The 57,671-nt window shown below is 48.8% G+C and carries 43 protein-coding genes and 2 riboswitches (2 of these 45 cut by a window edge); of the genes, 25 read left to right on the forward strand and 18 right to left on the reverse strand.

Translation table 11 applies throughout. The features are described from left to right. From ACDE64_RS04515 to ACDE64_RS04545, 7 genes are all read left to right on the forward strand, one after another. On the forward strand, positions 1-388 hold the 3' end of the coding sequence (locus tag ACDE64_RS04515) for a hypothetical protein (RefSeq protein ID WP_411349126.1). The gene continues 1,682 nt to the left of window position 1, outside the view; the window shows 388 of its 2,070 coding nt (coding positions 1,683-2,070); its start codon lies off the left edge, out of view; the stop codon is at positions 386-388. A 487-nt stretch (positions 389-875) separates the two neighbouring features. Continuing rightward, positions 876-1,598 (forward strand): polyphosphate polymerase domain-containing protein, encoded by a 723-nt coding sequence (locus ACDE64_RS04520; protein ID WP_411345299.1) that lies wholly within the window; start codon positions 876-878, stop codon positions 1,596-1,598. Positions 1,599-1,600: 2 nt separating this feature from the next. Continuing rightward, complete coding sequence (locus tag ACDE64_RS04525; RefSeq protein WP_411345300.1) at positions 1,601-2,338, forward strand: DUF4956 domain-containing protein; 738 nt, start codon at positions 1,601-1,603, stop codon at positions 2,336-2,338. Positions 2,339-2,524: 186 nt separating this feature from the next. Then, on the forward strand, positions 2,525-4,486 hold the full coding sequence (locus ACDE64_RS04530) for a CotH kinase family protein (RefSeq protein WP_411349127.1): 1,962 nt from the start codon (positions 2,525-2,527) through the stop codon (positions 4,484-4,486). A gap of 435 nt (positions 4,487-4,921) precedes the next feature. Beyond that, positions 4,922-5,776 carry a rhamnogalacturonan acetylesterase gene (locus ACDE64_RS04535; protein WP_411349128.1) on the forward strand — a complete coding sequence of 285 codons (855 nt, stop codon included), beginning with the start codon at positions 4,922-4,924 and terminating at the stop codon, positions 5,774-5,776. 165 nt (positions 5,777-5,941) lie between these two features. Next, the gene (locus ACDE64_RS04540; protein ID WP_411349129.1) at positions 5,942-6,766 is read left to right on the forward strand and encodes a rhamnogalacturonan acetylesterase; all 825 of its coding nucleotides are present in this window, start codon (positions 5,942-5,944) and stop codon (positions 6,764-6,766) included. 499 nt (positions 6,767-7,265) lie between these two features. Then, complete coding sequence (locus tag ACDE64_RS04545) at positions 7,266-9,014, forward strand: methyl-accepting chemotaxis protein (protein WP_411349130.1); 1,749 nt, start codon at positions 7,266-7,268, stop codon at positions 9,012-9,014. A gap of 264 nt (positions 9,015-9,278) precedes the next feature. On the opposite strand, the gene ACDE64_RS04550 is transcribed toward ACDE64_RS04545, so the two are convergent. The 4 genes from ACDE64_RS04550 to ACDE64_RS04565 form a co-directional block, all read right to left on the reverse strand. Further along, complete coding sequence (locus ACDE64_RS04550; protein ID WP_411345305.1) at positions 9,279-9,431, reverse strand: DUF1540 domain-containing protein; 153 nt, start codon at positions 9,429-9,431, stop codon at positions 9,279-9,281. Between the two features lie 320 nt (positions 9,432-9,751). Further along, positions 9,752-10,588, reverse strand: a complete 837-nt coding sequence (locus ACDE64_RS04555; RefSeq protein WP_411349131.1) for a 1,4-dihydroxy-6-naphthoate synthase — start codon at positions 10,586-10,588, stop codon at positions 9,752-9,754. Next, positions 10,589-11,269 carry a futalosine hydrolase gene (locus ACDE64_RS04560; protein WP_411345307.1) on the reverse strand — a complete coding sequence of 227 codons (681 nt, stop codon included), beginning with the start codon at positions 11,267-11,269 and terminating at the stop codon, positions 10,589-10,591. A gap of 180 nt (positions 11,270-11,449) precedes the next feature. Further along, positions 11,450-13,018, reverse strand: a complete 1,569-nt coding sequence (locus ACDE64_RS04565) for a methyl-accepting chemotaxis protein (RefSeq protein ID WP_411349132.1) — start codon at positions 13,016-13,018, stop codon at positions 11,450-11,452. A gap of 534 nt (positions 13,019-13,552) precedes the next feature. On the opposite strand from ACDE64_RS04565, the gene fdhF reads away from it, so the two are divergent. Continuing rightward, entirely contained in the window at positions 13,553-16,531 is a 2,979-nt protein-coding gene (gene fdhF / locus ACDE64_RS04570) for a formate dehydrogenase subunit alpha (protein WP_411350229.1), read from the forward strand. Further along, positions 16,515-17,090, forward strand: a complete 576-nt coding sequence (locus ACDE64_RS04575) for a DUF1641 domain-containing protein (RefSeq protein WP_411345309.1) — start codon at positions 16,515-16,517, stop codon at positions 17,088-17,090. The genes fdhF and ACDE64_RS04575 overlap by 17 nt, the downstream gene beginning before the upstream one ends. A 298-nt stretch (positions 17,091-17,388) precedes the next feature. On the opposite strand, the gene ACDE64_RS04580 is transcribed toward ACDE64_RS04575, so the two are convergent. Together ACDE64_RS04580 and ACDE64_RS04585 are read right to left on the reverse strand one after the other, a co-directional pair. Beyond that, a complete protein-coding gene (locus tag ACDE64_RS04580; protein ID WP_411345310.1) occupies positions 17,389-18,195 on the reverse strand; it encodes a transglutaminase-like domain-containing protein in 807 nt (268 codons plus the stop codon). Between the two features lie 14 nt (positions 18,196-18,209). After that, a riboswitch (cyclic di-GMP riboswitch) is annotated at positions 18,210-18,299 on the reverse strand. A gap of 48 nt (positions 18,300-18,347) precedes the next feature. Further along, positions 18,348-18,438: riboswitch (cyclic di-GMP riboswitch) on the reverse strand. A gap of 173 nt (positions 18,439-18,611) precedes the next feature. Continuing rightward, the gene (locus ACDE64_RS04585; RefSeq protein WP_411345311.1) at positions 18,612-19,256 is read right to left on the reverse strand and encodes a class D sortase; all 645 of its coding nucleotides are present in this window, start codon (positions 19,254-19,256) and stop codon (positions 18,612-18,614) included. A gap of 425 nt (positions 19,257-19,681) precedes the next feature. On the opposite strand from ACDE64_RS04585, the gene ACDE64_RS04590 reads away from it, so the two are divergent. After that, positions 19,682-21,052: an alpha-L-fucosidase gene (locus ACDE64_RS04590; protein ID WP_411349133.1), complete on the forward strand. Its 1,371-nt coding sequence runs from the start codon at positions 19,682-19,684 to the stop codon at positions 21,050-21,052. 202 nt (positions 21,053-21,254) lie between these two features. Here ACDE64_RS04590 and ACDE64_RS04595 read toward each other — a convergent pair whose 3' ends face one another. Further along, positions 21,255-21,413, reverse strand: coding sequence for a putative holin-like toxin (locus tag ACDE64_RS04595; RefSeq protein ID WP_411349134.1), 159 nt, complete (start codon positions 21,411-21,413; stop codon positions 21,255-21,257). 209 nt (positions 21,414-21,622) lie between these two features. Continuing rightward, positions 21,623-23,092, reverse strand: coding sequence for a PLP-dependent aminotransferase family protein (locus ACDE64_RS04600; RefSeq protein WP_411349135.1), 1,470 nt, complete (start codon positions 23,090-23,092; stop codon positions 21,623-21,625). Between the two features lie 168 nt (positions 23,093-23,260). On the opposite strand from ACDE64_RS04600, the gene ACDE64_RS04605 reads away from it, so the two are divergent. Both ACDE64_RS04605 and ACDE64_RS04610 read left to right on the forward strand, forming a co-directional pair. Next, positions 23,261-23,911 carry a LysE/ArgO family amino acid transporter gene (locus ACDE64_RS04605; RefSeq protein ID WP_411349136.1) on the forward strand — a complete coding sequence of 217 codons (651 nt, stop codon included), beginning with the start codon at positions 23,261-23,263 and terminating at the stop codon, positions 23,909-23,911. A gap of 28 nt (positions 23,912-23,939) precedes the next feature. Continuing rightward, on the forward strand, positions 23,940-24,152 hold the full coding sequence (locus ACDE64_RS04610; protein WP_411349137.1) for a hypothetical protein: 213 nt from the start codon (positions 23,940-23,942) through the stop codon (positions 24,150-24,152). A gap of 187 nt (positions 24,153-24,339) precedes the next feature. Here ACDE64_RS04610 and ACDE64_RS04615 read toward each other — a convergent pair whose 3' ends face one another. The 3 genes from ACDE64_RS04615 to ACDE64_RS04625 form a co-directional block, all read right to left on the reverse strand. Further along, the gene (locus tag ACDE64_RS04615) at positions 24,340-25,212 is read right to left on the reverse strand and encodes a sugar phosphate isomerase/epimerase family protein (protein WP_411349138.1); all 873 of its coding nucleotides are present in this window, start codon (positions 25,210-25,212) and stop codon (positions 24,340-24,342) included. 174 nt (positions 25,213-25,386) lie between these two features. Continuing rightward, a complete protein-coding gene (locus tag ACDE64_RS04620; protein WP_411349139.1) occupies positions 25,387-26,244 on the reverse strand; it encodes a sugar phosphate isomerase/epimerase family protein in 858 nt (285 codons plus the stop codon). Further along, on the reverse strand, positions 26,241-27,302 hold the full coding sequence (locus ACDE64_RS04625) for a Gfo/Idh/MocA family protein (protein WP_411345318.1): 1,062 nt from the start codon (positions 27,300-27,302) through the stop codon (positions 26,241-26,243). The genes ACDE64_RS04620 and ACDE64_RS04625 overlap by 4 nt, the downstream gene beginning before the upstream one ends. 291 nt (positions 27,303-27,593) lie before the next feature. Between ACDE64_RS04625 and ACDE64_RS04630 the strand changes: the two genes are divergently transcribed. The 13 genes from ACDE64_RS04630 to ACDE64_RS04690 all read left to right on the forward strand — a co-directional run bounded on the left by ACDE64_RS04630 (position 27,594) and on the right by ACDE64_RS04690 (position 44,451). Then, positions 27,594-28,466, forward strand: a complete 873-nt coding sequence (locus ACDE64_RS04630) for an AraC family transcriptional regulator (protein WP_411349140.1) — start codon at positions 27,594-27,596, stop codon at positions 28,464-28,466. Positions 28,467-28,627: 161 nt separating this feature from the next. After that, on the forward strand, positions 28,628-28,849 hold the full coding sequence (locus ACDE64_RS04635) for a hypothetical protein (RefSeq protein ID WP_411345320.1): 222 nt from the start codon (positions 28,628-28,630) through the stop codon (positions 28,847-28,849). A gap of 597 nt (positions 28,850-29,446) precedes the next feature. After that, positions 29,447-31,006: a methyltransferase domain-containing protein gene (locus ACDE64_RS04640; protein WP_411349141.1), complete on the forward strand. Its 1,560-nt coding sequence runs from the start codon at positions 29,447-29,449 to the stop codon at positions 31,004-31,006. Beyond that, entirely contained in the window at positions 31,003-33,693 is a 2,691-nt protein-coding gene (locus tag ACDE64_RS04645) for a polynucleotide kinase-phosphatase (protein WP_411349142.1), read from the forward strand. The genes ACDE64_RS04640 and ACDE64_RS04645 overlap by 4 nt, the downstream gene beginning before the upstream one ends. 62 nt (positions 33,694-33,755) lie before the next feature. Then, a complete protein-coding gene (locus tag ACDE64_RS04650) occupies positions 33,756-34,985 on the forward strand; it encodes an RtcB family protein (protein WP_411349143.1) in 1,230 nt (409 codons plus the stop codon). An 87-nt stretch (positions 34,986-35,072) separates the two neighbouring features. Beyond that, on the forward strand, positions 35,073-35,363 hold the full coding sequence (locus tag ACDE64_RS04655; protein ID WP_411349144.1) for a putative quinol monooxygenase: 291 nt from the start codon (positions 35,073-35,075) through the stop codon (positions 35,361-35,363). Between the two features lie 209 nt (positions 35,364-35,572). Then, on the forward strand, positions 35,573-36,511 hold the full coding sequence (locus ACDE64_RS04660) for an ABC transporter permease (protein ID WP_411349145.1): 939 nt from the start codon (positions 35,573-35,575) through the stop codon (positions 36,509-36,511). Next, positions 36,508-37,770: an ABC transporter permease gene (locus tag ACDE64_RS04665; protein WP_411349146.1), complete on the forward strand. Its 1,263-nt coding sequence runs from the start codon at positions 36,508-36,510 to the stop codon at positions 37,768-37,770. Before ACDE64_RS04660 ends, ACDE64_RS04665 begins: the two co-directional genes overlap by 4 nt. Positions 37,771-37,789: 19 nt before the next feature. Continuing rightward, entirely contained in the window at positions 37,790-38,767 is a 978-nt protein-coding gene (locus ACDE64_RS04670; RefSeq protein WP_411349147.1) for an ABC transporter ATP-binding protein, read from the forward strand. Positions 38,768-38,796: 29 nt separating this feature from the next. Further along, positions 38,797-40,035 carry an ABC transporter ATP-binding protein gene (locus ACDE64_RS04675; protein ID WP_411349148.1) on the forward strand — a complete coding sequence of 413 codons (1,239 nt, stop codon included), beginning with the start codon at positions 38,797-38,799 and terminating at the stop codon, positions 40,033-40,035. Between the two features lie 31 nt (positions 40,036-40,066). After that, positions 40,067-41,701, forward strand: coding sequence for a peptide ABC transporter substrate-binding protein (locus ACDE64_RS04680; protein WP_411349149.1), 1,635 nt, complete (start codon positions 40,067-40,069; stop codon positions 41,699-41,701). Between the two features lie 24 nt (positions 41,702-41,725). Continuing rightward, positions 41,726-42,709 carry a dipeptidase gene (locus tag ACDE64_RS04685; protein ID WP_411349150.1) on the forward strand — a complete coding sequence of 328 codons (984 nt, stop codon included), beginning with the start codon at positions 41,726-41,728 and terminating at the stop codon, positions 42,707-42,709. A 443-nt stretch (positions 42,710-43,152) separates the two neighbouring features. Continuing rightward, positions 43,153-44,451 carry an MFS transporter gene (locus ACDE64_RS04690; RefSeq protein ID WP_411349151.1) on the forward strand — a complete coding sequence of 433 codons (1,299 nt, stop codon included), beginning with the start codon at positions 43,153-43,155 and terminating at the stop codon, positions 44,449-44,451. Positions 44,452-44,685: 234 nt separating this feature from the next. Here ACDE64_RS04690 and ACDE64_RS04695 read toward each other — a convergent pair whose 3' ends face one another. The 7 genes from ACDE64_RS04695 to ACDE64_RS04725 form a co-directional block, all read right to left on the reverse strand. After that, positions 44,686-45,513, reverse strand: a complete 828-nt coding sequence (locus tag ACDE64_RS04695; RefSeq protein WP_411346694.1) for an SDR family oxidoreductase — start codon at positions 45,511-45,513, stop codon at positions 44,686-44,688. Between the two features lie 745 nt (positions 45,514-46,258). Then, positions 46,259-47,194: an AraC family transcriptional regulator gene (locus ACDE64_RS04700; protein WP_411349152.1), complete on the reverse strand. Its 936-nt coding sequence runs from the start codon at positions 47,192-47,194 to the stop codon at positions 46,259-46,261. Positions 47,195-47,427: 233 nt separating this feature from the next. Next, positions 47,428-50,814: a glycoside hydrolase family 2 TIM barrel-domain containing protein gene (locus ACDE64_RS04705; protein ID WP_411349153.1), complete on the reverse strand. Its 3,387-nt coding sequence runs from the start codon at positions 50,812-50,814 to the stop codon at positions 47,428-47,430. Continuing rightward, on the reverse strand, positions 50,811-52,127 hold the full coding sequence (locus tag ACDE64_RS04710; protein WP_411349154.1) for a glycoside hydrolase family 125 protein: 1,317 nt from the start codon (positions 52,125-52,127) through the stop codon (positions 50,811-50,813). The genes ACDE64_RS04705 and ACDE64_RS04710 overlap by 4 nt, the downstream gene beginning before the upstream one ends. Positions 52,128-52,129: 2 nt before the next feature. After that, positions 52,130-55,642 (reverse strand): alpha-mannosidase, encoded by a 3,513-nt coding sequence (locus ACDE64_RS04715; protein WP_411349155.1) that lies wholly within the window; start codon positions 55,640-55,642, stop codon positions 52,130-52,132. Between the two features lie 278 nt (positions 55,643-55,920). Beyond that, positions 55,921-56,886: a carbohydrate kinase family protein gene (locus ACDE64_RS04720; protein ID WP_411349156.1), complete on the reverse strand. Its 966-nt coding sequence runs from the start codon at positions 56,884-56,886 to the stop codon at positions 55,921-55,923. Between the two features lie 63 nt (positions 56,887-56,949). Next, on the reverse strand, positions 56,950-57,671 hold the 3' portion of the coding sequence (locus tag ACDE64_RS04725; RefSeq protein WP_411349157.1) for a carbohydrate ABC transporter permease. The gene runs 184 nt beyond the window's last position; the window shows 722 of its 906 coding nt (coding positions 185-906); its start codon lies beyond the right edge, outside the window — the gene reads right to left on this strand; the stop codon is at positions 56,950-56,952.

Below are 57,671 nucleotides of genomic sequence, written 5' to 3' on the forward strand. Positions count from 1 at the left end.
TAGTATACCTGACGGTTCACCGGGAAGCTATGTTATAAAAACATACTCATGGAGTCCTGATAATAAAAAGTTATACAAGTGGCTAAAATCTAAAAATTTACTTTCTGATGCGACATCAATACAAAACATCCAAGCTATCCGTTTATTGCCAACATCAATATCCAATAATATTGGATACGATGAGCTATTTGAGCAAAATAAATCAAAAGTAACAACGATAACAAATCCTGTTCTTATCAAAAATTTACTCGATCATAGCGAATCGAATTACAGAGAAATTGATGATAGTTACATTCTGCAACTTGAATTTAAATCCAAAATTAAAGCGTATCGCCAGTTAAGAAGTGCCGATATTACACCAGAGTTATACTCTATCATATCGCGCTAATTATTATAACTGGAGGGACAGGTTAGTAATTAATTGCTCTAAATAAAAACAAATTAGCCATAATCCAATAACGATTCGCCCCAAATATCATAACTAGCAAAACCAAAGCAACAAACTATAACAGCAATACATCCAAGCAACAAACCCAGCCCCACCCTCCCACCCTGTCCCTACCTCACCCGAAAAGCCCTGCTGTCTCGCCAACAACGAGCAGCAGGGCTTTTCCCTATGCTCTATTACACGATTTTCCCACCACATTCTCCGCCCCTCTCTTTACAAGCCATTCTATCCCATAGTCCCATCCTTCCAGCCCAACAATTTTTCAGATCTTTATCTAATTTTACAAATCTGTTCATAAAGAGTTCAAAATACCTATTTATAATCAGAATTGTTAACGGGATGTAAAATCTACGTAAAATACAATCCCGACTGGACAAGCGGCGACTGCTCATTTCAAAGCAGTTGAAACGGGAAAGGAGAACAACAGGTGTACTATCCCCGAACGGATTTGCAGTATCGTCATGAACTGAAGCATTACGTCAATTATCATCAGTATTTTATGATTCGCCAGCGGCTCAAAGGCATTCTCAAGCAAGATACCAATGCCAATGAAGCCGGAGAATATTTGATTCGCAGCCTTTACTTTGATGATGTAAACAACACAGCACTGCATGAGAAGCAGGGCGGTGTGCGCGACCGTGTGAAATACCGGATTCGCATTTACAACGGCAGCGACCGTATTATCCATTTTGAGAAGAAGATCAAAATGAACGAATACATCGCCAAAGTAAAAGAGTCCATTACTCGCGAAATGTACGACGAGATGCTGAAAGGCAACTACGAAGTATTCAATATTCCGGAAAAACCGCTATTGTATGAAATTTATCATGCAGCCAACAATGTGCTGCTTCGTCCCAAAGTCATCGTCGATTATGTGCGTGAGGCGTACACATCGCCACTGGGCAATGTGCGCATTACCTTCGATAAGTATCTGAAAACCGGGCTGAACAATGTGGACATTTTTGATCCGCAGCTCGCCATGGTAGATGCGATCGACAACAAGCATTTTGTGCTAGAAGTGAAGTACGACGAGTATTTGCCTGATTACATCAAGACGGCATTACAGCTCGAAGGACTGATCCGGCAATCGAATTCCAAATACGTCATTTGTCGCAAGCTCGGCAAAGAAAACAACTGGGAGGACCAATAAACATGGCAACAACGACAACCGTCGCAGCAGCGGCAGCGAATAATACTACAGATTCCACCACAGCAACAAACTTCTCCGATATCGTCAAAAATTCGGTACTGGAGAGCTTCTCCACCGATATCAGCATCACGCATATCCTGCTCACAATGGGCATTTCCTTTTTGATCGGACTGTTTATTTATTTCCTGTACAAACGCGTTTTCAGCGGCGTACTGTATTCCAAAAGCTTCAACATTTCCCTCGTCGGTATGGTACTCGTTACGTCGATGGTCATCATCGCGATTAATTCCAACCTCGTGCTCTCGCTCGGTATGGTCGGTGCATTGAGTATCGTTCGTTTCCGTACGCCGATCAAAGACCCGACTGACCTTATCTTCCTGTTCTGGGCAGCAGCAGCCGGTATCGTAACCGGTGCAGGTTTCTACACGCTGTCGATCATCGGTTCGATCATCGTCGGTATCGTTATGTTCCTGTTTATCAAAGGCTCTTCATTCGAAACGCCGTACTTGCTCGTTGTGAATGCACAAGGCGATGAAGCGGAGAAAACGGTCAACAGCAAGCTGGATTCCCTCGTAAAACGTCACAATGTTAGACAGAAAACAATCACTGCCGACAATATCGAGATGACAATCGAAGTTCGTCTGAAAAACAACGAGCCTACATTTGTTAACGAAATTAGCCGCATCAGTGGTGTGAAGAATGCTGTTCTGATCAGCTACAATGGCGACTACGTATCCTAATATCCATCGCAACAATTGAAAATAACAGGATAAGCGCACGGTCATTCGTTAGCAATTTGCGTAACGATACTGTAGCTTATCCATGAACTGAATGAATGTCGTGAAGATTCCCTGTAGCTATCGTCAATGGATACAGGGAATCTCATGTTATGAACGTATATCCATCTTAAAACTGGCGGTGATCTAGTGAAGTGGGCATTAAAAGTAACGCTTGCGTTCAGCCTGTGCATGGCCGCGGTACCGTGGTCATCCCTGCAACAAGCGAATGCAGCAACAGAAACAGAGCAAGCGGAGCAATCGTCCAATGTATTTATAGAAGATAAAGTGGTCGATGTGAAGATTACCATTGACTCCGATGATTTTCAGGATATTCTGGACAATGCAGCTGATGAGAAATATTACGGTGCAACCGTCGATTATAACGGCAAAGTGCTGAACAATGTCGGTATCCGTGCCAAAGGTAATCTATCGTTGCGCAGTGTTGTGCAGATGGATGATTCCGACCGCTACAGCTTCAAGCTGAGCTTTGACCAGTACATTTCTGGACAAAATCTGTATGGTTTGGACAAAATCAATCTGAACAATGGCTACAGTGACGCCAGCTATATGCGTGAGTTCTTGGCATATGAACTGTCCGAAATGCTTGGCTTGCCAACACCGAAGCATTCCTTTGTCCGCGTCTATGTGAATGGCGAATACAAAGGGCTGTATCTGGCGGTAGAGCAAGTGGACGAGTCGTTTATCGACAGTCATTATACCGATACAACCGGTACATTGTACAAAGGCATCATGACTGGTAGCGGTAGTGATCTGCAATGGATCGACGACGATGCTGACTCCTATACTGGCTTGGAAGTGAAAACCGATAAGCAGGATAAGGATGCACTCATCAACATGCTGGACAAGCTGAACAATGATGCGACCACACCGTATACCGATTATCTTGATGTGGACAGCATTTTGGAATATCTGACCTTGAACGTAGTGACGAATAATACCGACAGCTACATCGGGCAGAACAAGCAGAACTATTATCTGTATGAGCACGGCGGCATCTTTAGTATGATTCCATGGGATTACAATATGGCGTTTGGCGGTCTTGGCGGTGGAGGCGGCATGGGCGGAGGCGGTGGTTTCCCTGGCGGAGACGCAGACGACCGTACTGACAACGGTGCCGACAACACCAATGCACAAACCAATACCAACGGTCAAAATGCAGCCGATACGAATAACGCTGCAAATACAACGAACAATACCCAGTCGACTGGTAACGCAGCAACCAACGGTAATACTGCCGCAGCCGATACGACTGCTCAACAAAAAACAGATAATACCGCAGCAGGCAATACAACCGATGCTGCGAAAACGAACAATGCAACGAATAACACGAACACAGCCAATAATAATACGACTGCAACTAATGGCGACAATGCCAACACAACAAATGATGCCAACACAAATGCAGCGAACGGTGATAACGCGAACGCGGCAAATGGTAACAATGCAGCCGAAGGTGACAACGGTGGCGGCAGTTCCAGCTCACTGATGATCGATGAGCCAACGAGTGGTGCACTGGCAGAGCGTCCGCTAGTAGCAAAATTGCTGGCTGTCGACGAATACAAAGCTAAGTACCATGAAATGATCCAGACATCGATCGACAAGTTCCTGAACAACGATACATTCACGGCAAAAGTGAAAGAAATTCAGACCATGATCGCAGCCGATGTCAAAGCCGATCCAACGTCATTCTACACGTACGATGAATTTGAATCCGGCGTGCAATCGCTGATCGATTATAACAAAACGAATATTGAGAATTTGCAAGGTCAATTGGATGGCACAATTGCATCGTCTGGTGACGGCTCCGGCAGCGGGGGCGGCATGGGCGGTGGTGGCGGACAAGGCGGCGGTCCTGGTGGGCAGGGCGGCGACCAACAAAATGGTGGCGGTATGCAACCACCTAGCGGCATGGGCGGAGGCCCTGGCGGTGGTGGACAAGGTGGCGGTCCCGGTGGCGATATGGGTGGCTTCGGTGGCGGTCAGCCAACCGTAAATAGCAGTTCGCAAGCGATGTATACAGCTATAAGTATCGGCGTGCTCGTACTCGCAATGGGCTTCGTCTTGATCTTCCGACGCAAACGCATTTAAGATCTCAAAGCGGAATGATGATACAAATCTCATGATGGCGATTATGGTGATGATACAAGCCGAATGATGCTGGCGATAGTACGTATCCTTTCAGACGTGTAGTCACACAACAAATGAGACAAACATTTACGAAATTGAGTCAATAGACATGATCCATTCCAAAAGAAGGCGGCATTTGTGCTTGCCTTCTTTTTGCTATTGACGCTGTTGATCTTGGAATAAATAAATTCTTATCCTCGTCTCAATCCCAACTCTGGCAGACTGGACATCGTAAAACTATGCGGAAAAATAGCACAACAATACGGAAATTCACACAAACAGCACTGATTTTTAACCAAACACCACGGTTTTGTGAATAACAGCGAATCTAACATCCAGCTATGATGTTTTATGTAAGCGCTTTATAATTTGAGAAAAGAAAGGATGATCTTGCGCATGTCCATGTTGAATCTACGCAAAACCCCTCTTTTCCTGATTGGTCTGTTTACATTGCTTGGCTTTTTGTTTGGAGGGATGTCTGGCACTATCCAAGCATCTTCCGGTCAACCTAACGGTACAACAACAGTCGCCGCACAGCAGGATGCTACTGCCGCTGCTAACGAAACGACAGCGACTGTAACGACCGTCTACTTGGCTGGCGATTCGACCGTTCAAACGTATCGTTCGTCCCAACAACCGCAAGCAGGCTGGGGTCAGATGATAGGTAGCTATTTTGATAGTGGGGTTGTCATTAGTAATCATGCGATTGGTGGACGTAGCTCGCGTTCCTTTATCGAGCAAGGGCGTCTGGATACCATTCTGAATCAGATTCAGCCGGGTGATTATCTGATGATCCAATTTGGACATAATGATGCAGATACGAAGCCGGAGCGCTATACACCGGTGAATGATTACCGCAATTACTTAAAACAATACATTGACGGCGCACGTAGCAAAGGCGCCAATCCCATTCTGGTCACTCCTGTGTCGCGTCGTGATTACGATGCCAATGGACAATTCAAAACGAGTTTCCCCACCTATGTACAAGCGATGAAAGAAGTTGCCGTAGAAACGAACACGCCGCTACTTGATCTGAGCGCCCGTAGCGTCGCATTGTACAATCAGGTCGGTGTAGAAGGCACGAAGTCGATTTTCCTGCATGCCGCTGCTGGCATCTATCCATACTTCCCGGATGGAGTCGCGGATAATACGCATTTCCAAGAACAAGGTGCAGTACGCATCGCCAGTCTAGTTGCTGACGGGATTCGCGATTTGCAGCTGCCGCTGTCTGCGCATCTGTTGCCGCAATGATCGTCATAAAATGCTCATCGAATGTATCTATCATTTTCTATTTTCTACAAAATGGTGTTGTGCAATGAGTACTCATTCGCTAATATAAAATCAGGATCATAGATACGGTATAAGCTTGCATCGTATGATCGGAGTACGTATTTTATTTACGAAAGAGGGACTGGATTGAACCGGATATCGTATCAACCTGCACGACGTTATATGCTGCTGCTTGTTGCTCTAGTATTGCTTGTTGGTTTGTGGATTGCTATGGAAGCTTCGGCAGACAAGCGCACTCCGCATGCACAGCCTGTTGTGTACATCGCTGGTGATTCGACCGTGCAGACGTATACATCGGATCAACAACCGCAGGCAGGTTGGGGACAGATGATCGGGCATTATTTTGATACGGGCATTGTGTTCAGCAATCATGCGATTAGCGGGCGCAGCACGCGTACGTTTATACAGCAGGGGCGGTTGGACGAGATAATGAATGAGATTCGACCGGGCGATTATTTGCTTATCCAGTTCGGACACAATGATGCTAATACTGCCAAGCCTGATCGATATACACCAGTCAACGAGTATGGTCGGCTGCTGCGTGATTATGTAGAACGTGCACGTCAGAATGGAGCAACACCGGTGCTCATTACGCCGATGGGTACACGGGATTATAATGCGCAGGCAGGTGGATTCACGATTAGCTTTCCGCAATATGTGGAGAAGATGAAGCAAGTCGCTGCCGATACCGATACACCGCTGGTCGATCTGAGCACAAGTAGTGTTGCGTATTACAACCAGTTGGGTGAAGACGCTACGAAAAAGCTATTTTTGTACGCTGAACCCGGACAATATCCGGCTTTCCCGAATGGCGCACAAGACAATATTCATTTTCAAAATAAAGGTGCTGATCAGATGGCGCGTCTGGTCGCTCAAGGAATACAGCAACTCAGTATCCCACTCGCCAACCATATCCAATCTAGCACGCTGCATGTTGATTCTACGAACTGAAGTTGACATGTTCATATCCAACGCTAAATGTTGAACGTGCAACAACCTTTCACCCTAACAAATGGCAATGATCCTGCATGATCATTTTGCTTCAGCAATCATAATCTATAACCGCCGCATATCCGCGTACATGTACCGGATTCGGCGGTTATTTTTGTATAGGTGCACATCGACTACCTGCACAATATTCATCTATTCTACATCCAAAACACATCATTCCCTATAAACTTCATATTCATTAATATACGCGCACAAACTAGTTTTTATCCGAATTATAACAATGAATTCTACTCTCCAAGCCAACTTACTTATTATCCTAATAAACCATAAAAAATAAGCAGTTTTGACCGATATAGTTACAGAGTGATTCCTAATATGAAAAGGATAACGAATCTATACACATAATTCCTGTGACAATCATGATTGGCGTATCGCTCATGTATTGGTGTCGTAGAGCAATGAACAGTATGGATTCGTTAATGATCTGGGAGGATGTAGGGTGAAATTATTCAAAATTAACAACTGGAGCCTGACTGTGAAAATGCTAATTCCAGTCATGATTGTCATACTGGCGCTGATCATCTTTTCCGTATTGTCATTGCGCAATCTGGAGACGATGGGCAAGCAGTTGACTAGCTCCCTGTATGATCGAGCGTACAAAATCAGTTACCTCGTACTGAATGCCGACCGTGATTATTATCAGGCAATGGTGGCAGAGACGCTGCTGACAGATCTACAAAATGAGCAGCAAATCAAGCTGCAAACGGACAATTACAACGATAACGTCCAACAGGCATATGATCGTATTCAACAAGCACGCGCTATTATGGAGCAGGATCATGATGCATTTGCGGCTTACAAAGACGCAGATACTGGGAAAAATGTGTTTGAACTGCTGGACGGGTTCAATGAGAATTTTAACACTTGGAAACAGGAATTTGATGTGGATCAACGCCGATTTAGCAACTCTGCCAATTCGGATGTGAAATTCGCTGCTGCACGTGATAATCTAGAACGTCTGGAAGCTCTGATTGATACGTACAGTCAGGATTCCATCGGTAAAGCTGCCACACTGACCAGTCATATGACATTGCTAACGTACATTCAGTTAGGTGTGATGCTGCTGATCTCACTGCTGATCATTTACTTTATTATGCGCAATGTTAGAAAGAGAACGAAAGACACATTGGAGCTGATCGAACGTACCAAACAGTTTGACCTGACGTATGCCGGTCATTTGACTCCCTATTTGACCCAAAAAGACGAATTTGCTGTGATCATCCAAGCGCTGGGTGAAGCACGCAAAGAATTCAGAATGATGTTTGGGAAAGTGATTGATGAGAGTGGTAATTTGCAAGGCATCATTCGTACGGTAGAAGAGCGGATGAATACGTTGGAAGGCAGTATGCACGATATTTCCTCTACGACTCAGCAGTTATCCGCTGGTATGGAAGAAACAGCTGCTTCTGCTGAAGAGATGAATGCGACGTCTAACGAGATCGAATCGGCTGTCCATTCTGTAGCTGACAAAGCGCAGGACGGTGCTAGAGCTGCCGAGCAATTGACCACGCGTGCTCACGAATTAAATCGCCAGTTCCGTACTTCATACGAGAAGAGTACAGCGACGTATCAAGTTGCCAGTGATAGCCTGGTACAAGCACTGGAAGAATCCAAATCAGTACAGCAGATCAATTCGTTGGTTTCATCGATTATCGATATCGCTTCTCAGACTAATCTGTTGTCGCTGAATGCAAGTATTGAAGCGGCACGTGCAGGAGATGCTGGTCGTGGATTTGCCGTTGTAGCTAGCGAGATTAGCAAGCTTGCCGATGATTCCAAGCTGGCTGCTGATCAGATTAACAGCATTACCGGCACCGTAATTCGTTCCGTCGATAATCTGTCGCAGAACTCCAATCATCTGCTGGAATTGTTCCGCACTGATATTCGTAGCGATTATGAAATGATGCTTAGTTCGGCAGAACAATATGCGAGCAGTGCGCAGGAGATCGACGATATTGCCAGCGACCTAAGTGCCACGTCCGAACAATTGCTGGCATCCGTTGAGAATGTCGTCAAAACGATCCAAGAGATTTCTATCGCTGCCAACGAAGGTGCGGAAGGAACAGGTCTGATCGCGGAGAAAGCGGACGATATTGTTCAACAGGCTGCCCATGTTAGTGAGCAGATGCAGGTATCCAAGCAAGGCGTAGAAGACCTCGCAGGCTCCGTATCCAAATTCAAGCTGTAAATATCTAGTGATTGATTATCTTTCTCAGAGGCTGCCATTCTTCACGGAAATGGCAGCCTTTTGTATATAAAATATAGGTAGAACCTTGCTGGAATAGCCTTTGTATATGTAATTTTAGTGAGGAAGAGAGCAGGTTCTCAATCTTTTCTCAACAAATTTGTGAAAACCTATTGATAATAATAATCATTGCTGATAGAATATAAAAAGAAAGAAGGAACTCGGCAAAGTCCCTTCTTCCAGTAAAGCTATTGAGTTAAGTAATGCTTATTTCTTTTCAAATGTTTGACAATCTGTTTCTTGAGTTTCTGTTGTTTCTTGTTGAGCGTGGCTCACTACAAAGATTGTTTCAGCAGTACATTTATTCTGTTCTGCCCAGTGAGTACAGCTGTTTACTTCACACAGTACGCCTTGTGCCATGATAGTTCACCTCCGTTGTTATAATGGATGTACATTTAAGAAGTCCCTTCGGCAAAAGGGGCTATTTTGCGTTGATGAAGAATGCTTCATCAGCAACACCAGTATACATCATATATAGCCCATTTGGCAAACCATTTTACCACTTTGAGCAGAAGTTGTCACAAACATATAGCCCCGATTGTCCAATAAATGGCGATCGGGGCTTTTTGCTGTACTTTTTCAGAGGGAAATATTCACTTGTATCGGCTATAAAGCAGTTGTAGCGCTGCTATCTGCTATCACATTGGTATAGAGATATGAATACAGTACGGTAAGAATCCTTATTTGCGCAGCAAACTCAGATCAAATTGTGGCACTAATCCTTCACGGGCAGCCCGTCCCAGTAGCGCTTCGATCGCATTGTAACCATCTTCACCGAGATCGCGGGTGAACTCGTTAACATACAGATCAATATGCGAATCTGCTACATCCGGGTCCATCTCCTGTGCATGCTCCATGACATAAGGGCGCGACTGCTGTGGATGTTGCCATGCGTATTCTACCGAAGCACGCGTCCATTCCGCAATTTGTGCGGTATCCAGCGAACGATGAGCAATGATTGCACCAAGTGGAATCGGTAGCCCGGTATCTTGTTCCCACCAGCTACCCATATCTTGTAACAACGTCAGACCATAGTTCTGATACGTGAACCGGGCTTCGTGAATAACGAGTCCAGCGTCGATGTGACCGTCGCGAACGGCAGGCATGATCTGGTCAAATGGCATTACGACCACTTCGCCAATGCCGCCTGGTACATTTTGCGCTGCCCATAGGCGGAACAGTAAGTAAGCGGTCGAACGCTCGCTTGGCACAGCTACTTTTTTGCCGGACAATGCGGCTGCATCATTCGCTTCGGGGTTGTTGGTCAGCACAAGTGGTCCACAGCCGCGACCGAGTGCGCCACCACAAGGGATGAGTGCATAATTGTCTAATACCCATGGTAGAGCGGCGTAGGAGATTTTCATGACTTCTGGTCCTTCGCCAGCCGCTGCCCAGTTATTCGTAATATCAATATCTGCATACGATACATTGAGTTCCGGTGCGCCTGCGACCAGACCGTGCACCCATGCGTGAAATACAAACGTGTCATTCGGACACGGGGAAAACGCGATATTCATTTACAGCACCTCCGCTAAAATACGGCTTGCCTGCGTTAACGATTGCAGCGCAGCCGGGATGTTCCAACTGTCACGATCACGCGGACCGACAGCATTTGAAATGGCGCGTAGCTCCAGCACGGGCAGTTGAAATGCCTGTGCTGCCATAGCTACGCTAAAGCCTTCCATACCTTCACAGGCAGCATTCGGAATACGTTGCAGCAATGCTGCCGTGCTAGCAGCTGAGCCGGTTGTCGTGGATACGGTTAGCGCCGAACCGATATGCACCGAGAGCCCTGAGGAGGTAAGCGCCGTCGCCAGTGTAGCATTGTATGCTGCATCACTGGTCAACACCGATTGTCCAAATCCCAGCTCATCGACGGAGATGAAGCCCTGTTCCGCCGTTTCCGAACCAAGGTCGGCAGCGATGATCTGATCTGCCAGTACGATGGAGCCGATGGAAGCGTGTGGAGCAAAGCCGCCGCCGATTCCTGCGCTAATCACCAGATTGTACGTTTGACCTGTCAGTGATAGTGTTGTCGCAACAGCTGCCGCCGCTGGACCGACACCGGCTGCTTTGACGGTAATACGTGACGCTGCTTCTGCTGGAATACCGCGACGAATCGCTTCGCATTCCGCTTCCACTGCCGCCATGATCAATATATGGTTGTTCCGTGAATGATCCGGATGGGGAGTGTTCATGCCTGATTGCCTCCTTGTTCATGCCCGCCTTGCGACAAGCCCATCCTTTAACGTTACTCCTAATAAAACACAAAGTAAAGCCTCTGCGGCTACAGAAATGAACGGTAGCGACAGAGGCTATAGGTCGGATCGGTATTGCTTTGGTCTGGAGTGCTATTGCGTTGGATTGTTATCGTTTTCTTATTCTGCGCGCAGCTGTTCAATGACACGCTGTAATCCGTCGGACGCTTCATTTAGCGTATGAGCAACAGTCATATTTTCCTGATTGACGGCATGTTGTCGTGTGGCGAGCTGGCGTGCGTCTTTGCAATTGGTCGTAAATTTGCCTGCGATCTCGGCGATGCGTTCGACAGCACCTACGACCTGTGTGGAGGTGGAAGACATTGCCTGACTGGATTGTAAAATATGCTGTACACCGGCGTCCACATCAGCAGCATGCCCCCAAATTTTCTCCAACGATTGCTTGGTGCTGCGGGTCGTTTCCATACTGGTATCGAGGCGGCTAGTTACCTGATCCATGGAGCTGGCAGATTTCTCGGTATCGGTAGTCATTTCGGACAGGAATGAGGTGATCTGAGTCGCGGAATCGCTGGATAGATGAGCAAGCTTCTGAATCTCCTGTGCTACGATCGCGAAGCCTCGTCCTGCTTCACCGGCACGTGCCGATTCGATAGACGCATTCAAGGCGAGCATCTGGGTCTGGGAAGCAATTTCTTGAATGAAGCTGGTGATTTTGGAAATGTTTTGCGAGCGCTCTTCCAGTAGACGGATATATTGACGGGATTGTCCGATTGCTTCACGTAGCGCGGTCATATCCTGATTCATTTGCTCCAGATTGCGGTTGCTGAGTTCGGCAAAATTAGCGGTTTCGGTAGAGCGGGTGGAGACCATAGAGGTCGTTTGAATGATGCTGTCGATCTGCTGATTGGTCTGATTCATCGCATTCATCGTCAGCGTTGTCTGATCGGTTTGCAAGGAGGCACCGTAACATACGCCATCGATCTGTACATTCATTTCTTCACTATGACGAGCAGCTGCGGTAGAACTGTCCTTTAACTCACCGGAGCTGTGGGCGATGCGGCTGGATACGTCATGTAGACGTTGAACGATGGAGTCGATAATGCGGCGGCGTTCCTGCTGTTTCTCCAGTCGTGTTTTGGTACGGTAGCGCTGACTGGTGATAATCTGGACACTGACGGCAATAGACGTACAAATGAGGAAAAAGGCGTGTACGATCAGCATTTCTAGCGAGTAGCTATCCGTGCCGAAAATAAAACGTGGAAAAGAGAAAAAGCCGATTAGATGCTGTACAGCGAACAAGATGGTGGCAAGTGACAGCAGCTTGATACTTTCATAGAAGCATAGAATGGCGATGACCATGAAGATAGAGAAGTGAAAGACGGCATCGCCCTGACCGCCGGAGATCATGGACATGCTGCTAAATACGAGCGAGAGCGTATTGAGCACAGCGACTTTGAAATCGGAAGGCTTGCGAGCGTACATCCAATAAGCGAGTACGAGTAGGACCGCCGGCACCAGCAGCAGGAAGTTTAACCAATCCGAGCTGCCATGTACCGGCATGGTCCCCGTCATTCCAGGCATATCGCTCATCGAATGCTGCATCCCCGCAAAGATTTGTAACTGACGGGCAAGAAAATGAACCAGCAGTGAAACGATAAATACACTGGCTGAAATGTATAGCATGATTTTATTTTTCTGTGCACTCATTTGATTTTTCTGTGTAGTCATGTGGTACTCCCCCTGAACATACATAATCAATCATCGGGACGAAACGACGGAGCGGCAATGTCGGCTGCGACCTTCATTCCGTTACTTGGACGCAGTCTGCTGTTACCTATATCGGCACGGTTGACCGAATTTTTTTAGCTTATTCATTTAATTTTTCATAAAAATACATAATTAGGAATTTGGGATTTGATAATCGACATCGGTCGACAGGATTCGCTTTGTTGCTCAGTAGATAAGGCTATGTTTGGGATGGTGAGTGTTTATCAGTACAGATCATGAACGTCTATTACAGATTGCAAGAGTCGATTCTGAGCGTCCATTCATAGAAAGAATCAAGCAGAACTACTTGATATAAACAATATGTAAAAAAATAAATATCAAATATAGCCAACTAAAATGCTTAAATTTTAAATGTAAGGGTAATAGATGATCAAAAAGCTCTCTGTCGTAAGTTGGGCAGTCTATCGTTGTGTCTTGAATATGAAATGTAAAATCATTCGAGAAAGCTTCCGCTGAGGTGAACATCCAATGAAAATGCAATCCAATGAACCTATCGTAATTCACGTAGACGGTCAGTCTGTCGTAGCGCAGCCGGGCATGACGATCGTGCAGGCAGTGAATACGGCGCCCGATCTGTACATTCCGCAAATTTGCTACAACGAGCAATTGGGACCGATCAACACATGCGATACCTGCATGGTTGAAGTGCAGGGCGAGCTAGTACGCGCATGTAGCACACCCGTAACACCGGGTATGCGCATTACTCTTCAAACAGATCTGGTCAAAGACGCACAGCAAGAGTCGATGTCCCGTATTCTGCGGAATCATGAATTGTACTGTACCGTTTGTGACAACAATAACGGCAACTGTATCGTGCATAATACGACCGAGAAGCTGGGCATTGAACACCAGACCTATCCGTTCCGCAACAAGCCGTATGAAGTGGACAATACGAATCCTTTTTACCGGTATGACCCGGATCAATGTATTCTGTGTGGTCGTTGTGTAGAAGCATGTCAGGATTTGCAGGTGAATGAGACGCTATCGATTGATTGGAGTCGTGAACAGCCGCGTGTCGTCTGGGATGATGATGTGCCAGTGGATCAGTCTTCCTGTGTATCGTGCGGACATTGTGTCACCGTATGTCCATGTAATGCGTTGATGGAAACGTCGATGCTGGGTGAAGCGGGCTTCATGACCAATATCGATAACAGTCTGATGGAGCCGCTGATCGATCTGACAAAAGCGGTTGAGCCAGGCTATTCCAGTATCTTTCAGATTTCTGAGATGGAAGCGGCAATGCGTCATTCTCGTATCGAAAAGACCAAAACGGTCTGCACGTATTGTGGTGTAGGATGTAGCTTTGACATTTGGACAAAAGATCGCGAGATTCTGAAGATCGAGCCGTCTGTAGATGCGCCGGTGAACGGTATTTCCACTTGCATCAAAGGCAAATGGGGCTGGGATTTTGTGAATAGCGAGGAACGATTGACCCAGCCGCTAATTCGTCAAGGTGACCGGTTTGTGGAAGCGAGCTGGGACGAAGCGCTAGCACTAATCGCGGAGAAGCTGGGCGGGATCAAAGAACAGCATGGCTCCGATGCACTGGCGTATATCGCTTCATCCAAATGCTCGAATGAAGAAAATTACATTTTCCAAAAATTCGCCCGTTCCATTATGGGTACGAACAATGTGGATAACTGCTCCCGTTATTGCCAATCCCCGGCAACATCCGGTCTGATGAGAACGGTTGGCATGGGTGGCGATAGCGGTACGATCAAGGATATTCAACAGGCAGAGCTGGTTATGATCGTCGGTGCCAATCCGGCAGAATCGCATCCCGTCTTGGCGACACGAGTCAAACGCGCGCACAAGCTGCACGGGCAAAAGCTGATCGTCTCCGATATCCGCAAGAATGAAATGGCAGAACGTGCCGACCTGCATCTGCATCCAAAACCAAGCTCGGATCTCGTCTGGCTGTCCGCAGTAACGAAGTACATCATCGATCAAGGCTGGGAGCATCGCGAGTTTCTGGATCAGCATGTGGAAGGCTTTGACCAGTTCCGCGATTCGCTGTCTATGTATACGCTGGACTATGCTGAGGAGCATGCCGGTCTGTCACGCGAAGAGATCATTCGTACGGCTGAGATGATTCATCAAGCAGACACCGTATGCATATTGTGGGCGATGGGCGTGACTCAGCATCGTGGCGGTACAGATACATCGACTGCGATCTGTAATCTGCTGCTGACGACGGGTAATTTTTCCCGTCCAGGTACAGGTGCCTATCCACTGCGCGGACACAACAACGTACAGGGCGCTTGCGATTTCGGTACGATGCCGAACTTCTTCCCCGGTTATGAAAAGGTATCGGACGACGATGTGCGTCATCGGTATGAGCAAGCATGGGGTGTGACCTTGCCATCCGAGCCGGGCATGGATAATCACCAGATGGTCGACGGCATCAAAGACGGCAAAATCAAAGGCATGTATCTGTTCGGTGAGGAAATGGCGTTTGTCGATTCCAATTCGAACTTTGTGGAAGAGATGTTTGAGCAGCTCGACTTCTTCGTCGTACAGGATATTTTCTTTTCTCATACAGCACAGTATGCCGATGTGGTGTTACCAGCATCGCCAAGTCTGGAAAAAGAAGGCACCTTTACGAATACCGAGCGCCGGATTCAGCGCTTCCATCAAGTGTTGGAGCCACTAGGTAACTCCCGTCCAGACTGGGTGATCATTCAGGATGTAGCGAATGCACTGGGCGCAAACTGGAGCTACAGCCATCCATCCGAGATTATGGAAGAAGCTGCCAGTCTGGCACCGATCTTCGCAGGTGTTAGCTATGAACGTCTGGAAGGCTGGAACAGTCAGGTGTGGCCAGTGAAGCCAGATGGCAGCAGTACGGAATTGCTGTATACCGATGGTTTTGCATTCCCGAATGGCAAAGCACGACTGTTCCCGGTGGATTGGACAGAGCCGCTGGAATCAGAAGCAGAATACGATCTGCATCTGAACAATGGACGTTTGCTGGAGCATTTCCATGAAGGCAATATGACGTATCAGTCTGCCAATATTCGCCACAAAGTTCCGTCTACATGGCTAGAAGTATCACCAGATCTGGCGGCAGAGCGCGGGATAGAAACAGGTGCCAGCGTTCGTCTCCTGTCCCCATATGGTCAGGCGAAATTGTCAGTTGTCGTTACAGATCGGGTAAAAGGCAAGGAACTGTATTTGCCAATGAATACTCAGCATGCTAGCGAAGCGGTCAATCGACTGACAAGCAGTCATACGGATCATGTCACCCATACGCCAAGCTACAAAGAGGTTCGTGTGAAAATGGAAGTGCTGGAAGATCGCGGCGTATCTCCACTACCATCTGTCAATCACCGCTTTGCGACACGTCATCCACAGGTGAGTGTACGAGTGGAAGAGAAATGGAGACGCGAGGACTACGAGCCGATAGCCGATACAATACGGAGGGAGCGTGCTCAGTATGGCCAGAGCCATTAACAAGATCGAACGACATGTACCGACCGAAGCAGAATTACAGGCAGAATCGCTAACCCAGATCATCGGGGCAATCGCTGACAACAAGGAAGCAATTCTCAAAACGGTCGATATTGTCAAAGAACTGAACGAAGCCGGTGTACTGGATATTGCCAGTGCTGCGCTCAAGAATCGTACCGAGGTTGGGATTCACGGCGTTAAGCTGATCAATGCGCTCAATGTGCCACCACTGCTGCGCAATTTATTTACACTCACCGAAATGGTTGGAAGTATCGATCCAATCGAGATGAATCGTTTGTTATCAGCACTCGGTAACGGTCTGGAGCATATTAGCGAGATCGATCCGACGAACAAGCAGTATGGTGATCATTTTGATAAGGAACCGCCGGGTATGCTGGGATTGCTGAAGACGATGCGTGATCCTGATGTGCGCACGACGCTGGCATTTGGACTGCATTTTCTGAAGGCGATGGGCAGCGAGCTGAACAAACCGAAGCCAGCGGAGGAAGAAGTCATTCCGAATCCATCTGGCAAAGAGCATAAGACAAATATGGAAGTATAATAAGGAAAAAGACGCCTGTCTCGACATGAGATAAGGCGCCTTTTTCCTTTGCTGAAATCTGTTTACGAAGTATAAGGGGCATTCATTGTATCTGAAGGAGTAATCTATTGGGAAGAATACTCTATCCGAACTCTATCTGAAGCATCACTTACTCTATCTTAACAATTACTTACTCTAAAGTATGACAGCTACTTAGCATTGGGTAGAGAAGTACGTCATTTCGATCTGCAAACAACTATTTGCATGGTGTGAACAGAATATGATGAAAGCCATAATCGGTATATGGTGAACCGGATGATTAGTATACTTTAGCAGCTGTATATTGTGCGCTGTCTGTAGTCAGCGTTGTTTTTTTGCCGCCTTGTTTCATGCTGGCATCAACTGTTGTATCGATAGTCGACCATTTGCCATTCAGGAATACTTCGTTCCATGCATGGTATTCTTTGACGCGTGTTGTTGTACCCATTATCAGTTTGGCAGGGATACCAACGCTACGCAGCATTGCTGCATTCAGCGAAGCATAGTCATAGCAGATGCCTTTGTTTGAAGCTAATGTTCTGTCCGGGCTAGGAATATAGACAGTTGGCAATGCGCTGGCAAATGCATAATCGTATTTTACGTTAGATGTAATGTAGTCGTAGATTGCTTGTGCTTTTTGAGTATCGGTAGTTGCATTGGCAGTCAGCTGCTGTGCTTTGGCGATGACAGCGGCGCTATCTTTCCAATTGACGTTTTGAGTAGAAGCGAGGTAGACAGAATTTTGATCAGCCAAATCCAATTGCAGCGAATCTGTGCCAACTTTCTTATAGTTGTTACCGGAAGTATTTTCCAGTAACGTTACTTCGTATGTGCCGTTGCCTAGTTGCAGTGGGAACGAAGCAGCGCTAACGGTATTGAGATCGTAAGTGTAAGTGGTGTCGTTTTTGCTGATCATGACTTTGGTGCGGGCGGTGTTATCCGGTGCATAGTTGACCGCGATATAACCGCTATTTAGGTTGGATGTATCGAGCCAGTTGGCATCGGTAGTAGCAGCGAAGGTGGAGACGGGTGCAACAGCTAGCAAGGTAGTAATAGCTGCGAGGCAGGTGAGGGCGAATGTTTTCATGGTTTAAAACCCCTTTCGGTAGCTGGCTGCCAACCCGAATTCTGACCGGGGGAGGCCCTTTAGCTTTGCGTCACTATCTTTCGATAGTTTTGCCATTATCGTCTAAGTTTTATATTAATTGGTAATAAGAAGAGACAAAAAAAGCTATTTCATTCGGTAACTGGCTGCCAACCCGGATGAAGATATGGGTAAGGCCCTTTAGTTTTGCGTCCCTGCTTTTCAACAGGTTTGCCCTTATCGTGCAACAGCTTGGTTACGTACGCGACAAGTTATTTAGTTAGGTATAAGTGTATGGAAGTGATGAAACAGTAAAGTTACTGGATTACCATAATTAAATGATAGCACGCCCTATATTTTTCGCAATCAAAAAACGACAAAGTACGCGAAATGAATAAATACAGGGCGAGGAAATGTGTCTAACTTTGCAAATCGGTACGGTGAGCGTGGACGATCAGGCGGTGGGTGGGGTTGATCAGCGGATCGCAGGTCACAAGGGTCAGCTCTTGTTCTTTGCCATTGCTGTTCAATACCGCAACATCGGTTGGTTCGACAATCTGAATGTTGTCGACGGTGTAGTGATACGTCTTGCCTTTGGCTTCAATCTGAATGGTATCGCCGTTCTTCACTTCGTTTAAACGGTTGAAGAGACGACCATATTTATGCGCGCGGTGCGCGGCAACGGCAAAATTGCCGATTTCTCCAAGCTGATTCGTTTCGGAAATGTGGACAGCTGCACTGCGCATATTGTCGCGAGTGGCGCCTTCGATAACCGGCAGCTTTACATCGATAACCGGAATTGTAATAATCCCGATAATATCACCCTCTGATGCTGCTGGTAGGGGGTCATTACTACTATTATCGGCAGACGCTCCTTCATTTAGTAGAGCATTTACGTAAGAATATTCTTTTTTTAATTTGCCGTCATTTGTGCTTGCCGTTTCGCTTTGTTCCGCTGCTGTCAACAAACGTTCTTGCTGCCAGTCAGCATACCATTCACTTGCTTTGGGGTATAGAAGCACGGCAATGCCGAGCAGGATAAGTACATAGGACCACTTTTTCATAGGTCATTTTCCGCCTTTCAAGTAGCACTTTCGCTTGATTATTGAAGAGTAAGAGGTACATTAGATGCGCCTCTGTCCTTATTATTAAAGCCATCTGACCAGATTTATTCAAATATTGCGCAAATAAATTTGAATTATTTTCCATAAAAATAAGTTTCAAGGAGTATGTATATGCAAATTAGAAATGGTAAGTCATTGCACAACATATCCAAAGAAGCACTTAGAGTATATCAGATGCAGAAATGGAATGACATCTGCCGAACGTATCGAAAATAAGCACCTAGTTATGCAGAAAATCTACTGCATGGCAGGTTCTTCATCGCGAAAGCATGCTATACTTTATTAAACAATATAATGTTATGTTGTATTGAATTTCAGGCTGTATTTGTCGTGTATTACATATTTCATGAAATGGAGTGAAGGGTATGGTCACACAAGCGATACATTCCTCTACGATACGACCGGAATGGCAATGGTTCACGGATAGTCGGTATGGATTGTTTATTCATTTTGGTCCGTATGCGCAAATCGGACGCGGGGAGCAAGTACTATTCCGCGAGCATCTGGATCAGCAGGAATATGCTGATCTGGCGTGTGCATGGAATCCAGAGCACTTTGACGCTGCGTTATGGGCGCGGACAGCCAAACAGGCGGGGATGAAATATGCTTGTTTGACGACTCGTCATCATGACGGCTTCTGTTTGTGGGATTCGAAGTATACCGATTACTCTACTGCTGCGCAAAGCTGCGGTCGGGATCTGGTCAAGGAGTTTGTAGAGGCATTCCGGACGGAAGGGCTGCGAGTCGGTCTGTATTATTCATGGATGGATTGGCGCATCCCTGCGTTCTTCGATGGACCGGACAAAGACCCGCAGGGCTGGGCGGAGATGAAAACCTATATGCACAATCAGGTGGAAGAACTGCTGACTGAGTACGGCGTAATCGACCACTTCTTCTTCGATGGGGTGTGGCCAAGAACAGCGGAAGAACTAGGTAGTGTGGAGTTGGTGAAGAGGATGAAGGAGCTACAGCCGCATATTCTAGTCAATAATCGTCTCGGTCCATCCGAAGGGACGAAAACGTATGCTGACGGCGGAGCAGGTGCAGGCGATTCGGACGTGTTAGGTGACTTTGGCACACCGGAGCATCAGATTATCGCTGATCCCAATCGACTATGGGAATCGAATCAGGTGACGACGTGGCGGTTATGGGGCTATACAAAAGGCGAACGCTGGCGTCCAGCGGATGTATTGCTGGATCTGCTGTGTGAATGTGCAGAGAAGGGGGGCAATCGTGGCGGTAATCTGCTGCTCAATGTTGGTCCACAGCCAGATGGTCAGTTGCCGCCGGAGTTTGTGGAGCGGGCGCTGGAGATCGGGAAATGGCTAGATGTGCATGGTGAAGCGATCTATGGCTCGGATGGTGGCAATGTGACGGAATTTATTTCACGGGGACGACAGACGACGAGCGGCAATCATCTGTATCTGATCATTCGCTTCTGGGACGGGGAGCCGGTACTACGGTTGGCTGATCTGGTGACGCCAGTGAAGCGTGCGACGCTGTTAACGACCGGGCAGGAGTTGAAAGTTGAACAGCAGGAGGATGTGTTGTGGATCAAAGGATTGCCGAAGGAAAGCCCGAGTCGATTGTTTCCAGTGATTCGGCTGGAATGCGATGGTGTGCCGGAAGGGAATGTATGGGGCAAACAGCGATTGTGGGAAGGCGATCCGACGAGGATTGCGGATTGGGCGAGGTCGCGTGGGACGTCGGTATATGTGGATGGGAAAAGGAAATAGTGAATTTGTGACGTAAATACATTATTTTTATTAGTGAATCGTTTAAAAAGTATTCAAAACCAGTTTCGGTTGATGTATACTGTGGTTAGAAAGAAACAAGGAGCCGTGCTAGTAACACGACTCCTTGGTACAATCACTGCGTAAAGAGCAGCCGGCTTTTATTTAGGATAGACGAATAGACCGTATCCCTGGACCGGGCGGTCTATTTCTTTTTCATGTAGGTAAGAAGCGCCAGAATGAACATGCCGAATAACAGCATCAAACTGAGAGTATCTTTGACCTCCATGGGCTTCACCTCCCTTCGTGGGGAGATTAGCCGACCGCCCTTGTCGCCGTAAATTGTACTCTGGTAGTATAGCATGAAATGAATAATAATAGCGCAAAAAAGTTTTGGTATAATTTCAACATGAACATGAACATGAACATGAACATGAACATGAACATGAACATGAACATGAACATGAACATGAACATGAACATGAACATGAACATGAACATGAACATGAACGGATTAGATCGTTGCCAGTACTTTGTTGGTGATGGTCTGATCCGTTTTTTTGTACATCCCATTTACGATTCATTCACACGTAACAATTGATCTACCAATCGGCGCAATCTGTTCAGACTATAGTCCAATTGCTCCATCGTCGCATACGCATACGACAAGCGAATATGATGAGCAGACTGGCGGTCGTAAATATAGCCGGGATTGATCAGAATGCCTTCTTTGAGCAAAAGATGGAACAGACGATGCACCGATATATGAGTAGGCAGTTCCAGCCAAATATAAAAGCCGCCGGACGGCACGCTCCATTGAGCCAGATCGCCAAAATAACGTTCCAGCAGCGATAACAACCGCGTTCGCCGTACACGCAACTCAGCGCGCAGCCATTCACAATGCTGCTGATGATAACCGTCAGCGAACCAGCGGGTGGCGACATATTGGGACAAGCCGCTGGAGCCGTAATCGGTTTGCATTTTGATATCTGCCAGTCGTTGGATGACTGGTTCGGGAGCAATGATCCAGCCGACGCGGATACCGGGGGTCATCATTTTGGATAGGCTACCGAGGTAGAGAATATTGCCGTCGGTGTCCTTTGCCTTGAGTGGTGGTGGGGACAGCTCGTCCAGCCATAACTCACGGTATACATCGTCTTCGATTAACGGCAAGGACTGATTGCGGCACAGCTCTAGCAATTCGCTACGGCGTGCAGGCGACATGACGATTCCCGTCGGGTTGTGAAAGGTGGGGATCGTGTATAGGAGTCCCGGTTGGTGCTGAGTAATCTGCTGTTGCAGCGATGTCAGTTGAATGCCCTGATCGTCCATCTCGATGCCATGCACACGAATGCCTGCCGATTGAAAGACGCGTACGGACTGAATATACGATGGTGCTTCCGCCACAATCGACGATGGACGTGCCAGCAAACCGACGGCGATGAGCTGTAAGGCTTGCAATGCGCCAGATACGATCAGCACCGATTCTGGACTACATGCAATACCCATGTCAGCGGCATGAATAGCAATTTGCTGACGTAGGGCAAGACTGCCTCTTGGTTCTTCATAACCGAGAAACAGTTGCTCGTCAGCATGGTTCAGAATCTGCTTGATAGCTGTCATCGGCAGCAGTTCTGGTCCGGGTTCACCTGTGCCGGTGCGAATCATATCGGTCTGGTATTCGGCTTCGTTGATCTGACGAATCGCTGGTAAATTGGGCTGATGCGCACCTGCTTCTACATAACTGCTCCAGTCGATAGCATTGGCGGCAAGCATATTCCATGTGCTATTGACGACATGCGTACCACCGCCCTTATTACCAGCGACGATGCCGTAGGATGCCAGTTCTTCGAGCGCCTGCGTGACGGTACTGCGATTGACGCCAAACTGCTCTGCCAGCTTGCGCTGGGACGGCAGCCGCGTACCGACTGGCCATTCGCCGCTGCTGATTTTGTGGCGCAATTGCTGTTCAATTTGGCGATGAATCGGCACCGAGTGCTCACGATCTAGTTGCCACGGTTGCGGCGATTGTGGTGAAGACATGATGAGTTCCTCCGTAAATGAAGCTGATTTGGAACCATTATAGCAAAAGAAACAGATGAGATGAGCACTATGCTATACATTTGGCTGGTGTATGGAAAATGAGTTTGGCTGTTTGCATGAGATACACTCCTTGCTACACTTGGATTTGTGTACAAGGGGGATGATGATATGGCTGGTGTGATGATACATGCGTTTGTTTTGGCGCTGGGATTGATTTTGCCGCTTGGGGTGCAGAATGTGTTTATTTTTCAGCAGGGGATGGTGCAGCGCAGATTATGGAGCGTATTGCCCGTCGTGGTTACTGCCGGATTGTGCGATACGCTGCTCATTGGTCTGGCGGTCGGTGGTGTATCGGTGCTGGTGTTCGGCTTGCCGGGAGTGAAGCTGATACTGATGAGCGCCGGGGTATTGTTTTTGATCTATATGGGCGCTGTAACGTGGAAAAGCGCATCGTCTGTACAGCCGACCGTAGGCGGTGATTCGGTGGATTCTCCGACATCGTTGACGGCGCGCAAGCAGGTGGCGTTTGCGTTATCTGTTTCGCTACTCAATCCACATGCTTTGCTGGATACGATCGGTGTGATCGGTACAAGTTCGTTGCAATATGAGCATGGAGCAAAATGGGTGTTTGCGTTGACTTGTATCGGTGTGTCGTGGTTGTGGTTTGGATTGCTAGCGATTGCGGGGATGACAGTTGGCAGATGGGATGAAGAGGGGCGTTGGTTTCGCGTGTTAAATCGGTGCTCGGCGCTGTTGATCTGGGGCATTGCAGTGTATTTGCTCCTAAGTGTGTGGCAGGAGATTCAGTTTTTACTTTGACTGGACTATAGAGGAATCCTATATATAATTGCAACGAACGACGAACGACGAACGACGAACGACGAACGACGAACGACGAACGACGAACGACGAACGACGAACGACGAACGACGAACGACGAACGACGAACGACGAACGACGAACGACGAACGACGAACGACGAACGACGAACGTCTATAAGATCAAACTAATAAAAAGGCAGAATGCTGGAATGAGCGCAGTGTTCTGCCTTTTTGTATAAAGCATATTATGGTTACAATGTTCTCGCACGTACTATAATTCGATGACAATCATTTCGATGGAATGATCATCTGCACCTAATAGCTAATGCGATTCCTGCCATATAGATACCGATGCAGATATATTAAAATCTATGTGCTGAAAGTCCAATTCTTTAGCCGTCAGACTTAAAATGTGCGCGTGCGCTGTTAAACCTTCGCCTTAAATCCTTTAATAAACTCCACCGCTTTACGGATATCCTGCTCCGGTTGGCTACCGACTTCGCGTTCAATCGTCAGATAGCCGGTGTAGCCGATGTCCTGTAACGCTGCGAAATATGCCTTGAAATCAACGTTTCCTTCGCCCAGCGCCACTTCCTTAAATCCAACACTACCATCTTCAAAAGCAGCAATCTGCTCATGACTCAGATCACCATACACGTCATGCGGATTCACTTCCGCCGTGCGAATGCCGTCCTTCACATGGGTATGCACGATGTAGTCGCGCAGCGTATACACGCCTTGCACCGGATCATCGCCGGTGACCATCACCATGTTGGCAGGATCGAAGTTGACGGCGACGCCTTTGTTATCCAGCGAATCGAGAAATTGCTTCAATCGTGTCGCTGGTTCCGGTCCCGTTTCGATGGCAAAATAACCGCCCATGGACGAAGCGAACGAAGCGAGTTCGTTACACGCGCTTTGCATGATGGCATATTCCGGGTGACTGGTATCTTCGGGAATGATGCCGATATGTGTGGTGACGATGGGTGTACCGAGTTCCAGCGCGAGCGTCATAATCTTTTTGGATTTTTCTACTTTCCATACATTATCTGTCTCGCGGCGGAAGCCGTGTCCGCCGAAATCGGCGCACAATGCGGACACTTCCAGTCCCAACCCTTGTAAATATTCCTTGAGATCACGGCGGCGGTCGATGCCCAGATTGTCCGGGTCCATTATGCCTTCGGTTGCCCAGATTTGTACGCCGTCTGCACCGACTTCAAGCGATTTTAATAAATTGTCGCGCAGTTCCAGTTTAAAAGCATCGGCGATCACACCGATTTTGCCTAGTTCGGTTGTCATATCGTCACGTCCTTTTTGGAAAATATCGTGAGCATACTTGAGTGTGTATCCATACATATTCGTAGATATTCAATGGACGATTATCCATGTCACGAATGGAATCAACGTATCTAGTCGCTACTTCGATGTAGCTAATATTGCGATGTGCTCCGTTTCGCTACATGGAAGTATCCGTTAAACGGCATCCCAGATACGGCGTACATTGTCCAGTCCAACTTTCGCGCCGATCAGGCAATCTTCCATGCCTTCAAATTCCACTGACAGGTAGCCGTCGTAACCGGAAGCTTTGACAATTCGCAGAATCTCCCACATATCCAGATCGCCCTGCCCGATAATCGCGCCGCGCAGATACGTTCCGCTAGTGCTTGTAAACCAGCCTGCACCCGGATTCCGATCTGCCGGACGCAGGTAAAAGTCTTTGATATGCACCATTGAAGCAAAGGGCAGATTTTTCTGCACGGCAGCGACCGGATTCTCGTCGGCACACACAAAGTTGCCGACATCCAGCGTTGTTTTGTAATTGTCGCGGTTGACTGCTTGAACTAGCGTCTGTACGCGGTCGGCATGCTGGATCAGGTAGCCGTGGTTCTCGACGCTGGTGGTGATGCCATACGTGGCAGCGTGCTCAGCGATGCGGCGACAGGCGTTGGCAAGCTTCTCCAGATGAGTATTGAAGTTGGCAATCGATACATTCGGCGAAGAGGCGACATCGTGGCGCATCAGCTTGACGCCCAGCTGGGCAGCGATATCCACTTCACGGATGACGCGCTGGATTTCCTGCTCGTATGCTTCCTCGCTATCTGTCAGAAAATTAGCGCCAATCGCATAATTGGACAACTCTATGCCGCGTTGCTTGGCATGTTCCACAATCTGGTCAATCCATTCCGGGTTATCCGTCAAGCTGTAGCTGAGCGGTACAATCTCGACATGCTCTGCGCCGTGTTCGGCAGCGTAATCGATCACATCCAGCACGGTCATGTCGCCGCTGGATAGTTTGCCGTGCAGGCTGTACGTACTGAGTCCAAGCTTCATAGAATCACCTCCCGACCGAGCTTCGCTGATTCGTACACCGCAGTTAGCATGCGCATCATATGCACGCCGTCTTCCACCGGACTAATCGGCTGGCTGCCAGTCTGAATACAGTGGATAAAGTGACGAATTTCGTTGTCAAACGCACCTTCAAAATGGAACCCGGCATGATCCGTTTGCGGCTGGATATTCAGCACGGTGTTGTATTTTTCGGTAGTGATGGAGATGGCTGGATCCACTTCAAAGCCGCCTTTGCTGCCGTATAGCTTGATCTGCCCTTCATTTTCACGGGCGTGCAGACTGAAGCTGACATCGACGAGCAGGGAAGCCCCATTTTTGAAACGGATCATGACGTTTGCCATATCTTCCACATCGTTCTTGGTGGCGTCGTAATCGGCGGCTTTGTAATGGGACAGGTGTTGGATGTGAGCGCGGTTACCCAATTCGTAATATGTATTGCCACTGACGGATACGGGTTCCGGGCGACCCATCAAATACCAGCACAGGTCGATCACGTGTACGCCGATATCGATCAACGGGCCGCCGCCCGAGCGTTCGATATCGCTAAACCAGCCACCCGGATTGCCGAAGCGGCGGATATACGATGCCTTGGCATAATAAATGTCGCCAAAATCGCCTTGTTCGCTAAAATGCTTGAGCATTTGCGCATTGTTGTCATACCGACGGACAAAACCGACCATCAGCGTTTTGCCAGATTCGCGGACGGCGGCTTGAATCTGCTCTGCTTCTTCCACCGTGCGACAGAGCGGCTTTTCAACGAGTACGTGCTTGCCCGCCTTCAATGCGGCGATGCTGATCTCGGCGTGCGTATTGTTCCATGTACAGATACTGACGGCATCAATCTCTGGATCAGCGAGCAGCTCGTTATAATCGCTGTACGCTTTGGCACCTTCATATTGGGAAGCGACAGCGCGTGCGCGTTCTTCATTTTTATCGCAAACGCCGAGGATGGTTACGTCTTCATGGTTGTGATACGGCTTCAAATGAAACTCCGAAATACTGCCTGTTCCGATAACGCCAATACCGATGGTGGTTTTCATAGCAATCGTCCTTTCCGGGTAGGTGAGTATATAGCTGATTTGCAACGATTATATAATTTCGGGAAAGAGGGAGCATGAATGGAAATGCGGTTTGTTTGAACTATTGTGCTGTTAGGAGAGGTGAGATGCGGTATAGTAGAAGTGTGGTGAGATGCTGGGATGTACTCCAAACATGATGAACACATGAGCGAACAGCATATTGCGCAACTGTGTGGAGGAAGGCATATTTGAAACACATAGAATACATACTTGCATCGTCGTGAATCATCTAAGTCTTCAGGGGGTGTGTTTATGAATTGGCCGGTGGATTTGCAGGAGCCGATGAGTATGCCTGATCCTTCGTTTCCGATTAAGGTGAATTTTTGTGGATCGCGGGAGTATGGGCAGGTGATGTTTCCGCATCATTGGCATCGGCATATGGAATTTTTGTATGTGGAAAGTGGGGAAGCGATGATTGAGTGCAATGCGGAGCCGGTGCATGTACGTGCTGGGGATCTCATTGTGCTGAATGGTAATGATCTGCATCAGGGGACAAGCTTGTCGAATCAGCTGGTGTATTATGCGTTGATCGCGGATTTGCAATCGCTGCAAAGTCCGTCACAGGACGCGGTAGAGACGCGTTTTATTACGCCGATGACGCAGAATCGGCTGCTATTTCGTACACATATTCGCGGGGATGGCGAGTTACAGCGCTGTATGGAGGATATTATCGACGAGTTTCGCAATCGCCGGGTAGGGCATGAATTGTCGGTCAAATCGTATATGTATCGGCTGTTGACGCTACTTGTGCGTGGATATGTAGCGGACGTGTCCAACTGGAAGCATAACGAGAATCGGATGCGCAATCTGGAGCGGTTTACGCCGATTTTGCAGCATATTGAGCAGTGTTATGCGGATGAAATGACGATTGAACAGCTGGCGGGCATGGCAGGGCTGAGTCGGTTTCATTTTAGCCGATTATTTCATGAATTGACTGGGCGCACTGTCACTGAATATATTAATCGGGTAAGGATCAATCGGGCGGAGTATCTGCTGATTAATACCGGGATGACGGTATCGGAAGTGGCGATGGCGGCAGGGTATAACGACATCTCATATTTTAGCCGCACCTTCAAAAAATACCGGGATGTTGCGCCTTCGGAAATTCGGGAGCTGTTGATGTGATGTTTGAATAGTGTAATGTAAGAACGATAACGTACTGCATATAACGAGCAGTTACAGAGCAGGTGTAAAGTAGTGATCTATCATGGATATGTTATCATTTGAATAATTGTGCTGCTTTTTGCAAGTATATATTTCAGATTTGAAGGAGAGACGACAGGCATATGTTAAATGTATTCATCTGGGCAGGCTTTATTTTGCTTGCGCTTGCGGTGATTTTGAGCAGTTCTTGGTTTGGCGGCGGGTATGTACGTAGCGAGGATGAAGCAGTTATTGAAGCACGAAGATTGCAGAAAAAGCAGCGTATGAAATGGGCGCTGCGCTGTATCGGTTTGTCGGTGCTGGCATTCGTGCTGGCGCTCATCGTTTACAATTTGCCACTATAAAATAGACAAAAGCAAGCGTTGACAGAATCTGGGGACGCGGTTATGATGTTGACATTCAAGTGCTGCAACAGCGGCATCACCATTACTTTTGAGGAACAGGAGGACGCAGGAGATGATGTACTATACGTATTTGCCAGAGCAACCGTCGAATTCACATCATGATGAACGCAGCCCGCAGCGAAATTTGCGCACGGTCGAACGTTCTTATTTTCCGGAACATATACCCGGATCGCTCACCCCTATACGTACATGTACAGACTCATCATCCTTACCGGACCTCCATATCGAACTGCCCAGCAGGCGGTAACTTACTCATTGGTCTGACGCTATGTATCGCAGTGACATGATCTACATGTCATTCTGGTAACAATAGCAGCAGGCAAATTAGCAATTGGGAGAATATAAGCCAAGCAGTGTATCTGCTCGTTGTCGTCGCATGAATATTCAGCTAGTATCGTTGAATGAACATGGAGGATGACGCAGCAGGCATTTGCCCAGCATACCCGGCCGTGGACTGAATAGTCTGCGGCCTTTTTGTGTTGTGGCATGGATAGCAAGTGAGGAACAAGCAAGTAAGCTACATAGGGAGGAACAAGCATGTATTTACAAATCAAATCTGCCGGTCCGCACGCTGGCATGATCTCGCATCTACTCGCAAAGAATCCATACAACCTGTACGACCGTCAGGAAAAAGGCGCTCGTGTGCGTCTGTTATTCCCCGTATTTACAGAGCAGGAAATGCAAGTGCTGTTGTTCGTCACACCCGATCCTATCGATCTGGTCAAAGGCAGCCCAGACAGCTATGACATTACGAATTATATTAACGACCGCGAGTTTGTCGTTAGCAGTTTATTTTGCTCATATATTCGTCCGGCGCTCGGTACAGCGCTGAATGGCAAGCCGAAGGCGGATTATGCACAGTGGGTCGATTATCGGTTTCCGCTGGAAGTGAGTGTAGGGCCGGTATCGTCCAATTTGCCGGATGATGTGCTGTCGTCGCTGTTCACGGCACTTGGGTACGAGGTGGAGCTGGAGCGTGGAGAAAGCGACTATTCCTTTCAGCTGAAAAAGCGCAGTACGATTCGAGTCATTCATCTGCGCGGGGAAGCTACCATTCAGAATCTGCTGCGGCAATTGTTTATTTTGCTGCCCGTGCTGGATGATTATAAGCATTATTACATCGGCGACGAGGAAGTGGAGCGGCTGCAGCGGTATGGCGAAGGCTGGCTGACGAAGCATCCGCAGCATCGGCTGATTGTCAAACGGGCATTGCGTTTTATGCCGCTGATTCGCCAGTACAGCGCATCCTTGCCGCTGGAAACGCAGGACATGCTGGAACAGCCCGAAGAAACGCAGGAGATGCTGGAGCAATCGGAGGATGGTAGCGGTGAGCGCGACGGAACAGCAAGTAAGGCAATTGCACCGGAGGATCACCTGCATACATCCAGTTCGCCCGTTGCTACAGTATCTACAGATGTCGTAACAGATGATACGGACGCGACGTTGGAGGTTGTATCTGCTGCTGTACACACTGTCAAAGCTCCGCGTCTGAACGAACTGCGATATCAGGCAGTCGTAGAGCAGATCGGTGCATTGCCACAGCGTCAGACCATCATCGACTTTGGCGCTGGCGAAGGCAAATTGTCTGAGCGGTTGGCACGTATTGGCGGTGTAAAGCAGGTATGGGCAGTGGAGCCATCCGCTTATGCAGGCGTGCGTGCACTGGAGCGATTCGCTGATATGCAGGCTTCGGGAGCAGGCACGGTGCCGCAACTGGCGACCGGCTCGTTATTTTACCGGGATGATCGCTGGAGTGGTGCGGATGTGATGATTTTGTGCGAGGTAATCGAGCATATCGATGCGCTACGCTTGCCGATGGTGATGCGTACACTGCTGGATGAATATCGTCCGCAGACGTTGATCCTGACGACACCGAACCGTGAGTACAACGCGGTCTATGAAATGGAACAAGATGATATTCGCCATACTGATCATCGGTTTGAATGGAGTCGTCAGCAATTTGCAGACTTTTGCCGGGAATGGAGCAAGTACGGCGGTTATGAGATGAATATGCACGGGATTGGTGAGGTATCTGTGGAATATGGTCAACCGACACAGATGGCGGTATTTCACAAACAAGGAGGGAAGAACAAATGACCGGCTACCGGGATGAACATAACAAAGGGCAAGAGAATCAACAATATGCCGACAAACGGGATCGGCCATTGCAGCAGGAGCCGATTCGTACGATTACGATGCCAACCGGCGGGATTGTGCTGCTGATGGGACCGTCCGGCAGCGGGAAAACGACATGGCTGGAGCAGCTAGTAGAGAACGGCACTTTGCTATCTAGCGAAACGGTATCGTCTGACCGCTTCCGCCAGCTTGTTGGAGATACCGACCATATCGATTGGCGGCAACATCCGCGTGAGGAAGGCGATGTACTGTATCAGCAGTATCGGCTAATCTCGGATCGCGCGTTTCGGGTGATGGAAGAAACGATTGCCGCGCGTGCTCGGCTCAACTTGCTAACATGGGTAGATGCGACACATTTGCATCCTGAAGATCGGGCGGTCTACATCAACCTTGCACGTCGCAATCATGTGCACATTGTCGTCGTTGCGCTGGATGTACCGGAAAAGGTACTGCTGGAGCGTGACCGTACTCGTCTGCATGCGCGTGGACGACAGAGAATCAAGCAGCATATCGTTGTGTTTCGCGAGAATATGTACAAGCTCAAAAGCGAAGGCTTCGACGCTGTACATCTATTGAAGCCGCGCGATCTGGAGCAGGTTCGTCTGGAACGTACGGCGAACCCGCTACTGCAACCGCTTGGAAACGGCGTGGATGTAATCGGTGATATTCACGGCTGTTACGAAGAAATGATGCAGCTCATTCACAAGCTTGGCTATGTCACAGATGAGCAGGGCATCTACCGTCATCCAGATGGACGGATGTTAGTATCGGTCGGCGATATTATGAGTCGTGGTCCGCGCTCGCTGGAAACGATGCAGTTCTGGCAACGTCAGCTGGCAGCACAGCAAGCGCTGATGGTTGATAGTAACCACGGCTGGAAAGTGGCGCGTTATCTGGAAGGACGCCAAGTACAGATGAACCACGGTGACGAGCAATTTGTCGCGGAATTGGAGCAATATGGGGCTGTACACGGGCAGGAAGCACTGGACACACTCAAAGAACAGTTTCGTGCAATGCTGCTGGCAGCGCCGTCCCATCTCGTATTTACGCATAACGGAGTGCGCCGCTTGATCGTAACCCACGCCGGAATTCGGGATCATTACATTGGCAAGCAGTCCAAAGGTATTTCCGATTACTGTCGTTATGGCGAAACCGATGGACAGGATGATAGTGGCAAGCCGCAGCGCACCGATTGGTTTGCGAATCATGAGTCCGGAGAATGGATCGTATGGGGACATGATCCGCGTCTGCGTCCGACGATTGTGAATCGTACAGTCAATATTGATCAGGGCGTCGTATTCGGCGGGCAGCTGACGGCGTATCGTTTTCCAGAGCAAAGCTTTGTCGCGGTAGACGCGTTGCACGATTATGCGCAAGATACAGACAGCCCGCTAGAGCGTCAGCGCAAACGCCGCTTTGCCGCGCCGAACTTGACGCCGCTTATTAACGGGTACAGCGTCATGACCGACAGTTATGGTGAGATCGGCGTGCGTAGTGAATTTGTGAAAGCAGCGGTCGATACGGTATCGCATTACACCGTGCCGCTGGAAGAATTGATGTATGTACCGCCAACGATGACGCCGCCAGCGGTCTCAGCGCTGGACGACTATCTGGAGCATCCGGCGGAAGCACTGGCGTATTACCGCTCCCGCAACGTGTCTCGTATTGTTGCACAGAAAAAGCATATGGGCAGCCGTGCAATTGTACTGTTGTTCCGCGATTCGCAGGCAGCAATTCCGTATATCGGACGTCCGCTCAGTGGACGCATTTACACACGTACTGGACGCGCCTTTTTCCCATCTTCATTGGAGCAGCAAGTTCTGGATAAGCTGCGTACGGATCTGGAACATGCGAACTATTTTGAGCAATATGGGACGGATTTTGTACTGTTGGATACTGAGATTGTGCCGTGGAATTTGAAGGCACGCGAACTGATCTCATCCCAATATGCGCATGTGGCAGAAGCGGCGCTGCATGATCGTCGTACGATTCTAGATACGCTACATACCGCGCAGCAGCAAGGGCGCGAAGTAGCGGACTGGATTGGGGAATGGAGGGAACGGCTGAATAATGCACAGCGATTTGCAGAGGCATTTCAGGCATATTGTTGGGATACAGACGGGCTGGACGGCATTCAGATTGCACCGTTTCATATTTTGGCGCATAGCACAGGTTCGCTCATGGATCGGGAGCATACGTGGCATATGCAGCATGCTGAGCAATTGGCGCAATCTTGCTCGATGATACTAGCTACCGAATATCAAGTAGTGGAGCTGGACGATGAACATGCCGAGCAGCAGCTCGTACAATGGTGGAGCGATATGACCGAGCAGGGGCATGAAGGTGTAGTGATCAAGCCGGAGTGTATGACGACATATGATGGAGATCGTTTGGTACAACCGGCGATCAAAGTGCGTGGACGCAAGTACCTGCATATTATTTATGGAATGGACTACTTGCAGCCAGACAATCTGAAACGATTAAAACAGCGCAAAACGCGTAAAAAAGAACGCCATGCGTTAATGGAATTTGCGCTCAGTCTGGAATCGGTAGCGCGCTTTGTACGTCAGGAGCCGCTCGAGCGGATGCACGAATGTGTACTCGCGGCGTTATCGCTGGAAGCCGATGCGGTCGATCCACGTCTGTGATCGCTGAAGCCCCCCTTTAGATAGAATAAGAAAACAAACATAATGAAAGTAGAGTGAACAAGATGGCATTTCAAATTATCGACGGCGTGCGTGTCTGGGGCGAACCGGACAGCAGCGCGGTCAGTCAGGCAGTAACGTGTGCCAATCATGGTAATGTGGTGCAAGCGCTGCTGATGGCAGATCATCATAAAGGCTACAGTCAGCCAATCGGCGGTGTGGTCGCCTATAGTGGTCAGATCTCGCCATCCGGTGTCGGCTATGATATCGGTTGCGGCAACAAAGCGGTACGTACCAATCTGATGGCAGCGGATATTATGCCTCGGATCGGTAGCATGATGGATCAAATCGCCAATCAAATTACGTTTGGCGTTGGACGGGGCAATCGCAACCGTGACGATCACGAGCTATTCGACGATCCAGACTGGAATGTATACATGCAGGTTGCAGGGAAAAAAGGGCATGATGCACTGAAAAGGCTTGCCCGCGAGCAGCTAGGCACGGTCGGCAGTGGTAATCACTATGTCGATCTGTTTACCGAGCCATCTACAGGACGGCTATGGATCGGTAATCATTTTGGCAGTCGTGGATTTGGACATAAGACGGCAAGCGGATTTCTGAATCTGGCGGTGGGACGGGGCTTCTTGGATAAAGCGCCGGGTGAGCATATGGATCAAGCGCCGACGCTGTTCGATCTGGATCAGGAGCATGGCGAGCTATACTACCGGGCGATGAAGCTCGCAGGACGATATGCGTATGCCGGACGCGATTATGTCATTGATGAAGTACTGCGTCTGCTGGGTGCGACTGCGGATTTTGCAGTGCATAATCATCATAATTTTGCGTGGAAAGAGCAGCATGACGGGCAAGAAACGATTGTCGTTCGTAAAGGGGCGACACCTTCGGCACCGGGTCAGCTGGGCTTTATCGGCGGCAGTATGGGCGATATTTCGGTCATTGTGCGCGGGAAGGACAGTCTGGAAAACAAGCAGTCCTTTTACAGCACGGTACATGGCGCTGGTCGGGTCATGAGTCGTACGCAGGCAGCGGGTAAAATGAACTGGAAAACTCGTACCCGTCACGGCGGCACAATTACGCGCGAGCAGATGAAGCAGGCGATTGACGATTTTGGTGTGGAGCTGCGCGGCGCGGATACGGACGAGAGTCCATTTGTGTACCGCAAGCTGCAAACGGTGCTGGACGCGCATCATGAGACGCTGGATGTGCTGCATGTGCTGAAGCCGATTGGCGTGTGCATGGCGGGCGCGAATGAATTTGATCCGTATAAGGATTGAGTGAGGTTGTATTGTTGATCGTTCTCCAAAACGGGTATGCTAATACATAGCACCGCCAAAATGGATTCATTGGAAGGAGAATGATCGATGACGAATCTTGTTAATAATGCGATCTTGAAAGCAAAAGCAGGGTATGAAGAGCAGTTAAAAGCAGAGTTAATCAAAATGTTGGAGCCTTCTCGTAGCGAACGTGGTTGTATTCAATATACGTTGCATGAATCGGTGGAACCGGGTGTATTTGTCTTTTATGAAATATGGGAAGATGAAGCTGCGCTTGAATTTCATATAAATACCCCTCATTTCAAAACCTACCGTGAGAATATTGCATCATTGATTGATTCTCGTGAAGCATTCCGTTTGCAACAGGTAGAACAATAATATAAGCATCATACAACAGTGATTTCCGATACCGGGAATCACTTTTTGTTATGTGCATCCATAGATTGTTGATTTGATCCAGACTACCTGTGCTTTTTGTATCAACATTATCTATTAGACGCCGATTGGTAATTTCGATAACCTAATAGATACATACTAAATTTTATAAAACCGATAGGAATTATAAGTTTTATGGAAAGGGACTGCTTATGATCAAATATGTAACGAAACGGCTATTGATCGCGTGCTGCACACTGCTGGTCATTTTGTTCATTTTATTCGCGATGATGGAGTGGATGCCGGGTACGCCGTTCAATGATGATAAATTGACCGCACAGCAGCTTGCCCAGCTCAACACTGCCTACGGGCTGGACAAGCCGGTGCCGATAAAATTCGCTAATTACGTAACACATGTGCTGCAAGGCGACTTTGGCGTATCGTATGTCATTCAGAAAAATATGCCCATTGCCAGCTTGATTCAAGATCGGCTACTCATCTCCTTCCAAATCGGTTTGCAAGCAATTACGGTCGGTGTGGTGATCGGTCTCATTCTCGGCATCATCTCAGCGCTGCGTCATTCGACGATCTGGGATACGATCTCGTCGCTCGTATCGATGCTAGGCGCGAGTATTCCATCGTATGTATTCGCGCTAGGATTAATGTACGTTTTCGCTTTTAAATTGGGTTGGTTTCCGGTGTTGTTCTCGCAGCGAATGGCGGATTCGTCAACTATTTTGCCGAGTATTGCACTGGCGATGCTGCCGATTGCCAAGGTAGCACGATTCACACGCAATGAGATGATCGAAGCGCTGCAATCGGATTATATCCAGTTGGCGCAATCAAAAGGTATTAATAGCTTTGGCATCATTCTATTCCATGCGCTACGCAATACGCTCATTCCGCTGTTAACGGTCATTGCACCGATGGTCGTGGGTATGATGATGGGCAGCATGGTAATCGAAAATATTTTCGCTATTCCGGGTATCGGCAATCTGTTTATTACCGCTATTCAGGTAAATGATTACAATGTTGCGATCTCAATTGCCTTTATTTATAGCGTACTGTTTATCGGCATGATGCTGCTGGTCGATCTGCTGTATGGTCTGATCGATCCACGAATTCGACTGGCAGGAGGAGGAAAAGCATGAAGAAAGGCATCGATATCTATGCTCGTCATACGAAGCGGGACGACACTTCCTCTCTCAACGCATCCCATGACGCTTCCAATAACTTAACACAAGCTAATCAATCGCCAGCATCTACCGATCTTCGCCAGACTAGCGGAGCGAAAGTGCCTACAGAAACGACAGCTATTGCACAAACGACGAATGCTGTACAACATCGGTCGAATGCTATACAACATCCATTGAATGCACAAGAACATTATGTTGGCAATAACGGTTCACATGAAGGAAATCCTGCGTTTGCTGCACCATTTGAGCTGGCACATCGGCAGCTTGCCGCTGAAGGTATCAACGAAGAGTACCGCAAGCCGCGTTACGACAGTATCCGCCGTGTCTTTCGCAGTAAAAGTGGCTTGATTGGTGCTATCATTCTCACGCTGATCGTTCTGTTTGCACTCATCGGTCCACTCATTAGCGGCTATGCACCGAATGCAGTAGATATGAAAATACAGAACCTGCCGCCACGGCTACCGGTTGTGGAGCAGCTGGGCTTTTGGAATGGGGAGACGCGGGGCGACAATCCGTATATCGAACGGGGGATTCAGCAGCAGTATCACTATTTTGGCACCGATACGCTGGGGCGCGATCTGTGGACGCGTGTATTTACCGGGACACGCATTTCGCTATTTGTGGCGATGGTGGCGGTATGTATCGATATTGTAATTGGGATTACCTATGGCATGATTTCAGGATATTTTGGCGGCAGGGTTGATCTGGTGATGCAGCGGATGATCGAGGTGATCGCGGGTATACCGAGTCTGGTCGTTATTACGCTGTTTATGATCATTCTCAAGCCGGGGCTGATTACGATCATTATCGCGCTCATGATTACGAACTGGATCGGGATGAGCCGGATTGTCCGGGCACAGGTATTACGGCTGAAGCAGCAGGATTATGTACTGGCGGCGCGTACGCTGGGCGCTTCGGATATTGTCATTTTACTGCGGGAGATTTTGCCGAATATGTACGGTACGATCATCATTATGGCAATGATGTCGATTCCAGAAGCAATCTTTATCGAATCGTTCTTATCGTTCATCGGGCTGGGCATTCCTGAGCCGACGGCTTCGCTCGGTACACTGATCAGTACTGGCTTCAAGTCGATGATGATTCATCCCTATATGGTGGCGATTCCGGTCGCTGTGTTCGCACTGCTGATGATCAGCTTCAATCTGCTGTCTGATAGCCTGCGCGATGCACTGGATTCCAAATTGAAAATCTGAAGCCAAGGAGGCGAGCAAGATGACAGTGGCAGAGCAACCAACAAACTTTATCCAGCCGGTGAAAATAGCTGCCGACGATGCTCCCTTGCTATCGGTCAGCGGATTGAAGCAGTCCTTTCGCTCCAATGGGCAGAGAGTGCAGGCGGTCAACGGTATCGATCTGCACATTCAGCAAGGCGAAACGTATGGACTGGTCGGTGAATCCGGTAGTGGCAAGTCGACAATTGGACGATGCCTGATCCGTATTTATGATCCAGATGAGGGCAAGATCATATTAGACGGTAGTGAGATTAGCGGCAAATTGACGCGGGAGCGCAAGCGATATATTGCCAGCCGCATGCAGATGATTTTCCAAGACCCGATGGCAAGTCTGAATCCGAAAAAAAGGGTGATCGACATTATCGGGCAGGGGCTGGATATTCATCGCACGTATCGTTCAGCAGCAGAGCGGCGGCAGCGCGTGTATGAGGTGATGGATAAAGTAGGGCTGGCGCGCAGTCATGCGGATCGGTATCCGCACCAATTTTCCGGTGGACAGCGGCAACGGATTGGCATTGCGCGGGCGCTGATTATGAATCCAAAGCTGCTCATTGCCGACGAAGCGATTAGTGCGCTGGATGTATCGATTCAAGCGCAGATTGTCAATCTGCTCAAGCAATTGCAACAGGAGCTACACACGGCGTATCTGTTTATCGCGCATGATCTGGCGATGGTGAAGCATATTTCGGATCGGATTGGCGTGCTGCATCACGGTTATCTGGTGGAGACGGGCACAGCGGATGATATTTTCCTGCGAGCGATGCATCCGTATACTCGCTCACTGCTGTCAGCAATTCCAGTACCTGATCCACGGGTGGAAAAGCATCGGCAAAGCTTTCACTACCACGCGAGCGAGCTGGATTATGTCGATGCAGTAGAGCATCGTCTGGAGGGAGAGCATGTAGTGCTGGCTACACCGGAGCAGCTGGTGCAATGGCAACAGGAGGTGAATGTATAGAATGCAGCAAGGTGAAAGGAGGAGCGTACATGAGTGAGCCAACGATACATAATGATGCACAATCTGCAAATCAGCAGATAGCGTCCAGTACAAAATCTCTATCGTCACAAGCGTCAGATGCACCATCACAATCTCTATCATCGAAACCTATACCGTCACAAGCGCCAGTCGTATCATCCGATGCACAGCACATCTTGTCCGTATCGAATCTGGCAGTTAGCTTTCGGACGACGCGCGGATTGCTGCGGGCGGTGCGTGGTGTTGATTTTGAATTGAAGCGTGGGAAGACGCTGGCGATTGTTGGTGAATCTGGCAGTGGCAAATCGGCGACAGCGCGGACGATTATGGGGCTGGGTGGACCGCAGCAGCAGATCGACAGTGGGCATATTTATTTTCACGATAGTCAGAATGGAAGTAGCCAGCCCATTGATCTGCTTACGCTCAGCAAGAAACAACTGATTTCCGACATTTGTGGTCAGAAGATTGCAATGATCTTCCAAGATCCGATGAGTACGCTCAATCCGACGATGAGCATCGGGCGTCAGATTGTGGAAGCGATTCGCAAGCATCAGCGGCTTGGTCGACGGGATAGTCGTGAGCTGGGCATTCAATTGCTGGAGGAGGTCGGTATTCGGCAGGCGGCGCATACGTACAAGCAGTATCCGCATCAGCTGTCCGGCGGAATGCGGCAGCGGGTCGTCATTGCGATTGCACTTGCCTGCAATCCACAAATTCTGATCTGCGACGAGCCGACGACAGCGCTGGACGTGACGATTCAGGCGCGTATCTTGGAGCTGATCGCACGAATTCAGCAGGAGAAGAATCTGTCCGTCATTTACATTACGCATGACTTTGGCGTAGTGGCACGGGTAGCGGATGAGGTGGCAGTGATGTATGCCGGGCAATTGGTCGAAAAGGGCACTGCCGACGATATATTCTACCATCCGGTTCATCCGTACACCCGCGCGCTGCTGTCCTGTGTACCGGATGCTGGAATCGACGCGCACCGCTTGTATTCGATTCCTGGTATCCCGCCTGATCTGGTGCATCCCATTACAGGCGATGCGTTTGCGCCGCGTAATGAATATGCGCTGAATATTGATTTTGAACAGGAGCCGCCAGAATACCGGATCAACGATACGCATACCGTTCGTTCATGGCTGCTGCATGAACAGGCACCGGAGCTGGACGTGAATCCTATGTTGACAGAGCGACTGCGTCAGATGCAGCAGCGCGCTGCCAATACAACAACGCAAGCAGAAGCATGACCCACTATATAATCAGGACAGGAGACTGAATATGAGTAAAAAAACGATGGTATTGCTGTTAACGCTGGCGTTATTGGCGGGGCTATTAAGCGCCTGCGGCAAAGGCTCAGAACGTTCGGATGCATCTTCATCCAGCAGCAGTCAGGATCTGATCGTCGCCAACACAGCGGATGTATCGACACTGGATTCCAATCTGGCTACGTCGGCGGAGGATTTGAATATTATTAACAAATTGGTCGAAGGATTGTACCGTCAAAGCGAGAAGGGCGTCGAGCTGGCGGCAGCAAGCGATGTGAAGATTAGCGATGATAAGAAAACGTACACCTTTACTATTCGTGACGAGAAGTGGTCGGATGGCACACCAGTAACGGCGCATGATTTTGAATATGCGTGGAAACGATTGGCGAATCCAGAAACGAAAGCGGAATACTCGTACATGCTGCTAGTCGCTGGTGTGAAAAACGCCGAGAATGTACTTTATAACGGTGCCGCACTAGATACACTCGGTGTAAAAGCAACCGACGACAAAACGTTTGTCGTGCAGCTGGATCGGGTCGTGCCGTACTTTGATTCTTTGATGGCAGGTACATACTTTGCACCGATCAATGAGAAATTTGCTACGGCGCAAGGCGATCAATACGGGCTGTCCAAAGACAATGTACTGTCCAATGGTCCATTCGTTATCTCTGACTGGACGGTTGGCGGTGACTCGGTTGTCCTATCCAAAAATACGCAGTATTGGGATCAGGACAATATCAAGCTGAACACCCTGACGTACAAAACGGTCAAAGATTCGCAATCCGGCATTCTGGCGTATCAATCGCAGCAACTGGATTATGTAGAGATTAACGGTGAAGAAGGGGCAGCTTACAAAGATTCCAAAGATTATCATACTCAGCTTGCCCGCATGCTGTACTATTTCCAACCGAATCTGAAAGTAAAAGAATTGAACAACGTGAATTTGCGCCTCGCACTGGCACTGGCGTATGACAAACATTCAGTCGTCGATAATATTCTAAAAGATGGCTCTGTTCCGGCAGATTTCCTGATCGTCAACACGCTTGCTTCTGGCGTAGAGGGCAAAACCTTCCGTGACGCTGCCCAAGCGACGTATCTGGAATCGGACAAAGTCAAGGCGGTCGAATATTTCAACAAAGCCAAAGCCGAGCTGAAGCAGGATACATTCACATTCGAATTACTGTACGACGATGACGATACAACCAAGCAGATTGCTCAATTCTATCAATCCGAAATTCAAAATACACTGCCCGGCATCACGATCAATCTGAAAGCCCAGCCGAAGAAAAATCGCGTTGCTCTCGCTGGCAAAGGCGACTTCCAGATTATTATCACTCGTTGGGGCGCTGACTATGATGATCCATCCACATACTTCGATCTGTTCACGGAGCGTTCCGGCTACAACTTCGGTCACTGGGTGAACCCGGAATACGACAAGCTGGTTAACGGCGCATCGCAGCAGTGGATCGCTTCGCCGGAGAAACGTCTGGATGCGTATATCAAAGCGGAGAAAGTATTGCTCGACGATGCCGCCATTTTCCCAATCTATCAGGATGGACGTTCGTATCTGCTCAACTCGCGTGTCACCGTGAAATTCAGTCCAGAAGGCTCAGCATTGTGGAGAACAGCAACGATCAGCAATGAATAGTGAATCTAGTCGTGGAGGATACACATGGGATATATTGATCTGCACTGCGATACGCTGATGCTGTTTGCCAGACCGGATCATACTGGCGATTTGCGGCGCAATGACCGACAAGTCGATCTGGACAAGCTGGCACGTGGCGGAGCGTATGCGCAATTTTTTGCCATCTTCATGGTACCAGAACCCTTTTATGCTCATTTGCATATGGAACCGCTGGCGGATGACGTATATTATGAGCGTTTGTATGAGGCGTTTCGACAGGAATTCATCGATGGAACAGCGGAAGGCGCAGCCGCGCGGTTTGCTGGAAATTATGAGCAATACACTGCCAATCGGGAAGCAGGCAGATTGTCCGCTTTTCTGACGATTGAAGATGGACGGCTGCTGGACGGCAATCTTAATACACTGGATCAGTGGTATCGTCAAGGCGTGCGACTGATTACGCTCACATGGAATTACGAGAACAGCATCGGCTATCCGCAATCGTCAGATCATGAGCTGATGCAGCATGGGTTAAAGCCATTCGGGGTGGAAACCGTGCAACGCATGAACGAGCTGGGCATGATCGTTGACGTATCGCATCTATCGGATGGCGGGTTCTGGGATGTGGTGAAGTATAGCAACAAGCCATTTGTTGCTTCTCATTCCAACAGCCGAGTTCTGTCACCGCACCCGCGTAATCTCACCGACGAGATGATCAGAGCGCTTGGTAACAAGGGCGGTCTGGCAGGGCTGAACTTTGGCGGTAATTTCTTGAATGAACAGATTTCCGATGATCGCAGTACGTTGCAGCAGATGGTGCGGCATATTCATCATATGGTCAACGTAGGCGGAGTGGACAGTGTGGCACTTGGCTCCGACTTTGACGGTGTGCCGAGAAATCTGGAGATCGACGATGCCTCTCAAGTTCCGCTACTCGCTGAGCGATTACAGCAACACGGATTCCATCCATCCGACATCGATAAAATCATGTTCGGCAATGTAGAACGACTGATTCGCGAAACGTTATGAGCTGAACGAATTCCAAATACTCATATGCAAGTCATACGTACACGCAAGAAGCATCTGTCACAAAGGGCAGATGCTTCTTTTTTGCTTCAAATAAATAAGCGTATAAAAGTTATAAATAATACTTAATTACGATATTTTTATATAGCCAGCTATCGTTATACCCGTTACAATAAGATTTAGAATAAATTAACAAATTATTATAGTTTTTGTTTGTAAATGGTGTACACGGCTTACATATCGTGCGATACTTAAAATTGACAAGTCGAAAAAGAAAATCATATACTGATTAAAACATAATTTATGGATCAATTTACATTATTTAAAATATTATGTACATACTCTAGTTAGCAAGAAAATATCGTGCCACTTGTCATCCGCAACGGATAACCGTTTGAAATGATATAAGCATGACTTACTCCACATTGCAGGAAGGGATGGACATTTTGATCAGAAAATCGTTTTACATGTTATGGGGCACACAGACCGTCTCCAATATTGCGGACATTGTGTACTCGCTCAGTCTCGTTACCCTCGTATTTATTCAAAGCGGCTCGCTGCTAACAACGATCTTTATTCCGCTATTCCGTATGCTGTCCAAAATCGTCAGCGGATTGGTTGCACCGCTAGTGATGTCGAGGTATCGATTAACATCGATTTTAATGTGCTCGCAGCTTGGACAGTTTGTGCTGTTTACAGCGCTGATCTTTTACCTGTGGCTGACGCCTGTACCATCGTACGGTATCGTATTTGCAGTCGTATTCGGCATGTCCTTCTTGGATGGCTGGACAGATCCGGCGCGCAATGCGCTCGTGCCACGACTCGCAGATGGTGAAGGCTTGATGCGAGCTAATGGATTGATCTCGGTCAGCGATCAGATCGTTAAATGCTCTGGCTGGGCACTCAGCGGTATTATCGTCGCTGTTGCTGGGGCGTTGCCAACAATGTGGATCGCGTCGGCAAGTTATTTTCTGGCGATGTTTTTTACCGCATTTATCCGTGATCCGTATGCACAGGCAGGTCTAGTACATGCCAAAGGTGCAGTGGACGATGAGGCTGCACCAGCGACCAAACCATCGTATGGACAGCAATTGTCCGAAGGCTGGAAAATCATCGCCACTAACCGCCGCATCCGTCTGCTGGCAATTGTCGACAATATCGATACGCTGGGCGGCGCGGCGTGGTTGGGCGCATTTATTCTTGCCTTTGTCGTGCAGGTGCTGCATCAGGATGAACGCTGGTGGGGCTTTATGAATACTGCCTTTTTCATCGGTTCGATTGCAGGCGGACTGCTGATCGTCTCACGGGTGAAAAAGATTCAAAAGAACGCTTATCTGCATATGCTGCTGCATCTGATGATCTATGTGGTCATTGCGGTCGCATTTGCCTTCAATACCCAGCCGTTTCTGGCAATGTTCCTGCTCATGATCTCTGGCTTGCCAGTACAGGTAGCAGGCGTGATCCGTCGTACATTGATCCAGCAAAATCTGACACCGGAAGAAACACCGAGTGTCATGTCAGCATGGAGTGTGCTGAGTAATCTGGCATTCGCGGTTGCGATGCTGGGGCTGAGCTGGATTGCCGATCAATTCGGAATGAAAAATATGTACTTGATTGCTGCGTTAATGACGACGATCGCTGTCGTGATCGGATATGTATATCGCTCTTATTTCCGCGAGGAGCTGGCGGCGGGTGAGAACGAGCAGTATGTCAATGAACAATCGGTAGCAGCGAACAAGGCATAATTGGTTGGGAGATACGAAATAAGCTTACATTAGTAAACGGTGGAAGAGGTAATATTCCAAATCCAGAAGTAATCGTTACAGAAAAAGAAGCAGCGGTCTAAGATCGCTGCTTCTTTTTTACGTGGATGTGTAATATGACCACCTATGCACGTACATAGCACAATGACCATACAGACAGATATTGCAAAATGCTTTTAGCTGTATATTACATAAGCAATCATGAAAAGGACGATCTTAAACACCCGAATACGCCATAAATCCGCCATCCACCGGAATCGTTACGCCAGTAATAAACCCAGACGTATCCGCATCCGCCAGCCACAGCAGCGTGCCAAGCAGATCATCCGGTACACCGAATCGTCGCATCGGCGTATGCGCGATAATCTTCTCCGAACGTTCGGTGAGCGAGCCGTCTTCGTTTTTTAACAGTTTTTGATTTTGCTGAGTTAGGAAAAATCCCGGTGCAATCGCGTTTACTCGAATCCCAGTATGCGCAAAATGCACAGACAGCCACTGGGTAAAGTTGTTGATGCCCGCCTTGGCAGCCGAATATGCAGGTACTTTGGTCATCGGGCTGTACGCACTCATGGACGAAATGTTGATCACACTCACGCCCGTGCGTCCGGTCATATGGCGAGTGAAGATTTGCGTCGGAATCAGCGTGCCAATCATATTCAGATCCATCACCTGACGGAAGCCATCGATTTTGATATCATAAAAGGTCTGCTTGTCGTCATCATTCAGATCCTGCTCATGGAACGTTTCTTCGGTCGTATTCGCATCCGAATGATTGCCGCCCGCACCGTTAATCAGAATATCGCACGGACCGAGCTGCGCGGTGACTGCCGTCTCGGCAACGATCACGCTATCCTCGTTCGTGACATCGCATGCAACAGCAATGGCTTCGCCGCCTGCGGCAACGATCTCGTCAGCGACCAGTTGTCCTTTTTCCACCGTACGGTTCAGAATGGCGATACGGCAACCTTGTCGTCCTAACTCCAATGCCATCGCGCGGCATAATACACCCGCACCGCCCGTAATGACAACTACTTTGCCACGCATGGAATCGTGTAGCGGCAACGGTTTGGATTCTGTCTCGGTTAATGGTTCCTGCTCCTGTTCCTCCACATGACGAATCACTTCGCGTAGCGTTTTATCCACCAACTTATTGCCGGTAGTTGGCTCAGCAGGTGGAGCAATCGGAATGTCCGAAGCGGAGATCGTATCGGCGCTCGTAGCGAACTGTGGTGTCTGATCGTCTGCCAGATTGTTAGCTAACAAGACATCATCCGCTGTATCCGAAGTGGACAAGGATGGCTGCGTCGCTATTCTATCCTGCGTCGAATGTGGCGTTTGCTTATGGCTTGCTTGCTCCTGAGAATGTACTTCGTCTCTATGTGGTGCGTCTGTCAGAGTTTCCAATGCTGATGAATCCTTCTGGTTGCGCTGCTGTGAGCTGTTTTCAGTCGTTAAGTTGGATGGTTGCTGCTTGTTCATAATGGATCATTCCTTTCTGTGACCGCATATGGGTAAACGGAAACCCGGTCGGCAGGATTACAATATCTTTAGCCCGATTCGGCGCAAGCGAACCGCACATAAATAACTCGCACGCAAACAACCCGATATCATGTTCACCAGCATCAGCATTCTGCTTCCTCTGGCTGTTAACGATATCGGGCGATAGATCAAACGTAGTAGCAGTAAGTATACAAGCGGCAGCCAGCTGACGATGATGCCGTATGGAGCGTCGTTACATTGCCCCTGATAGACGTATACGGCAGCATGGCTGTCCGGTGGTTCAGCTATGTCAGACATCGGCTTCGAGTGGCTGATTCATATGCAGATGATTTTTGCGGTAATGGCTAGGTGAGATGCCCGACCAGCGTTTGAACTGGCGGCTAAAATGCGCAATATCGCGATAGCCGAGTGTGGTCGCAATGTCCTGAATCGACATATGCGGATCGGCAAGCAGCAGCTTGGACTTGTGCAAGACGAGATTGGACAGGTAGCTGCGTGGCGAGATAGCAAACACCTGATGGAAAATACGATTGCAATGCGACGGACTGATTCCTAGCTCGGCAGCGATATCGTCGATACCGTAATGCGATTCCGCGCGCTGGGTGACCTGCGTAATATTGCGGTTCACAATTCCTTGCAATCGTGCGGCAATCTGATGCGCTAGCTCCATATGCGCATACGTGGATGGCGATGCCTGAGCAGCTTCATCCAGCAGAATCTCCCACAATACGCCGAATAACTCGAACGAAGCTGCCTGCAAACGGATACGGCGTGTGATCATATGCTGTCCTTCCAGCTCGGCAGCCTGTACCAGTTTCATAATGCACGGTTCGATCTGACGTGCTGCCAGACTATTTTTGCGCAAAATCAGTTGATTCGTACGTTCCAGCAGCGACAGGAAGACACGGTCATTCATCTCAAAATGAATGCAGACATACACCAGCGAACGGTCGCTGATGCTACGGCTCATATGGGGGATACCCGGCGGCAAAATCACCAGATCACCGGCTTGCTGCACATAGCTGTATTCCCCGATCTTCAATTGCTGGGTGCCCTCTAAGACATAATTGATCTCATACTGATGATGGGCATGACTTGGACATTCCCAATCCCGGCTCACCTCGCGCAGATTGATACCGAGCAGATTAACCGATGTCTGCACGTCTGGGCATACGGTTTCCGAGACGCTGAGACCCCATTCCGGCGATATAAAGGAAGTGGACATAGATAGCCTCCAATCTCACATTTATGTTTGCTGCGTATTGCCTCCAACCGGACAGAGAACGAAGAACGGCGAAATCAAACGGGATATGGGTAATTTGCTGATTGGACTAGTTTCAGCATACATGCATATGAACAAAAATGAAAGGGTTTTCATTTGATTCATATAAAAGTTTATGAATGGACAAAAAAGGGCTACCCCGAATGAAGAGACCGGGGCAGCCTGCATACATTTTGCTAGTACCGATTTTCCAGTGATACGACGTGAATATCCAACTCATACGTAAATGATTTTTCCTGCAAACGGAACATCTCCGCAAGCTCGGGACCACAGGAGTTAGAGCCAACACCGCTCATTTTGTAATCCAGATGCAGATACGTTTGTGGACGTGGGCGTAGTTGGTGCGCATGGGTTGCCGTCGTCAGATCGGCAGACGTATAATGCGACGCTTGGAACGAAAAAGGCTGCGAACCACTTACCTGTAAACCGACACCAAGTGGATTCGTAATATGCAGCCAATCGGTACGGTCACGGGAGCCATTTTCCTGCGGGACAACGTAGTTGTAAAATAGTTGCTCTACCGTCTGCGTATACCGTCCAAAGCGTGTACTATAATGCTTGTCCACATAACTCTCATGCGGACCTTGACCGAAATACGTTACCTGCTCCATCCCCGACTGTAACGTCAATAACAGTCCAAATCGTGGCAAATACGGAGCTGTCGGCAATACTTGCACATCCACCTTCATCTGGATCACGCCATTGCTGTGAATCTGCCAGATCACATCACCATGCAGCAGTGGATACTGGCTAATCGCGCCGAGTGAGAAGGAGGTCTGAATCAGTACAGTTTGCTCGTCCGTCTGCTGCCACTGACTGTCGTATATTTTGGTGTGCAGCCGATCCATGCCGATGTCGCGCCACTTCTCCTCTATATGCATATCGTTGCTGATCGGCGCGCGCCAGACGGCAAAGCTGGATGGGGCATCCAGCAATTCGATCCCACTACGGCGGATAGAGAGAAGGGCGCCTTCCACCAGATCGTAGCGACAGCTGAATTCGTCGCCGCTCATATGCAATATGCCGTCAGATTCCTGTGCGGATAGCGGCGTGACGATCGGCTGTGCGGTAACAGCATGGTTGTGGGTAAACGTTTCATCCAATGTAGAAATAGCGTCGGTTGTTTCATCGCTCGTTGTCGTTTTCGTTGTTGTTAGCGAGGATGTCTGTATAGTATTGATTGTCGATAAAGGCAAAGGATCGACTTTTTCCAGTGTATCCAACGCAAATTGGAAAAAAGCAATCTCGTAACCATGCTCCGCCCAGCGCGTCTGTTGGCGCTGACGAATATGGAACGTTACGTAGCGATTGCGACGGGCAGTATAAGATGGTGCTGGCAGATGGATATCCGGCGGCAATGACCATTCCAGCATCGCGGATTGCTGGGGCACAATATCTGGTAGTACCAACTCGCCCTGTGTTAACAGTACGCCATTCTGTTCCACAATCCAGTGCACAGTCAGATGCTCCAGCGAGGCAAAGTCATATCGATTATGCACGCGGAGCCGCAATGAGTCGGAGTTGTTATTGTTTACAACATGGTCATAGTTCTGCTCATTCTGGTTATGTTCTGCATTATGCTTGGTCTGTTCGCTCCATTGCTCGATCCACACAGGCGCGATAATCTGCTTCAATTCCAGTAACCCCGGATGCGGCTTGCGATCTGGCGAAACAAGACCGTCGATGCAAAAGGCGCCGTCATTCGGTTGATCGCCAAAATCACCACCATACGCATAATATAGCTGTCCATGCTCATCGCGCTGCTCGATGCCGTGATCTGCCCATTCCCATACACAACCACCCATTAGACGTGGATGCGCATAGATGGCGTCCCAATATTGCTTCAGATCGCCGGGACCGTTGCCCATCGCATGGCTATATTCACACAGAAATAGCGGCTTGGTTTGCTGTTCATCGCTGGCATATGCAATAATATCGGCGGGAGAAGCGTACATCCGGCTTTCCACATCCAGCACAGATACATCAGTATGCCCATTATAACCCGGAGCAGCCCCTTCATAATGCACGGGACGAGAAGGATCGCGTTCCCGCGTCCAACGAGCCATGGCGATATGGTTGATATCGTAGCCAGATTCATTGCCCATCGACCATAGAACAACAGAAGCGAAGTTTTTATCGCGCTCTACTAGTCGCACCGCCCGGTCTACAAAAGCATCCTGCCAATCCGCATTGGCGGACAACTGATGAAACGCACCCGGACCAAAGTCCTCAGGAATGCCGATTCCGTGACATTCCAGATCTGCTTCGTCAATCACATACAAGCCCAGCCGATCACACAACTCCAGAAAGCGCGGATCATTCGGGTAATGTGCTGTACGCACCGTATTGATATTATGCCGCTTCATCAACAGCAGATCGTCGATCATATGCTGTAACGGTACCGTATGACCGAGTACGGGATGCGTATCATGGCGATTGACGCCTTTGAGCTTGATCGGCTGTCCGTTGATCGTGAATACACCGTCAGCCGTAATAGCAATCTCACGTAGCCCGATGGCAAAATACAATACTTCGCCGCTCGCTTCCACATACAGATGATACAGCTGTGGTTGTTCAGCATTCCACAATACTGGATTATTCCAGCTTAACGACAAGCAGCCTGTATGTGTATTCGGTTGTATGTCCACTGTACCTGTAGCGACGATCTGCTTGCCAGCTGGATCTATCAATTGCGCTTGTACTGTCAGCGTGTGTGCTGGCGAATGCTCGTCGGCAGCTTTGAAATCGGAGCTATCCGCCCAATGTTCCCTTGAACGACTATTCATATCAAGCTCAATATCCAGATGGGCGGAAGTATAGACAGGTTTACCAGCAGCATCCAGTTCTGTTTCCAGCGATTGACGGACGAACACGTCACGCACATGCTGTGGAGCACGACTTAACAGATACACATCGCGGAAAATGCCGTTGTACCGCCACATATCCTGATCTTCCAAATACGAGCCGTCACACCATTTCAGCACGAGCACAGCGATTGTATTGCTACCGGGCTGTACATACGGAGTAATCTGAAACTCCGCTGGCACCCGACTGCCCTGACTATAGCCGACAAACTGTCCGTTTACCCATACGTACACACACGACAATACACCTTCAAATACCAGATAACTATCCCGCTCCTGCCACGACGATGACAGTTCAAATTGACGCACATACGCACCCGCCGGATTGCGGGTTGGAATATGCGGCGGATCGCATGGAAACGGATAATTCAGATTGGTATAATGCTGCTGATCATATCCATGCCGCTGCCAGCAAGAGGGCACGATCAATTCGTTCCACAATCCAGCTGTTGCATGCTGCCCGGTATGAATCGGCGCATGTTGCCAGAATTCTGGCTCTACTTCGCGAACGGAATCATAATAACGGAATTGCCAGTTGCCGTTTAACGATTGATAAAAGGGCGATCGCTCGCGCTGCAAACTGGCAGCGGCGGAGCGATGTGCATACGGAATATAGTAAGAACGCGCGGGTTCGCGGTTCACCTGAAGTACGTTCAGCTGTTGATGGTAGTTTGGAATGGATGGAATGACAGGATTCATAGGCGATACGATTCCTCCCTGGTGGATGATTGCACATAATGAATAACGAATTCTGCAAACAGACTATTTGACCAAGCAAACCACGGACGAGTGAATTGCGCCGGATCGTCCTTATGGAAGCCTTCGTGCATCAATCCGGTTCCGGCATGAGTGGAGGACAGCCATTCTAGCAATTGCAGTTGCTCCTTGCGGTCAACAGACGTCAGCCCCTGCATGGACAATGCAATATGCCAAATATAATCTTTGGGTGTATGGGGACTTCCAATGCCACGAGCAGCAGTCCCGGCAAAATAATACGGATTGTCGCTGCTCAGAATAAAGCGGCGCGTATTCTGATACACAGGATCGTCTGCCGGACGATAACCGAGATATGGAATCGACAGCAGACTTGGCACATTGGCGTCATCCATCAGATGATGATTGCCACGACCGTCGGTTTCATAGGCGTAGATTTTTCCATATATCGGATGCAGAACGGTACCATAATGCTCAATGCCAAATTCGATTTCTTCCCGTAACGTTTCCGCACGTATCGCCAGACGTTCGTCGTTGTACATATCACGGGCGATGGTCGCCATATACCCTAGCACGACAACGGCAAACATATTCGACGGAATGAGATAGCCGAATACACACGCATCATCGCTCGGTCGGAAGCCAGACCAGGTCATGCCAGTATACGAAGTAGGCATGCCGCGTCCTTGATTGCGCAATGTATCTGATGGCGGACAGTTCTCACGAATGAACCGATACGGCGACTGTTCATCATGGCGCTGCTCGCAGCTCCACAGATCGATGATTCGATTCATACCATTGTAAAAGGAGTAGTCGAACAGCTCGGCATTGCCCGTTTGCTGCCAGAACAGATACGCAAGCTGAATCGGATAACAGAGCGAATCGATCTCATACTTGCGCTCCCAGATCCACGGCGACAGAGTAGTAAGGTCTTCGTCGTATCTTGCATCATTTGGCTCATGATTGAACGCATTGGCATACGGATCAAGCCCGATGCAGAACAATTGCCGCCGAATCAATCCGGCGATACGTGCTGCTACCTGATTGTCGGATGATGCCAGTGGCAAGTAATGCCGCACCTGAGCTGCCGAATCACGCAGCCACATGGCAGGAATATCGCCAGTAATAACAAAGGAACTGTCATCGTCCATCACCCGAATGGTCGTCTCATATGTGCTAGCATAACAATGACGAAACATCGTACAAACGGCGGGTAGATGCTCCAGCCGCCGTTCGATACGTTCGACATACTGCTCCATCTCCGGTGTAAGCTGGAGTGGTGTATTTAACATGCTCATATTTATTCCTCCCGCAGTGAGATCAAGAAGGTGCGCAGCTCATATGGCGTAATCGTTATATGCAGCTCGCCCTGCTGCGAATCACCTGCTGGCTGTTCCATCAGATTGCATTCCTGCCATGACGCTATATCCAGATCGCTTGTAATCGTTAGCGGGGTGCGGATACCGCCGTATTCATGGATACGCAATACAATCTGGTTGGAATCTTCGGCTTTTTTAACTGCGTCCACCATAACATGCTCAGCTGAGAATGAGAACATGGAAAAGGACGACCAATCACTACTTGTCCCAGCGGATGAAGATACCGTTTGTGCTTGATATGACAACGTATCGTGTGTAGCGGCAGAGAAATTAGCTGCATCGGCAGAAGCAGCAACCGGGATCGTCGTTACCGGCTGATTGAGCTGCCATGCTGCCTGTACCGTGCCACCGTCCAGCCAGTCGCCGCCATGCGGGTACAGTGAGTACGTAAATTGATGCTGTCCGTAATCTGCCATCGGATCGGGATAAATAGCAGATTTGAGTAGCGACAGTCGGATCACATGATCTTTGATATCATAGCCGTATTTGCAATCATTGAGCAGACTGACGCCATAGTTGCGTTCCGACAGATCTGCCCACTGATGACCAACACTTTCAAAGCGTGCCCAATCCCAACTCGTATTCCAGTGCGTCGGACGCTTCACATTGCCAAATTGAATATCATAGGTCGCTTCGGTAGAGCGAATCTGTACCGGGAAAGCTACCTTCAGCAGCTTCTGCCGTTCTTTCCAATCGACATGCGTTACAAAATCGATCCGGCGATCATGACGGTAGACGATCAATTGCTGCGTAATGATCGTATCGTTGTAATGCCAGACGAATTGCACCACCGCGCGTAGCGCTCCTTGCTCCAGAAGCTGCACTTGTTGCAGATCGGCAATCTCCTGCATCTTTTCCTGATAAAAGATATCGATATCCCACGCATCAAAGTTCATCGGCTTATCCTCGAACAATTGCAGCACATTACCACGCTCGCCCGGTGTCAGCACTTCGCGATCATAATCCAGATCGGTAATAGAGATCAGTTGTCCCTGTGCATTCCATGTTAGTTCGTAATGCGGGGTACGCAGCACGCCATGTTCATAGGTGAATATAGAATCTTCGTCTGTCACCGAAGCGGTGTGAACGAAGGGGAGCTGGCTCTCATCCGTCGTATTGTTCTCATTTGTAGCGCCTGTCATACGCTCAGCATATTGTGCCTGTACAGCAGGAGTCGTATCCGTAGTAGCTAGTTGTACTTGCTGTTTGGCATAGTGAATCATAGTAGTACCGAGCGATGGAATGGTAGATGACTGTACGATCCAGCCGTCCGTTGTGTGTTGTGCTGCAAGCGGTTGCCCTTCGCTGTCGCTCCACACATAATCACCTTGCGCACACTGGTCATACGGAATATGCACCAGCGGTTTCAGCGCCCATGAGGAGCTGTTTAGAACAAGCAATGTTCCATTGTCACGTTCCGGTTCGGAATATAATGGAGAGGTGGAGCTAGTCTGATTCGCTGTACTAGCATCTACAGCAATGGTCTGATCTTCGACACCGATAACGTCAGTTTCGTTAGCCGCATATTCACCTGCCAACAATAGAGACGGAGAGAGTGGAGCTAGCGGAAGTTCTGCTCCCGCCGCTTCACGCCATACTTGTCGTCCGATCTGCTCCGCTTCGGCGTATTCTGCCGTACTGTCTTCGTACACCTCGGCAATGGACGAGCCGGGGATAATATCATGGAACTGATTGCGCAGGATGATCTTCCAGCCTGCTTGCAGATTCTGTGCCGGATACGACGACCAGTCGCCACTGTGCGCAATATTCAGCGTTTGCAGCCATTCGGCTTCCCGATATAGCAGCTCCAGCTTGCGATTGAGCTTTTTGTTGTACGCCTGACTGGTGTACGTGCCGCGATGATATTCCAGATACAGCTCGCCATCCCATGTATGCACATAGCTGTCCGTTTCGTGGAACGTCTGTTGCAATTTGTTAAAATAGTCATCCGCCCGTCCGCTCCGCACAACCGGTACGCCGGGAATACGGTTCAACTGGCGACGCAGCTCCAGCATTTCACGAGTGACACCACCGCCGCCGTCGCCGTATCCGTAGGAGATCAGCAGATTCTGATTCGCTTCTTTATCCTGATAGCTGTTCCATACGCCTTGTACAGTCTGGGCTTCCACCAACCCGTTGTACGTATAATAAAAGGAATTGCCGCCTTCCCAATCATCCGGTGTCGTGATGAAGTGGGTTAGCACCTCCGAGCCGTCAATCCCGCGCCAGCGGAACGTATCGCGCGGCATTCGGTTCACCTGATTCCAGCTAATCTTGGTCGTCATAAATGTATCAAACCCGGATTTGCGCAAAATTTGCGGCAATGCCCAGCTATAACCGAACACATCCGGCAGCCACAGATAGCTACTCTCCACGCCAAATTCCTCTTTGAAAAAGCGCGTACCGAGCAGGAACTGACGCACCAGCGATTCACCGGATGTCAGATTGCAATCCGCTTCTACCCACATGCCGCCACCCGCTTCCCAGCGTCCTTCTGCGATACGCTCCTTGATGCGCTCATACAATTCCGGGTAATCTTGCTTGATATATTCATAGAGCTGTGGCTGGGTTTGCAGGAAAATATACTCCGGGTCATGCTCCATCAGCCGCAGAACGGTAGAGAAGGAGCGCGCAGCCTTTTCGCGTGTATGCTTGAGCCGCCATAGCCATGCCACGTCGATATGCGTATGACCAACAGCGGTGACGAGTACAGGATGCTCTTTTTTCAACGTTTCTAGCTGTGCATTCAGCGATGCATCCGCCGTCTCTACCGAAGCGTAAAAGTCCGCCGAGCCTGCCACCGACCAATCCAGTCCACGGTATGTGTCGTTCAATAGCTTCAGCAGTGCAGAGCGTTCATACGCAGATTCCGGCAAAATGGCAATCGTCTGTAAGATCGCCAGCGACGTGTAATACAGCCGATCTGCTGCATGATCCAGCCAGCCGATACGTGAATCGCGAATGGTATGCGTCAACTCACGCGGCGCACCGCCGCCTTCCAGCCCTGACCACAGTCGAAAATCAAACCGTGCTTCACCGGTATAACCGACTGGTAAAATCAACTCGATATGATTGCTATCCACACCTTGAAACGGCTTGCCGTTCAAATAAGCAAGGCTTTCAAAGCCGCCATTGTTGCCGCCTTCTGTAGTGCCAAAATCAAACAGTCCAATGACCGTACGATCCTGCCACTCTGCTGGAATGGCAATCGTAGCGGATAGCCATATATAACGATCCCTGCCTGTCCAATGTTCGCCTTTGTGCAGCGTATAGGCAGCGGAATGTTCTTGTGATTCAGGCAACGGTGGATACGCACCGTTGATGCCTTCACGGTCTTCGATTGCAGTATACGACGGCACGACAAATAGTTCTCGATAACGGAGCGGTTCCAGTTGCTCCAGACGCTTGCGTAATTTATCCTCGGTAAAAAACATGAAGTTCCTCCTTCATCGTCAGAGCGTATAAGGGTATGGTGTATGTTGATACGGTTCTAGTATGATTGCGACCAATATTCGATCTTCCAAAAAAATAGGACAACCGGAGCGGGAGCGGTATCATCTGGTTGCCAATCGCGCCCAGCAACATGCAGTTCCCTGTTACAGCTTCCGGTTATCCCATTTTGATTGGTGATGCGATCCATTTTCGTTGCTTCATTACCAATGTATTCATGCGCTGCCGCGGATGTACCGATTGTTGCTAGCAATTGAACAGGCTATGCGATCACTTCCCAATCGTCCACAATTTGTCCGGCATGCTGTCTGATAAATTCCTGCACACCATCATGATGTGGAATACCTGTATTGCCGCCATATGCAGATACCGATAGCGCGCCGCACGCATTACCATATTGCAGACATTCGCCAGCAGTTTTCCCTGTTAACACGCCGTACATATATCCGGCGTTAAAGCTGTCGCCTGCACCCGTCGTATCGACAGCGGTGACGGCGTAGGCGGAGCGGTACGTACGATCAGCGTTGTGTACAGAGACTGCACCGCGCGAGCCCATCTTCACTACCAGATGCGAGGCGTGACTGCTCATCCGCTGAATCGCCTGATGAATATCCTGCCGCCCGGAATAATGCAAAGCCTCCAGTTCGTTTAGGAAAAAGACATCCACCTCACGCATCACTTCAAAGATGCCGCTGTACCATTCGCCGCTGTCATCCCAGCCGACATCGAAGGAGATGGTCGTGCCAAAGCTTTTGATTTTGCGGATCATCTTCATATAGGCATCATGATTGCGACTACCCTGATAACCGGTCATATGCACATGACGACCGTACCGCATACTATTTTCGTTTAGATCCTCCATCCGCACCTCGGCATTGGAGCCCATGTACGTAATGAAGGAGCGGTCATGCTCTGGATTGATGGCGATGGAGATGCCGGTGTTGTTATGCTGGCTCTGACGAATATAGGTCGTATCGATATTCAATTCGCTGAATTCGTCCAAAATAAACTGACCGTAATAATCGCTGCCCAGCACCCCGTTAAAAGCTACTTTCAGTCCTAGCTTGGCAAGTGCCATCGAGAACAGCGCTGCGCCGCCGCCGATGTGCACTAGCATATTGCTGACGAATACTTCTTGCCCCGGTAGAGGCAACTGGTCGCTTCCGGCGACAATCAGATCGATATTGGCATCACCGATGGAGACGACATCATATTGTTTGTTATTCAATGAACATCCCCCATTTTCGTTACAGGCATGACTTGGTATGATACGTTGCAAGATGATGGCCGATCAGCCTTTGACCGAACCGACCATAATGCCTTGGACAAAATATTTCTGGATAAATGGATATACGCTCGCAATCGGTACGATGGAGATCATAACCATCGCCATTTTCAGCGATTCGCTCGTTACGGTACTGCTGGCGCTCATCATGGCGTTCATGGACAGGTTTTTGCGCAGTGCTTCGGCGGCGGTCAGCATTTGCTGAAGCACCGTTTGCAGTGGACGCAGCTTCTCATCGGTCACATAGAATGCGCCGTAGAACCAGTCATTCCAGTGCATAACACCATTGAACAAACAGATGACCGACAATACCGGCATACTGAGCGGGAAATAAATGCGGAATAACACCTGAAAATCGTTTGCTCCATCGATCTTGGCAGATTCCTCCATGCTGGGATCAATCGAGCGGAAGAACGTACGCACTAGAATGAGGTTCCATGCGCTATACAGCGTCGGTACGATATACACCCAGATCGTATTGTTCAGATGGAACATCTTCAATACCATGAAAAAAGGAATGATCCCGCCATTGAACAGCATCGTGAATACGATAAAAATACTCGCTGCGCCGACACCCGGCAGATTGCGGTTTTTCAATGCAAATGCCGCCATGGCAGTTAAAAAGACGCTGAGTGCTGTACCGACAATGGTGCGGAATAGCGTCACTTCCAAGCCTTGCACAACCGCCGGATTTTTGAATACTTCGATATAGTTGGAGACGGAGAAGA

It is taken from the genome of Paenibacillus sp. WLX2291 (assembly GCF_046603665.1).
Taxonomy (GTDB): Bacteria; Bacillota; Bacilli; order Paenibacillales; family Paenibacillaceae; genus Saccharibacillus.

Coding starts and splice junctions, on each gene's coding strand:
- ACDE64_RS04525 (WP_411345300.1), top strand. CDS start 1,601: ATGGCAACAACGACAACCGTCGCAGCAGCGGCAGCGAATAATACTACA.
- ACDE64_RS04535 (WP_411349128.1), top strand. CDS start 4,922: ATGTCCATGTTGAATCTACGCAAAACCCCTCTTTTCCTGATTGGTCTG.
- ACDE64_RS04550 (WP_411345305.1), bottom strand. CDS start 9,431: ATGGCACAAGGCGTACTGTGTGAAGTAAACAGCTGTACTCACTGGGCA.
- ACDE64_RS04555 (WP_411349131.1), bottom strand. CDS start 10,588: ATGAATATCGCGTTTTCCCCGTGTCCGAATGACACGTTTGTATTTCAC.
- ACDE64_RS04560 (WP_411345307.1), bottom strand. CDS start 11,269: ATGAACACTCCCCATCCGGATCATTCACGGAACAACCATATATTGATC.
- ACDE64_RS04565 (WP_411349132.1), bottom strand. CDS start 13,018: ATGACTACACAGAAAAATCAAATGAGTGCACAGAAAAATAAAATCATG.
- fdhF (WP_411350229.1), top strand. CDS start 13,553: ATGCAATCCAATGAACCTATCGTAATTCACGTAGACGGTCAGTCTGTC.
- ACDE64_RS04575 (WP_411345309.1), top strand. CDS start 16,515: ATGGCCAGAGCCATTAACAAGATCGAACGACATGTACCGACCGAAGCA.
- ACDE64_RS04580 (WP_411345310.1), bottom strand. CDS start 18,195: ATGAAAACATTCGCCCTCACCTGCCTCGCAGCTATTACTACCTTGCTA.
- ACDE64_RS04585 (WP_411345311.1), bottom strand. CDS start 19,256: ATGAAAAAGTGGTCCTATGTACTTATCCTGCTCGGCATTGCCGTGCTT.
- ACDE64_RS04590 (WP_411349133.1), top strand. CDS start 19,682: ATGGTCACACAAGCGATACATTCCTCTACGATACGACCGGAATGGCAA.
- ACDE64_RS04595 (WP_411349134.1), bottom strand. CDS start 21,413: ATGCTATACTACCAGAGTACAATTTACGGCGACAAGGGCGGTCGGCTA.
- ACDE64_RS04600 (WP_411349135.1), bottom strand. CDS start 23,092: ATGTCTTCACCACAATCGCCGCAACCGTGGCAACTAGATCGTGAGCAC.
- ACDE64_RS04605 (WP_411349136.1), top strand. CDS start 23,261: ATGGCTGGTGTGATGATACATGCGTTTGTTTTGGCGCTGGGATTGATT.
- ACDE64_RS04615 (WP_411349138.1), bottom strand. CDS start 25,212: ATGACAACCGAACTAGGCAAAATCGGTGTGATCGCCGATGCTTTTAAA.
- ACDE64_RS04620 (WP_411349139.1), bottom strand. CDS start 26,244: ATGAAGCTTGGACTCAGTACGTACAGCCTGCACGGCAAACTATCCAGC.
- ACDE64_RS04625 (WP_411345318.1), bottom strand. CDS start 27,302: ATGAAAACCACCATCGGTATTGGCGTTATCGGAACAGGCAGTATTTCG.
- ACDE64_RS04630 (WP_411349140.1), top strand. CDS start 27,594: ATGAATTGGCCGGTGGATTTGCAGGAGCCGATGAGTATGCCTGATCCT.
- ACDE64_RS04635 (WP_411345320.1), top strand. CDS start 28,628: ATGTTAAATGTATTCATCTGGGCAGGCTTTATTTTGCTTGCGCTTGCG.
- ACDE64_RS04640 (WP_411349141.1), top strand. CDS start 29,447: ATGTATTTACAAATCAAATCTGCCGGTCCGCACGCTGGCATGATCTCG.
- ACDE64_RS04645 (WP_411349142.1), top strand. CDS start 31,003: ATGACCGGCTACCGGGATGAACATAACAAAGGGCAAGAGAATCAACAA.
- ACDE64_RS04650 (WP_411349143.1), top strand. CDS start 33,756: ATGGCATTTCAAATTATCGACGGCGTGCGTGTCTGGGGCGAACCGGAC.
- ACDE64_RS04655 (WP_411349144.1), top strand. CDS start 35,073: ATGACGAATCTTGTTAATAATGCGATCTTGAAAGCAAAAGCAGGGTAT.
- ACDE64_RS04660 (WP_411349145.1), top strand. CDS start 35,573: ATGATCAAATATGTAACGAAACGGCTATTGATCGCGTGCTGCACACTG.
- ACDE64_RS04665 (WP_411349146.1), top strand. CDS start 36,508: ATGAAGAAAGGCATCGATATCTATGCTCGTCATACGAAGCGGGACGAC.
- ACDE64_RS04670 (WP_411349147.1), top strand. CDS start 37,790: ATGACAGTGGCAGAGCAACCAACAAACTTTATCCAGCCGGTGAAAATA.
- ACDE64_RS04675 (WP_411349148.1), top strand. CDS start 38,797: ATGAGTGAGCCAACGATACATAATGATGCACAATCTGCAAATCAGCAG.
- ACDE64_RS04680 (WP_411349149.1), top strand. CDS start 40,067: ATGAGTAAAAAAACGATGGTATTGCTGTTAACGCTGGCGTTATTGGCG.
- ACDE64_RS04685 (WP_411349150.1), top strand. CDS start 41,726: ATGGGATATATTGATCTGCACTGCGATACGCTGATGCTGTTTGCCAGA.
- ACDE64_RS04695 (WP_411346694.1), bottom strand. CDS start 45,513: ATGCGTGGCAAAGTAGTTGTCATTACGGGCGGTGCGGGTGTATTATGC.
- ACDE64_RS04700 (WP_411349152.1), bottom strand. CDS start 47,194: ATGTCCACTTCCTTTATATCGCCGGAATGGGGTCTCAGCGTCTCGGAA.
- ACDE64_RS04705 (WP_411349153.1), bottom strand. CDS start 50,814: ATGAATCCTGTCATTCCATCCATTCCAAACTACCATCAACAGCTGAAC.
- ACDE64_RS04710 (WP_411349154.1), bottom strand. CDS start 52,127: ATGAGCATGTTAAATACACCACTCCAGCTTACACCGGAGATGGAGCAG.
- ACDE64_RS04715 (WP_411349155.1), bottom strand. CDS start 55,642: ATGTTTTTTACCGAGGATAAATTACGCAAGCGTCTGGAGCAACTGGAA.